This is a genomic window from Halobacillus sp. ABH2_015 (genome assembly GCF_056158945.1).
Genome location: NZ_JBSWUG010000002.1, coordinates 1,463,609 through 1,521,279, shown reverse-complemented (window position 1 = coordinate 1,521,279; position 57,671 = coordinate 1,463,609). Strand labels below are relative to the sequence as shown.

Here is a 57,671-nt window from a genome sequence, read left to right as displayed (position 1 = left end):
TGTCTTTCGACGGAATTGTAACCCGGGCGGCGACAAATGAGCTGAACAATGTTCTTCAGTCCGGACGAATCATGAAAATTTATCAACCCACGGATACAGAGCTTGTATTCACTGTCCGCTCCCAGCGGACGAAATATACGCTTCTATTATCCGCTCATCCATCCTATGCACGGTTTCATTTAACCAATGATCAATACCACAATCCAAAAGAACCGCCGATGCTCTGTATGCTCCTGCGCAAGCATCTTGTAGGAGGATTTATAGAGAAAATTGAACAGGTGGATATGGAGAGGATTGTCAAGATCCATATCCGCACACGGAATGAAATCGGCGACGAAACGTATAAAACCTTGATCATTGAGGTGATGGGGAAACACTCCAATATTCTTCTTGTCGACGAACAGGAGGGGCATATTCTGGACAGCATCAAGCACCTTCCCCCTTCCCAGAACCGGCACAGGACGATTATGCCGGGCCAGCCCTATAAACGACCGCCGGAGCAGGGCAAAATAAGCCCGTTGGAACTCGAACCGGCCCAACTCCTTAAAAAACTGGATTTTAATGCGGGCCGCCTGGACAAACAGATTCTCTCCATTGTCATGGGCTTTTCCCCCATGATTACAAAGGAGATCGCAGAAAAAGCAGGAATGAACGGACCCTCAGGATACGAAGCTGCTTATGAGGAAGTACGGAACCGAATACTGGATCACTCGTATGAACCACAGGTGAAACGCGGGGACAAAGAACAATTTTATGTACTGCCGCTGAAGGCCTTTGGAGAAGAAAGAGAAACTTTCTCTACGGTGAGTGACATGCTGGACGCTTTTTATTCAGGGAAAGCCGAAAGGGATCGTGTCAAACAGCAGGCTGGTGATTTATTCCGCTTTCTGAAAAATGAACGCGACAAAAACCAGAGGAAAATCAAAAAACACGAAGATACCTTGAAAAAGTCTGAAGCAGCCGGGGATTATCAAAAGCTCGGCGAACTGCTGACCGCTCATATGCACCTCGTTAATAATGGAGACGAAAGTGTAACGGTCGTTGATTACTACGATCCTGACCAAAAGGAAATGTCAATCGAGCTGAATCCGAATAAAACCCCAAGTGAAAACGCCCAGTCTTACTTCCAGACGTACCAGAAATTGAAGAAGTCCAAGCAGGTGGTTCAAAAGGAAATTGAAAAAGCGGACATTGAAATCACCTACTTCGAACGTTTGATTCAACAAGTCGAAACAGCCAGGGAAGAAGATATTGAAGAAATCCGGGAGGAACTCCGGGAACAAGGCTATATGAAGAAAAAGAACGCCTCCCCGGGGCGTAAGAAAAACCAGCCTAAAAAACCGTCCCCGGAAACCTTCCGATCCAGTGACGGGACGATGATCTATGTCGGGCGCAACAATAAACAGAATGAATATTTAACCAACCGGATGGCAGGTAAATCTGATATCTGGCTGCACGCCAAAGATATTCCGGGTTCCCACGTAGTCATTAAAGATGAGAACCCAAGTGAAGACACACTGCTTGAAGCCGCCCAGCTGGCGGCAAACTTCAGTAAATCGAGCCGGTCGTCCTCCGTGCCTGTTGACTACACACAAATCAGGCATGTGAAAAAACCGTCCGGAGCAAAACCCGGTTTCGTTACCTATGATCATCAGCAGACCCTGTTTGTAACTCCGGATGCCTCCTATGTCCGGATGATGAAAAAACAGGCAGAGGAATAAAACAGGAACAGGCAGCCATACTAAGAGAGCACCTTGATCTTAGTAGAGGAGGCTGCAGTCATGCCAAAGAACTCAAAATCAAAACGCAACCCAAAGAAGAGCCGAGACGCGGTCCAGCCCAGCAGTGGTGAAGAACGCGTAACGATCTCTAAAGCGGGCAGATCTTTTGATGGCCGTTGAAGAGCAATAGTCAGAGTTCCCATGACAAAACGCCGGCGTACACGCGTCGGGAAAGCTGTCGAGAAAATTTCTCGGCAGCTTTTTTCTATAAGGCTCTGTTATTGCTTGGTGTTGTTATTTAACATGTGAGCTCCTATCACCCCTTTCTCTCATGGGGTTTGTAGGAGGCGGCCTTGGGATGACTCCCTTTCCACGGGGTACCGTGAGCCTCCTCAGGCAGCGCCTTCCGGGGTCTCACGATGTACCTTCATCCCACAGGAGTCCTGCCATTCCCAAGGCCGCCTCTTCAAAGTAGGGTAGTTAGAAAGGACATAACCGAAGTCCGTTACACCACTACGAAAGGGATGGCAGGGAAAACAGGTAGACTCCTGCGGGAAAAAGGAACAAGGGGAGACCCCGGAGAACGAAGTTCGAGGAGGCTCATCGTTCCCCGCGGAAAGCGGACGGTTTTCCCTGCCATCCCATGCTCTGAGTAAACAACGGACCGGACCCCTGATTCCAGACGGAGACGATTTAGTAATCGTTTAAAATAACAACAACAGACTTTAACAGAGCTTTCTATAAAAAAAACCGCCTGGACTCAAACCAGACGGTTATCTTTTCCTCATATGATCAAGCCTGTCCCTGAGAATCGTAATGGAACGGTTGATTTTCCAGATGTAATAAAGGTGATGGAGCAGATTTTCCTTATCCTCTGTTCCCGGCTGCACTTTCAACTCCACCTGCTCCCTTTCCTCCAGCAGGTCGTAAACCGGATCGGAATGATTTCCTGTTTCGATTTGATGGATCAAACCTTGCAGATTCTTTTCCAGTTTATCCTGAACCGCTGTTAGAAGTTCCAGTGTTTCATGACTGTGATTCGTGTATTTGGGGTATGGAGAGGCGACAAGGTGCTTGGCATAATAATTGACGGCTGTAATCACGGTCAGCACGGCTGTAAGGTTTTTGTCCCCTCGGAAAATAGGATCCTGTACAGCAGGCTTGGATTCTTCCTCTATTTCCTGCATTTTCGCATCCAGATCCAAGGCCTGCTGCGCAAGACCTTTAACTCCTTTCGTACCCTTGATGTTGGTTAAATACTGGCTGATTAATTGAGACATTTGTGTAAAATATTCACGAAAGGCCTCGGAAAGCTTGTCCTTAGTACTCGTGGGAAAGACGAAAGCAGAAACACCAAGAGCAATCGCAGCTCCGGCCACTGTGTCAATGACCCTCGCTCCAAGAAGCTCCGGCGTAACTCCACCGAGAATCAGATCATAAATAAAGGCAATCATCATCGTAATAAAGAAGCTTGCCACCGTATAGGAAACCGTAAGAAAGTAAAAAGCTGTAAAAATAACCAGAAACAATAGGACAACCTCAAGGTAAGGGTGGCCGGAGAGCCACAAAGCAGCGAGAAAACCGAAGAAAGCACCGAAGAATGTGCCGACGGAACGCTCAAAAGCTTTTAAGTACGTCCTGCCGACGGTTTCCGTACCGAGCTGGATAATAAAAGCGGTCAACAGGACCCAGTACGGCTGAATCGGAGAAATGATATAGCCCGTAACAATAGCTATGCTTCCTGCAATCAACGCCTGCACGGCTTTTTTCTCAGCAGGTTTCAGTCCGGCAGGCCCCGCTTCCTTCTCATCCACCGCCTCTTCATCTGCTGCCGGTGGATGTTCCACTGCTTCATTGAAGTGAATATCCCGCTGCACTTCCGAGGCGCCTTCTGTCACGTGGGAAGCCATTGTTTCAATTCTTCTGATCAAATAAAGCCGTCCATCAGGGAGATCGGTTGCATTCATCATCCAGTGATCAAGCTGATGCCGGATACCTGCGACCACTTTCTCAGCCTCCTGAAGACTCTTCATTTCCGGCTGTGGGTCAAGCACATCGGCATCTTTCAACGTCAGAAGCAGATCGACGAGAAGATAGCGCAGCTCCTTCAAATCCAATGCCTCGTCTTCCTTCAATTTCTGCAGGCTTTCCGAAAGCGTCATAACAAACATGGTCGTATCGAAAATATATAATCGCAGCCGGCCGGATTGAAGCCCCGGCCAGATTTCTGTGCTGTCCTGCTGGTGTAGATCAGCGGCGACCTGGTTGGCGTAAATTCTTAATTTACTTACGTTGCTGCCCAGCTTCTTCAACCGGGACGGCTGGAGTTCGGGGTCTTTAATCACCTCAATAAGCAGGTCGAACGTCAAGTTTGCCTGCCTGTGGAAGGAAACCGTGCTTCTCCGCAGCATCTGCCTTGTGTCTTCGAATAGGAAGAAATTGTAAAGAAAGGCATAAAGAATGCCGATACCTACTGCGAGGTAAAACCAGGGAAACTGGGACGGTGACAGCTGAAGAAATGAGGAGAAATAAATTGTGAAGAACCCAATCATTCCAAGAGAAAAATACCGGCTTCCATGCTGCGAAAAATAAAAAGCTGCACCTATCGAAGCAATCATCAGGATACTTACCAGGACGGGGCTTGAAGCAGTCAAGGACCCAAGCGTCACCCCTGAACATGCAGCCACTCCCAGGAGAAGGGTTGTCACCTGTTTTTTTCTTTTTGTATCATCCATAACAATCATAATGCCCATCAGACCGGCAATCCCGGAGATGATCGCAGGAAAAAGCGGATCGATGGCAAAGACGTTCATGATCAACATCGTTGTAAAAACCGATGAAATCAAACTCAGCGTAGCTTTCCCCGCCTGGGCCAGTCTCCGCCTGCCCGGATCAGAGGCGAGCAGACGCCGCAGCCAGTAGGACTGTTTGACTAAATCTTTCATTTATTGATGCTCCCCTCTTTCGTATGTATAGTCATTTATCTTATCGATTTTTAAGTGTCAGGACAACTCTCACGTCCTGACGTTTTCTATTGTAAGAACATTCCATCAAAAGCCCCGGACGAAAAAAGCTGCGATCGGCATCGCAGCTTCAAGTTAAAAAATAAGCAAAAACGGCAATCGAGGCCACATAAGAAAAAACCGCCTGGGCCCAGTATCTTTTCGCTTCCTTTTTCAACATGTACATATTCCATAATATAAATATCGTCAGCGACCCTGCCAGACTGAGCAGGGGTTCCCATGACAGCATGGATTCCATAAAGGAAAAAGCGACCCACGTGTATAAATAAACGAAGCAGGTTAATAGTCCGAGGGAGGCATTCATGAGAATAAAAAAGGAATGTTTGTTAGATTTCATCGTCATCACCAATACGTTGTGTTGTATTAATGGTACAAGGACAAGATGAAAATAGCAACTCTTCCCTCATTTAAGAATTTGTAAAAACGTAAGGGTCTTCCCTCCACACTCTCAGTTTCTCCAGCTGAAGGTCATCCAGTTCTTCCTGTTGGTACAGCTCATCCAGTAGATCATCATAGCTGGCAATCGATTGAACATGGTACTCCTTTTCCTTAAACGCCTGCTTCGCTTCCGCCAGGCCGTAGGTGAAAATGGATAAAATCCCTGCCACTTCCACCCCCGCTTCCCGCAGGGCATCTGCAGCTTGTATGGAAGACTTCCCAGTGGAAATCAAATCCTCAATGACGACTACACGGCTGCCTTTGGTAACCACTCCTTCAATCTGATTTCTGCGCCCGTGTTTTTTGGCGGTCCCGCGCACATACACCATCGGAAGATTGAGACGATCGGCTGCCCATGCTGCATGCGGAATACCGGCTGTGGCGCATCCGGCTATTCCATCCACCTCTCCCGGCAGTTTCCGGATCATGTCCACAAACGCCTCTGTAACAGACGAACGCACGGAGGGATAAGACATCGTCAAACGGTTGTCACAATAAATCGGGGATTGGATGCCCGAGGTCCATGTGAAGTAATCCTCCTCGTACATTTTGACAGCACCAATATCCAGCAGTTTATGAATCAACTGATTTTTTTCCATGCAGAAATTCCCCCTTGATGGTTTGATATGTATCCTCAGGTTCACCGCTGTTCCGGATAGGTCTGCCAACGACGATGGCATCACTTCCCTCCATAGCGGCTTTTGCAGGAGTGGCTGTCCGTTTTTGATCGTGCACGTGCCCTCCCGGGAGCCTGATCCCCGGGGTCAACGTAAGAAGCCCTGATTCTTTTTTGATCAAGGATGCTTCATGAACAGAACACACGACTCCATCCGCCCCATGTTCTTCCGCTAAGAGGCTGTAATGAAGGACCATGTCTTTCGTTGATCCTTCTACCTTCCATTCCCTGCTCAATGACCATTCGTCCATGGAAGTAAGGACAGTGACGGCAAATAAAAGAGGTGTTTTTCCATCTGCCCCTTCGCTCAACCCCTTCCGGGCAGCTTCAATCATTTGGCTGCTGCCGGACGCATGAATCGTAACGATATCTACACCGAGACCGGCAAGGTTTTTCATCGCCCGGCGGACGGTTTCCGGTATATCATGAAGCTTTAAATCCAGGAAAACTGCGTGGTTCCGTCTTTTCAGTTCGGCAATGAACGGGGCGCCTTCTTTATAAAAAAGCTCCATGCCTACTTTAACTGGAACACCTTCCAGATGATGTTCCATCAAAAAATCAAACGCTTCGCGGCCTGAGGGGAAATCAAGGGCGAAGTAGACCGGCTTCAACTCTTTCACGATGCGCACCTCCTACAGCTTCTTCTACAGATTGAAATCCATAATGGTGTAACGTCTCCGGCAGTTGTTCCACGAGTTCGCTGCATATGAGTGGTTTTTTAAAGTTCGCACTGCCTACAGCCACCGCGCTCGCTCCTGCCAGCAGGTACTCGACAATATCGGCTGCCGTTTCAATCCCTCCCATTCCGATAATGGGGATACCGACTTCGGGATAAACTTGATGGATCATCCGGATACTGACAGGCTTCAGGGCAGCTCCGGACAATCCTCCGGTCCCGTTCGATAAAACAGGTTTCCGCGAGGATGGATCGATGCGCATAGCGGTCAGCGTATTGATCATAGACAGGCCGGAGGCTCCTCCCCTTTCAGCCGCTTTGGCCATGACGACGATGTCGCTTACATTCGGCGACAACTTCACATATACCGGAACACGGCTTACTTGAACGACTCTGCGTGTAACATCCTCCGCAAGCACTGGATCCATTCCGAACTGAACGCCGCCCTCCTTGACATTCGGACAGGAGATATTCAGTTCGAGAGCATCAACATGAACAGAGATTTTTTCTGCTACTTCCACATATTCCTCTACCGTACTGCCGGCGACATTTGCTATGATCGGTACCTGCTGGGCCTTTAGAAATGGGATTTCATCCTGAATGATCGACTCGACCCCTGGATTTTGAAGACCAATGGCATTGAGCATCCCTCCCGTTGATTCTGCTACCCGCGGAGTTGGATTGCCATATCTCTTTTCACCGGTGGCAGCCTTCATGATGACAGCCCCGAGTTCAGCGAGCGGGTAAAAGCGGGCATATTCACGACCAAAACCAAAGCATCCGGAAGCCGGCATAATCGGATTTTTCAAAGATAGGCCGGGCAGTTGAATCATCGTATTCATGAAAGCACAACCTCCTTATGGTGAAAGACCGGACCGTCACAGCAGATTCGCTTGTAGCCTTTTTCATCATGGGAAGGCACTACACAGGCAAAACAAGCGCCGATCCCGCATCCCATCCGTTCCTCCATGGAAATATATCCTTCTGTATCACCGAGCTGGTTGACCACTGCTTTCAGCATGGGCGTAGGTCCGCACGTATAATAGCGGTCAAACGAACCAGACATTCCGGCAATCCCGTCTGTTACAAACCCTTTATTTCCGGAGGTTCCGTCATCTGTCATAATATGGACTTTCCCATATTGTTGAAATTCAGTCTTCAAAAAAGCGTGACGGATGGATTGAAATCCGAGAATAATAGTAAGGTCCGCTCCTTTTTCATACAACTCACGTGCCAGCCGGTATAGAGGGGGAACACCGATGCCTCCCCCTGTCAGAAGGACACTCTCTCCAGGCAGAGCCTTTACAGGAAAACCTCTGCCTCCGGGACCAAGCACATCAAGAGAATCACCTATCTGATAGGCTGTAAGAGCTTTTGTTCCTTTTCCAATCACTTTGTACAACAGGGTGATTGTTTCCTCATCTATATTGTAATCCGAGATGGATACCGGCCTACGTAAATATTCGTCCGCACTTGTCCGAATGTGAACAAATTGTCCAGGCTGCTTGATGTCATGCACCATACGCCCGCAAAGAATTAATTGGTACGTATCTTCGGCAACCAGCGTATGATCCACAACCGTCAGATCTTCTCTGATCACTGCCCCACCCCTTCCATCGGAGTAATGGCTCTTGCCGAAAAAGACATGGCGTTAATGACTTCAACGATAGCCGTTGCCGTATCAAGGCTCGTCAGACAAGCAATGCCGTTTTCCACAGCTTCCCGGCGGATTCTGAACCCGTCAGACCTTGCACGCATCCCTTTGTTCAACGTATTGATGACAAATTGAACTTCACCGTTCTGAATAAGGTCCAGCACATCCCTCTCTGCCGAACCAACTTTACCGACCGCTTCTACAGGAAGACCTTCCTGGGCAATTACGGTTGACGTGCCTTCTGTGGCAAACAAACGGAAACCGAGTTCATCAAAGGTCCGGGCGATGCGCACCATTTCTTCCTTATCCTTATCAGCAACCGTTAAGAGGACAGATCCTTGGACGGGTATTTTTAATCCAGAGGATATCATGCCTTTGTATAAGGCTTTCTCCAGCGTTTCATCATACCCGATGACTTCCCCTGTCGATTTCATTTCAGGTCCAAGCGTCGTATCGACACTTCTTAATTTTTCAAAGGAGAACACCGGCACTTTCACATAGACCCCTTTCGGCTTGCGGGCCGTTCCCGTGCTGTAGCCATGGTCGGTCAATTTCCCCCCCATCAGCACTTTCGTTGCCAGCCCGGCCATCGGAACACCGGTTATTTTACTGAGAAAAGGAACGGTCCGGCTCGCTCTGGGATTAACTTCCAACACATAAGCGGTCCCATCTGAAATGACGAACTGGATATTGAGGAGACCCTTCATCTTCAATTCTTTTGCGATATCAGCTGTGATGTCCAGACACTGCTTTTCAAGCGCAGGAGTCAACCGCCGGGGTGGGTAGACAGCCATGGAGTCACCTGAGTGGACCCCGGCACGTTCAATATGTTCCATAACACCGGGTACGAACACATCCTCACCGTCTGTAATGGCATCTACTTCCACTTCCATCCCTGTCATATACTTATCGATCAAAATGGGGTGGCCGTTATGAACAAAAGCATTGGCATCCAGATAGGAAGCCAGTTCTTCACGCGAATACACGATGGCCATCGCTCTCCCACCGAGGACATAGGATGGGCGGACGACAATGGGATAACCGATTTTCTCAGCTGCGGCTGCAGCTTCTGCTTCACCAGCCACACTTTCTCCTCCCGGTTTCGGTACATTCAGACGGTTGAGCAGCTTTTCAAACAAGTCGCGGTCTTCTGTTTCATGGATGGCTTCCATCGTTGTTCCAAGGATCGGGATGCCGTGCCGGCTCAGCCCTTCTACTAGATTTATCGCTGTCTGTCCACCGAATTGAACGATTACGCCTTCAGGATTTTCAAGGTCGGTGACATTGAGAACATCTTCAAGGGTCAAAGGTTCGAAGTACAATTTATCGGAGACACTGAAGTCAGTGGAAACCGTCTCCGGATTGTTGTTCATAATAATCGCTTCATAGCCCATATCTTTCAACGCAAGCACCGAGTGCACCGTAGCATAATCAAACTCGACCCCCTGACCAATTCGTATCGGGCCGGATCCAATGACGAGCACTTTTTTCCTTGATGAGGGAAGGGATTCATTTTCCTCTTCATAGCTGCTGTAAAAGTACGGCGTTTCGGATGCGAATTCCCCTGCGCACGTATCTACCATTTTATAGACTGGTTCAATATTCATACTCTTCCGCTTCTGTCGGACTTCATCGACCGAGACTCCTGCTGCACGGGAAATCTGCTGGTCGGACATCCCCAGCTGTTTCACTTTCCTTAGGAGAGAAGCAGACACTCCCTCTGTTTCAAGCTGCTGTTCCAGAAGGATGATCTGCTCCAATTTATAAAGGAAAAACTCATCAATCGCTGTTTTTTCGTGAAGTTCCTCTATAGAAAAGCCCCGCCGGAAAGCTTCGGCAATTAAGAAAATCCGTTCGTCGTCCGCTTTCACAATCCGTTCGTTCAATTCCTCTGCGGTTAAACGGGACGCGTGGGCCAGACGCAGTTCTTCCGTCCCCCCTTCAAGCGAGCGGATGCCTTTCAACAAGGACTCTTCCCAAGTCCTGCCGATGCTCATCACTTCGCCTGTCGCTTTCATCTGTGTGCCCAGAACGCGGTTTCCCTTGGCGAATTTATCGAACGGCCAGCGGGGAATTTTGGATACGACATAATCCAGCGCAGGTTCAAAGCAGGCATATGTGGTTCCTGTAATCGGATTTTGAATCTCATCCAGCGTCATCCCTACTGCAATTTTCGCAGCAATTTTTGCGATAGGGTAACCCGTCGCTTTTGAAGCAAGCGCGGAGGAACGGCTGACTCTTGGATTCACTTCAATCACATAGTACTGGAAGCTGCCGGGATCGAGAGCCAGCTGCACGTTGCAGCCTCCCTCAATTTTCAAAGCTTCGATAATTTCCAAAGACACGTTTCGAAGCATCTGATATTCTCTGTCACTAAGTGTTTGAGATGGGGCGGTTACAATGGAATCACCCGTGTGTATTCCGACAGGATCAAAGTTTTCCATGTTACAGACGACAATTTTATTTTCTGTACTGTCCCGCATCACTTCGTATTCAATTTCCTTGAATCCAGCGATGTTTTTCTCGACGAGACATTGGGAGACGGGGCTTAGTGACAGTCCGCTTCTCACCGTTTCCCTCAGCTGCTCTTCATGATCACAAATCCCTCCACCGGCTCCGCCCATCGTATAAGCTGGACGGACGATGACTGGATAGCCGATACGATCGGCAAAACGTAACGCTTGATCCACTGTACTGACGATATCACTTTCCGGAACGGGGTGCTCCAATTCGTGCATGAGGGAGCGGAACTTCTCCCGGTCCTCCGCACGCTGGATCGCTTCCAACGGTGTACCGAGCAGCTCCACCCGGTAGTGATCGAGAATGCCTGAGTCATGAAGTTCGACGGCCATGTTCAGACCTGTCTGGCCTCCCAGTGTCGGAAGCACGGCATCCGGCTGCTCCTTACGGATAATCTTTTTCATAAATTCAAGAGTCAAAGGTTCCATATAGACCTGATCCGCAAACGTATGATCCGTCATGATCGTAGCTGGATTGGAATTTGCCAGAATGACCTCATACCCTTCCTCTTTCAAAGACTGACAGGCCTGGGTGCCGGAATAATCAAATTCAGCCGCCTGACCGATGACGATGGGACCGGATCCGATGACGAGGATTTTATTTATATCTGTACGTTTAGGCATTGAGGTTCCTCCTTTGTGCGCTTGTTCGTCTGTTCGATGTTTTCAAGAAAGTGGTCAAACAACCACGCTGTATCTTCTGGTCCCGGTGAGCTTTCGGGGTGATACTGCACACTAAAAACGGGCTGTGTGCGATGCTTCAGCCCTTCAACTGTCTCATCGTTCAGAGATACTTGTGTCGCCATCAATTCCGTATCTTCAAGAGATTCCAACGCTACGGTGTACCCATGGTTCTGTGAGGTAATGAAAGTTCGATTCGTTTCAAGATCTTTCACAGGCTGGTTGGACCCACGATGTCCGAACTTCATTTTCATCGTATCAGCGCCACCTGCAAGAGCAATCAGCTGGTGGCCGAGACAGATGCCGAAAACCGGAACACGCCCGATGAGGTTTCGTACGGTTTCCACAGCCTCCGGGACATTTTTCGGATCTCCCGGGCCATTGGAGAGCATAACGCCGTCCGGTTTCAGCCTTAAGATCTCCTCATGACTGGTATGGTACGGGACAACAGTGACGTGACAGCTGCGCTTGGCAAAATCCCTTAAAATACCATGCTTCATTCCAAAGTCCATCAAAACAATCCTTTTCCCTCGTCCGGGTACAACGTACGGTTTCACAGTGGATACGTGCTGCACCTGGTTGTTGTAAGAAGGTGAATCCTCCAGCATTTTCATAACTTCTGAGGGGGATCGCTCACTGGAGGCAATCATCGCTTTCATCGTACCGTAACGGCGGATGATCTTGGTCAGTTTTCTCGTATCTACTCCGCTTATCCCGGGAATGTTCCTTGCCTCAAGGTAAGCATCCAGGGTTTCCTCACTGCGGAAGTTCGAAGGCCTTGCACAGTGCTCCTTCACAACGACTCCGAACACAGCGGGGTGAACCGTTTCAAAATCGTCACGGTTGATGCCGTAGTTCCCGATCAACGGGTACGTAAAAGTCACAATCTGTCCGCAGTAGGAAGGATCGGACAGGACCTCTTGATAACCTGTCATTCCTGTGTTGAAGACAATTTCGCCGATCGATTCCCTTTCGCTTCCAAAACCTTCTCCTTTGAATACTGTTCCATCTTCAAGTACGAGCTGCTTCATGTGTACTCTCCTCCCACGCAAGATTTCCGTTGACTACGGTTAACACCGGCCAGCCTTTCAGTGTCCAGCCGTTGAATGGCGTGTTTTTTCCTTTCGAAAGGAATGTTTCCCGCACCACATCCCTTTCACTGGTTAAATCAATCATAGTAAAATCTGCTGGAGCACCAGGGGCAAGCGTACCGTAAGGCAGATGGAAAACGGCTGCCGGCTTTACTGTCATCCAATCCACCAGTTCCTTCAAAGTGCAGAATCCTTCTTCAACGAGGTGTGTATATAGTAGAGGGAAAGCCGTTTCCAATCCTGTAATCCCAAAGGGGGCTTCTAAAAAGCCCTGCTGCTTTTCCTCTTCTGTATGTGGAGCATGGTCTGTAGCGATAAAGTCGATCGTGCCATCTTTTAAACCTTCAAGAAGGGCTTGTTGGTCCACTCTGCTGCGAAGCGGTGGATTCATTTTATAAAACCCATGATCCTCGATGATGTCGTCTTCCTTCAGGACAAGATGGTGGGGAGTCACTTCAGCCGTTACATGGATCCCCGCTTTTTTTGCGTTGCGGATGATACGTACGGATTCTTTGGTGGAAACATGACAAATGTGATAGTGACAGCCGGTTTGTTCAGCGAGCAGGACATCTCTGGCAATCTGAACAGATTCCGCCGTTGACATGATGCCCGGCAGCGAAAGACGCTGACTCACATCCCCTTCATGACACACCCCTTTATGTACAAGAGAATTGTCCTCACAATGAGCGACTACAGCTTTACCGGCCGTTGAGGCAGCTTTCATGGCTTCCAGCATCATTCCCGCATCCTGAATTCCCACCCCATCATCAGTGAAGGCGAAGGCACCTTTGTCTGCCAGTGTTTTCATATCCACAAGTTCCCGGCCGACCTGGCGGGTTGTGATGGAAGCATAAGGCAGGACACGGATATGGGCCGTCTCTTTTATTCGCTGCTGGAGTTCATCCAGGGTCTGCCCATCATCAGGGACAGGGGTGGTATTCGGCATGGCGCAGATGGTCGTAAATCCACCTTTCGCTGCTGCCTGTGTCCCAGTTTCAATCGTCTCCTTCGCTTCTCCACCTGGTTCGCGCAGATGGACATGTACATCAACAAAGCCGGGACTGATGAAAAGACCTTCCGCATCCCATACACGGTCGACAACCGTTTGGTTAAGGTTCTGCCCTATTTCCTGGATCATCCCATTTTCCATCACCATTTCTGCGGATTCCATCTTTCCATCGCTTTGCAGCATACGAGCATTGATTACTTTTACCTTCATTTACAGTTCCCCCTTCATTAACGAATCCATAACAGCCATCCTAACAGCAACTCCATTGCTCATCTGCCTGAAAATTCTTGACTTACCACTCTCTACAAGATCACGATCGATTTCAACTCCGCGATTGACAGGAGCTGGATGAAGGATGATGCTGTGCGCATCCATTCTCGCTTCCCTTTCCTTCGTCAATCCGTACTGCTCAAGGTACGTGGCCGTGTCTTCTCGATGGATATGCCGCTCATGCTGGATTCTCAGGAGCATCAGTACATCACAGTTTGTGACAGCTTCATCCATAGAAATGTAGTGATCCGCTATGGCTGCGTCCTGCCATTCGGGTTTACTGACAAAATAAACCTCCGCTCCAAGGCGGGAAAGTGCGGCAGCATTCGACCTGGCTACCCGGCTGTGTTTAATATCACCAGCGATACAGATGCGCAGCCCTTTGAAACTATGAAACTGTTCATAAATGGTATACAAGTCCAGGAGACTCTGTGTGGGATGCTCGCCACAACCATCTCCTGCGTTGATCAGAGTAAGATTCAAATGTGAAGCACAATGCTGAAGCAGACCGGTCTGTGACTGACGGACGACTGCCAGTTCGACTCCAAGGGATTCGAGTGTTTTCAACGTGTCATAAAGACTTTCCCCCTTCGTCAGGCTGGACTCCCGCCCTTCCAGATCGATGAGCTCAAACCCTGATTTACGCTGAGCAATCTGGAAGCTTACTTTGGTCCGTGTGCTTGGTTCTAAAAAAAGGTTGGCAGCAAACCTGCCATGGTAAGAGGGATTATCCCCGGGCTGATTCAGACGCTCCGCCCTCTCGATAAGCTGGAATATCTGCGCCGGGCTCAGTTCCTTCATAGATAATAGATGTTGTAATGGCTGGACTACAGGCATATCCTTCACTCCGATCTTCTTGATTTTTGACCGGTATACAAAGAAAAAGGCACCCCCGGTGTACGGGGGTGCCTCACTCGCTGCGCAGGCAGACGAGCCATTCCCTGGTACACCTTTCCGGGCCTCACGGGACCCGATTAAAACGTGTGTTCTTGGTTATGCCACTTCATGCTGTTCTTTTTTCTCTTCCACTTCAGGTTCTTCAAACATTTTTCCATTGCCATAGCCTTTTTCTTTTCCTGGCAGCACTTGATGAAGGAAGACGCCGATCACTGCTGACAGAGCCATCCCGGCGATCTGAACCTCCTCGGTGACCTGTACGAAGGCGCCTCCTACGCCGAGAACAAGGATGATGGATGCTATTATCAGGTTGCGTTTTTCTCCAAAATCAATTTGATTATCAATCAGCATGCGTAGTCCACTGGAAGCGATAATTCCGAACAGAAGAATGGAAACCCCTCCCATAACGGCCGACGGGACAGACCCGATCACAGCCGTGACCATTCCGATAAAACCGAAGATGACTGCGATGACCGCTGCCCCTCCGATAACGAAAACGCTGTAGACTCTTGTGATGGCAAGCACGCCGATGTTTTCCCCATACGTTGTATTCGGAGGCCCGCCCAGACAGGACGCAATCATAGTAGCCGCTCCATCGCCGAGAATCGATTTATCAAGCCCCGGATTTTTCAAAAAGTTCCGCCCTACCACTTTGGAAAGAACCATTTGGTCCCCTGTATGTTCAGTAATCGTAACAAGGGCAAAAGGCACCATCAGGAGGGCAATTTCCCAGCTGATCACTTCCCATGGGCTGAAGTCGACAAAGGGAACGATGAAGTCAGGAACTTGGAAGAACGCTCCGAGAAAGCCTGTCAAAGAATCTGCTGAAGTGAGGGCCTGCCATTCTGCTTGAATCGCCGTTGTATCCACAATACCCTGGAATAAGGCAAAGATGTATCCACCGACAATACCGAACAAGATGGGCAGCAGGGAGAAGAACCCCTTGAAAAAGATGGATGCGATGACTGTTAACCCTAAGGTGACCAGAGCTGTCGTCAAGTGTACACTGCTGTATACATTCTCTTCCTGTCCAGGCAGGTACATGGCCATATCGACCGCTGTGGAAGCCAGCCCAAGACCAATGACGATGATGACCGGGCCTACGACAATCGGTGGCAGCAGGTTCATCAGCCATTTCGTTCCAAAAACAGTGATGAAGAGAGCGACTGCCCCGTATACAAGGCCTGTCAGAAAGCTTCCGACCATGGCTCCGGCTGCTCCGCTCGTTTTCGATACTTCAATAATGGGATAAATAAAAGCAAAGCTTGAACCAAGATAGGCCGGTACCTTTCCTCTTGTGATTAACAGATAGGCGAGAGTTCCAAATCCACTGGACACTAAAGCGACGGCTGGGGAAAGTCCTGTCAGAAAGGGGACAAGGATGGTAGCGCCGAACATCGCAAACAAGTGCTGCAGGCTTAAAGTCAGCCACTTCCCGGCTGCCGGAACTTCATGAATGTCTAATGCTGGTTGATGTTTTTCCATTTGTTCATTCCTCCTCTGCCCGTAAAAAAAGCCTCCCTACGCTTAAAAGGCGTAAAGAGGCACACGTGTAGCTGCTACACGAAAGGTCCATACGATTCCTTTTAAGCCTCACGGGACTTTTTTAAAGGGCGTGTTCATTCAGTTATCTTTCGAAAATTTTCACTTCGTCTTTCTCGTCCGTTTCCGCAAGCGTTACAGTGATGACTTCCTCAAGGGAAGTCGGCACATTCTTACCGACATAATCCGCACGGATAGGGAGTTCCCTGTGTCCCCGGTCAACGAGAACAGCAAGCTGGATTTCCTTCGGTCTACCGTGATCCATCAGTGCATCCATTGCGGCACGCACCGTTCGTCCTGTATACAGCACATCGTCGACGAGAATCACTTTCTTTCCATCAATATCCGTTTCAATATTGGTTTCTTTTAATTCCGGTTCGGACGTCTGTTTCTCAGGGGTGAGATCATCCCGGTATAACGTGATGTCCAGTTCTCCCCCCGGCAGTTCCCGGCCTTCAATTTCGGCTATTTTATTTCTTATCCTCCGGGCAATGGGAACACCGCGTGTTTTTATCCCGACAAGAACAAGATCTTCAATCCCTTTATTCTTCTCAATGATTTCATGGGAGATTCTGGTGAGTGCCCGCCGGATGGCTGCATCGTCCAGAACCGTAGCTTTCGGATTCATGGGCAAGCTCCTTTACAAAAAAACCCCTTTTCCACGTGTAGGCAGAAAAGGGGTTTTTTACGCATAGATCACTCGTAAAATTACCGTACCTTCTCAGCCTCACGGGACTGCTCTTAAAGGTCTTTATATTCTATTAAGGATTATGTCAAAGCATTCATCTTTTGTCAAGACTGGATTTACCCTTCACGAAGCTCGAGTTCACGAAGAACATCCGTAAATTCCCGGGGAGGATCCACTTCAAAGTGCATCCACTCTCCTGTGGAAGGATGCTCAAATCCCAGCACTTTGGCGTGAAGCGCCTGACCATTAAGATCGAGAGTTTTTCTCGGTCCGTATTTCGGGTCACCGGCCAGCGGATGGCTGATGTACCGCATATGGACACGGATCTGGTGGGTGCGCCCTGTTTCAAGCTTGCATTCGACGTGGGTAAAATCATTAAAAAGACGGATGACCCGGAAGTGGGTCACGGCATCACGGCCGCCATCGACAACCGTCATCTTCTGACGATCCTTTGTATCACGGCCGATCGGGGCGTCAATGGTTCCATATTCATGACTGATCTCTCCATGGACGACCGCTTCATACTTCCGCTCCACTGTTTTCTTGGAAAGCTGGTCTGCAAGAGAGCGGTGGGCCTTATCATTTTTAGCCACCATAAGGAGCCCGCTCGTATCTTTATCAATTCGATGGACAATGCCCGGCCGTTCCACTCCGTTGATGCCGGAAAGATCTGTACAATGATGAAGCAGCCCGTTGACGAGTGTGCCGGAATAATGCCCGGCGGCCGGGTGGATGACCATCCCTGAAGGTTTATTGACGACGATCACATCGGAGTCTTCATAAACGATGTCCAAGTTCATATCTTCCGGCAGAATATCCATCGGCTCCGGGTCAGGAACATGCCATGTAATGGTTTCCCCTTCCTGAACCTTATAATTACTTTTGACAGCTTTTCCGTCCACAAGAATGACATCATCCTTCAGCCATCCCTGGATCTGGGATCGGGACACCTCTTCAATGACTTCTGTTAATAATTTATCAATCCGGGTGGATTGGTCTTTTTCTGTTACGTTGTATTGTTCACTCAAGATTCTATACTTCCTTTCTTTTTACGCTCGTCTAAAAAAGCAGCGATCATGATGAAAGCAACACCGATGACGAGCGCAGAATCGGCGACATTAAAGATTGGGAAATCGTAGGTGAAAATATACGTGTTGGCAAAATCCACGACTTCCTTCCGAAAAATCCGGTCAATGAAATTGCCGACAGCTCCGGCGAGAATCAAGGAAAGGGCGGCTCCTACAAGGCGGCTCTGCTTTCCCAACTGCTGAAGATAGTAAATGACAAATCCAATCACGATTACCGTAATAATGTAAAAAAACCACATCTGCCCCTGGAGAATTCCCCAGGCAGCTCCCTGGTTCCGGTGTGATGTTAAATAGAAGAAATTCTCGATAACCGGGATGCTTTGTCCTATTTCCATTTTAGTCACGACCAGATACTTCGTCCACTGGTCCAGTATGATCAGCACCAAGGCTGTCAGATAATACACATACATACGCGTCCTCCATCAAACAATTGTTATCCCTGGCTATTGTACCACATTTCGACAGGCGAAACCTGTTCCCATAGGAAAAGGCACCGCTGCACAGAACGGTGCCTGATGAATGGCACGGACCAGTTTATGTAGAATGCTGTTAAGGCTGGGAGCTGTACTCCTGTTCCATTTTCCGTTCCACTTCCTGCTCATTGTCAATCTCTGTATCAAACAGATGATCCCAATCATCATTTTCAATCATATCAATCTGTGCTTCCACAAGCATACGGAGCCTCGTTTTGAATACTTTAGCCTGCTTTTTCATATCCTCGACTTCAATGGAGATCCGGCGTGATTTTTCCAGTGCTTCATTAATAATACGGTCAGCGTTCTTTTCTGCTTCTTTAATAATGAGCTTCGACTCTTTGTTTGCACTGTTTTTTACATCTTCGGCCGTTTCCTGAGCCACAAGGATGGATTTATTCAATGTCGTTTCAATATCATTAAAATGACCAAGTCTCTCATTCAGCTGAGTCACTTCGCGCTCCAATTCTTTCTTTTGACGGATAACGATTTCATAATCCTTAATGACCTGATCCAGAAATTCGTTGACCTCATCTTCGTCATACCCACGGAAGCCCCGGGTGAATTCTTTGTTATGAATATCCAATGGTGTTAAAGGCACACCAGCCACCTCCCCATCTACTCGTTATGTTAAAGATTCGACAACAACCTGCGATTTCCTTCTTTTCAGCAGGATTAATTCAGGCGTGCTGTCATAATTTTGTATTTGTCCTTTTTCGTCTGACCCGTTACTTCATCCAGACGGCTCCTCCCTCTTCCCTTGAGAGAAATCAAATCTCCGGGCTCCAGAGAAAATGCACCGTCTTCCACGGTCCGGAAATTCACTTTCACATGGCCGCCTTCAATAAATAGACCGGCTTTCTTTCGGGACATGCCGTAGATTTCTTTCACGATGACATCCAGTCGAAGCGAAGAAACCGTCGTTTCTTTTTTCGTCCACGTTTCATCACTTTCTATACGACCCGTCCAAGGAACCTCCTTGAATTCGACGGTGGAACGCTTGATTCCCGTCAAATTCATTTTGATATAATCGCTGATTTCAGCAGCGGCCGTCAGCTGGATGATTCCATCCTTGACGACAACATCCCCGATTTTCTCACGGCGGATGCCAAGAGACATAAAAGCCCCGAGGACATCTCTGTGTTCCATCGTTACGAATTTCACCGGGTATTCGGCCTGAAGCAGGATCAGCCGGAAGTCTTCCTTGTCGATCTGCTCATAATCAGGAGCAATGACCGCCCGCTTCCGCTCACTGTTTTCCGCACCGCCTTCAAGCTGACAGATTAAATCCGCGTCATTGCCCATCACTGCTTTGACAATTTTCTGCTCACGCGGGTCGAGGAAATCTGATAAACGCCGCTGGTACTTTAAAGCCACATCCTCCCGCCAGGAAACCACCTGGTCGATAAACGGATGCTCTTCCTTTCTAAAATGCTGGTACATGTCCATAAAAATCCTCCATAACTACCAAAAGGAACAGAAAAGAGCGGGAAATGCCCTAGCTTCTGTTCCTTCTTTTATAACCCTGCAAGCATCCAGTAAAGCTGGTTCAATCCCTGCGAAGCAAACCGCAGAACGATAATGGCGACGAGCGGGGAAAGATCGATCATCCCAAGCGGTGGAATGATTTTCCTGAAAGGCTCGAGAAACGGTTCCGCCAGGCGGCCGAGTATCTGCCCGAAGCTGGATTCACGTGCTCCCGGAAACCAGGAAAGCAGGATGTAAATGATCAAGATCCAGCTGTATAATTGTAGTGCTGTCGTTAAAATGTTAAAAACAAAAGCCATGACTTACCACCTTCTATTCAAGTCCTCTTCTTCTGCTGTGATAATATCAGAAATCGATCCGGAAATTTCTACATTATCCGGTGTACAGAGGAAGGTTTGTGAACCTAGTTTTTGAATGTCTCCACCTATAGCATATACGGTTCCGCTTAAAAAATCTACTATCCGCTTCGCCTGATTGTGATCGACGCGCTGCAGATTAATGACAACGGCACGTCGGCTCACCAGCTGATCCGCAATATTCTGCGCCTCATTGTAACTGTTCGGTTCACTCAGGACCATTTTGGACGAGGACTTTGCACTTTTCAGGCTGACAATGTTGTTACTGTCCTGCTTCTTCGTGTTTTTCTGGGGCTGATGGGACTCTTCGTCATCTTCTTCCACTTCTTCTTCAATGTATTCATATTCATCGTCTAACGTAAAAAATGAACGGAATTTATTTTTCATGCTCATTTCCATCACCTCATTGTTTTATTGTCCGCCGACAAGACAGGAACCGAGTCGTACGTGAGTAGCTCCTTCTTCTACAGCCAGCGCATAATCATTGCTCATTCCCATGGACAAGTATTCACATGGGGCATGGGCATACCCTTTATCCCTGATCCGGTCCCTTAAGGCCCGAAGCTGACGGAAGACGCCGCGGAGACGCTCCTCATCTTCTGTATGCGGAGCCATTGTCATCAGACCAACGATTTTAACATGTTTAAAGTCCTGCACAGCTTCTATGAAGCTTTCCACTTCTGAGGCAGGGAGCCCATGCTTGGAGTCCTCCCCGCTGATATTCACCTGAACGAAGCATGGTACAGGTGAAGACGCCCTTTTATCAATTTCCTTTGCCAGGGAGCGCCTGTCAAGGGAATGAATCATCGACACATAATCGATGACTTCCTTCACTTTCCGGGACTGCAGCGTGCCGATGAAATGCCAGGTGGCCTGATCGCCGACCGCCTCATATTTTTCAAGCAGCCCTTCCCTGCGGTTTTCCCCAAGGTTGTGTATCCCTGCTTCCAATGCTTCCTGCGCCCGCTCGGTGGACACGTATTTTGTCACCGCCACAATGGATACTTCATTGGCATCACGTCCACACCTTTGACAGGCCTGTTCAATATTTTCTTTAATTTCTGCTAGATTTTCTGCTACAGACATTGCTGAACTCCTTCCCGTCCCTTAAGCTTTCAAAGCAATAAAACCGAGCATCCGCCCTGTTTCACCCTGATCACGGCGATGGGAGTAAAACTGATCTTCCTTCTCGTATGTACATGCACCGGAAACCTGAACTGCGGATTCCTGCATTCCCAATTCGATTAACATGTGTCTATTTAATTCTTTCAAGTCCAGTTGATACCGACCGCCGCCTTTATTCGAAACGCATGTTTCGTGGTAGGGCTTTGGTATGTGACGGATGACGTTGTCGTCCACTTCATACCGCTCTGGACTGATGCATGGACCGATCACAACCTGGATATCCTCCCTGGAGCACCCTTTCTCCTCCAGCGCAGCAATCATCCGGCCGGACATGCCGTGAACGGTTCCTTTCCATCCGGCATGAGCAATTCCAATCCATTGGGATTCGGGATCGAAAAAGTACAGGGGCACACAGTCGGCATAAAAAGCTCCAAGAACCAGATTCTTTTCTTTTGTGATCAGCCCGTCCACTCCAGCAGCGGCTGTTTCCAATGACTCGGAACCAGCACCAGCCGGCAGGGAGCCGGCGTCAGCTACTTTTGTGCCGTGAACCTGTTCCCCTATGACCCACCGGGACAAAGGGATACCGATTTCCTCTGCAAGAAGTCTGCGGTTTTCTATGACCAGGTCCTTGTCGTCATGGACATGGAGCCCCATATTCATGGATGCAAAAGAACCACGGCTGACCCCTCCGTTCCTCGTCGTTATTCCGGAAATGATTTCAGGATACTGTTGGAAACAGGAGAGCTGTCTCGTTGATTGTCGTTTGAAGGGTTCCATTTCTTACCCACCACCTCAATTTCATTCATTTTAACACATTTTCCTTCTCATTTCTTGCTCTATTCTGCTGAATCTGTCTTTTGAACTGCAGGCAGTCCTTTATAGGCAGACTTTTTCACTAATATAACGTCCGCTCCGATGTTTACGATCTGATCCCATGGGATGGTCATTTCTTCTTCTTTTCCGAACAGACCCATAGCTTTTCCTTTCATCGTTAGTACAAGCCCTTTCAAGCGGCCCCGCTGCGTATCAATATCAAGGTCGCTGATGTACCCGAGTCGTTCTCCTGTTTCCATGGCGATGACGTCCTTCATCTGCAGTTCGGTGATTTTCATTTCAGCTCACACTCCTTATCTTACTATATGCAGCGGCTGTGGAGAATAGAAAAAGTGGCTCGTTTCCCTGTATTCTTAAGGATCTTCCCACATTGTGCCTGACTTGTTGGAAACAAAAAGAACCTCTCTGCCCGGCGGCAGAAAAGTTCTTTTATTGAAACATGGAGGTATTCATTTCTTTGATGGCTGCTTTTTCAAGCCTTGATACCTGCGCCTGGGAAATTCCGATTTCTTCGGCCACTTCCATCTGGGTTTTCCCCTGAAAAAAGCGTTTGGTCAAAATCATTTTTTCCCGGTCGTTCAGTTTTTTCATCCCTTCTCTCAAGGACAGTTCATCGATCCATACGGTATCTTTCTCCCGATCATCCTTCAGCTGATCCACTACAAAAATCGGGTCGCCTCCGTCATTGTATATGGGTTCAAACAGAGAGACCGGATCCTGAATAGCGTCCATAGCGAATACAACATCCTCGTGAGGAACACCCATTCGTTCGGCAATTTCATGTGGAGCTGGATCCTTATTGGTTTCACTGATCATCTTCTCCCGCATCTGCAGGGCCTTATAGGCTGTATCGCGCAGGGACCGTGAAACCCGGATCGGGTTATTGTCTCTTAAGTATCTTCGGATTTCTCCGATGATCATCGGTACAGCATAAGTGGAAAATTTCACATTGTGACTGAGATCGAAGTTATCTATGGACTTCATAAGGCCGATACATCCCACTTGGAATAGATCGTCGCCATATTCCCCACGATTGTTAAAGCGTTGAATCACGGATAAAACGAGGCGGAGATTTCCATTCACCAGTTGTTCCCTGGCCTCAAGCTCTCCACTCTGCAGTCGTACAAACAGGTCTTTCATTTCTGTGTTTTTCAGTACCGGAAGTTTTGATGTATCTACGCCGCATATCTCTACTTTATGTCGTGTCAATGTAAGACCCTCCCAGGAAGCTGTAATCAGTTCTCAGTATCTCCCTGGGTGGGAATTTTATGCATCGGCTTTACATGAGGTTTTTAGACCATTTTGTCGAACTCCCGCTGCAGACGGCGGATGATTTTCTTCTCCAGCCTTGATATATAGGACTGGGATATCCCCATCATATCGGCTACATCCTTCTGGGTTTTTTCTTTTTTTCCAATCAGGCCGAAACGGAGCTCCATAATCTGTTTTTCTCTGTCATTCAGCTGCTCGAGTGCAGATTTGAGAAGCTTTTTATCGATTTTCTTTTCAATTCCTTTTGTAATCAGATCTTCTTCCGTACCGAGAATATCGGATAATAGCAGTTCATTGCCGTCCCAGTCGACATTCAAAGGCTCATCAAAGGAAACTTCGGTTTTCAGCTTATTGCTTTTACGCAGGTGCATCAGAATCTCATTTTCTATACAGCGGGAGGCGTAAGTGGCGAGCTTGATCTTTTTCTCAGGGTCAAAGGTATTTACGGCCTTGATCAGACCAATGGTCCCGATACTGATCAAATCTTCTATGTTTAACCCTGTGTTTTCAAACTTTCTGGCAATATAAACGACCAGCCGCAGGTTTCTCTCAATCAGCATGGCCCGTGCAGCTTTGTCCCCTTTAGGAAGACGTTCCAGAAGCTCTTTTTCTTCTTCCCTGGAAAGAGGGGGCGGAAGTGCCTCACTACCACCGATATAGTAAATTTCATCCTGCTTAATCCCAAGCTTCATTAACAACCGGTAATACCAGAGCCGCGCTCTGAACATCCACTTGAACATGGAATCCTCCTTCTCCCTTACGCTGATTTTCCTTTGATCATGACATGGGGGTGGATCAGCATTTGATAAAGCCCGTCCCGGGTTAACGGTTGATGCTGGACACCGACGAGAGGCTGTTTGATTACCAGCGGCCCCTCATTTGTCTGTACAGTAATCTGATCAATCATGAGTGTTACGAGGAGCCTGCCGGATATCCCGGCTGCCTGATAAGGGACAAGCCTTACAGCAGACTGCAGCGTTTCGGGCAGCTCATGGAGAGAAGCGAGTACCTCCTCCTCTTTCAACTGATCCAGTTCCCCATCGGCCAGAAGCTGCTTCCACACCGATGGATCAGCGAGAAACACCATTTTTCTGCTCACTGGATCAATCAGCTGATTCCCACTATCCACAAGGCCTTGGCATACAGCATGTTGACCGTTCCATACCATGTCCACTTCATAAACATCCTCATATTTCAATTGATGAATCTGGAGCTGGTTGAACCTCCATTTGGTAAACAGATAAGCTGACGGACAGCCGGCGGCAACAAACAGCCAGCTTACCGGATCCCCATACCCGCCGCTGAACGTGACGACCGCTCCCTTCAAGACGTCGACTTCTGAAGCGAGAAAAAAATGGACCCCCATCATACTTCCTCCAATGGCAAACGTTACGAAATAAAACGTGACCCACTGGACAAAAAAAGCACGGAGGGAAGTAAAGGAAAAGGCAGTCAGAACAATGCCTACGGAAAACAGCAGTTTCCCTGCACTGCCCACCAGCCATGAATCCGGCATATAAATGGTCACCGGTACAATCAGCGATGCTGTAAAAGCTCCGACAGCCATCCTCCATTTCGAGGACCCTGCACGGGTGAGACCCTGGGTAAGCGACAGGATCATGCCGTCCATCAAAAGATTAAGCAGCCAGACAGCATCCAAATATAAAATCCTTTCTCCCTCCCTTTTTCTGCTGTTACACCGAGTATAAGTCCGTCCGATTGAAAAGTCTGTCGCAATCTGATCATGCTGCTGGCAAGTTTTGTAGAAGACTGAAACCGAAAAAAAGCCGCCGTACTCATGGAGAGTACGGCGGCTTTCTGCCATCATCAGCGGCGGCGGTTACGATTTCTTAGGAATGTTGGAATATCCAGGGTATCTTCTTCCTGCGTATTCCCTTTCTGCTGTGGCTGCGGCGCTTCACGACGCGGCTGTTCTTCACGAACAGTACTGCGCTCACGTTCCGGCTGCTGCTGTTGAGGAGCAGGCTTCTGCTGGTTGATCTGCGGGCGCTTTTTCTGCTGTCCCTGTGCCAGCTGAGTCTCGTCAAATCCAGTTGCAATAACCGTTACGACGATTTCATCTTTAAGATTCTCGTTGATAACGGAACCAAAGATAACGTTCACTTCCTGATCGGCTGCAGACGTTACAATATCAGCGGCCTCCTGTACTTCATACAAGCTCAGGTTCGCTCCTCCGCTGATGTTCATCAGCACCCCGTGGGCACCATCAATGGAAGTTTCAAGCAGCGGAGAGGAAATCGCTTTTTTAGCAGCCTCTGCTGCGCGGCTTTCTCCTGTAGCAATACCGATGCCCATCAGAGCAGAACCTTTGTCCACCATGATCGTTTTCACGTCGGCGAAGTCCACGTTGATCAAGCCGGGAACGGCGATCAAGTCGGAAATCCCCTGAACACCTTGACGAAGGACGTTATCCGCCTCACGGAAGGCTTCAAGCATAGGCGTATTCTTATCTACGATTTCAAGAAGACGATCGTTTGGTATCACAATCAATGTGTCTACCGCGCCTTTCAAGCCTTCGATTCCGCCTGTAGCCTGTGTAGAGCGCTTGCGTCCTTCAAACGTAAATGGACGTGTAACAACCCCTACAGTCAAGGCACCCAGTTCTTTAGCAACCTGTGCAATGACAGGAGCAGCACCCGTACCGGTTCCTCCGCCCATACCAGCGGTAACAAAGACCATATCGGCTCCCTGAAGGGCCTCCTCAATCTGCTCTTTGCTTTCTTCAGCCGCTTTGCGACCGACTTCCGGATTCGCTCCGGCACCTAGTCCGCGTGTCAATTTTCCACCAATCTGCATTTTCACTTCTGCTTTGGAAAGGTTCAAAGCCTGGGCATCTGTATTGACAGCGATAAACTCTACGCCCTGGACTCCATGTTCAATCATTCGGTTGACGGCGTTGCTTCCGCCGCCTCCTACACCGATTACTTTAATAGTTGCCAGCTGATCCATGCTTGTATCAAAATCTAACATCTTCCGTTCCTCCTAATACACGAGATTACAAGATTTATTACTTCGTCCGTCGATCGACCGACTCAAACTTGTGATTTAATCAAAGAAATACTTTAAGAGATTGCTGAAGCCTGACTCTTTTTTCTTTTCTGTTTTTTCTTTTTCTTCTTTAGGCTGTGGTTTTGCCGAACGCTTCTGCTTTTTCGGCTGTGGTCTTTCCTGAAATTCATCTGAGACAGAAGGAAATATCTCTTTTCCTTGTATTTTCGCATTACGATAGGCGAATTGCAAGATGCCTACGCCGCTGGTAAACTGCGGTTCACGAACGCCGATATAATCAGGAATAGCCAGTCTGACGTTAGCGTGGAATACATCCTGGGCAAGCTCAAGCACTCCCGGCATATTCATCGTACCACCGGTGAGAACAAAACCTCCTGGTAATTCACGAACACCCATTTTCTGAAGTTCCTGTGCTGCAAAGACGAAAATTTCTTCTAGTCTAGCTTCAATCATATCAGAGATTTGCAATTGATTGAATGCCTGTTGACGATTACTGCCAATAATTGTGACGGAAAAATTCTCATCTTCGTTCGCATCGTCAAAAAAAGCGTGTCCATGTTCCACTTTCACCTGTTCCGCTTCTTCTGTTGATGTACGCAGACCGATGGATAAATCCTTGGTAAGGTTATCCCCGCCGAAAGGAATCATGCTCGTTCCTTTCAAGTGCCCCTCTTCAAAAACGGAGATGGTTGTCGAGCCGCCTCCTACATCAATTAGAGCTACGCCGAGATTCGTCTCGTCGCTGGAGAGGGAAACGGTCCCGGAGGCAAGTGGCTGCAGACATACATCGAGTACTTCCAGCCCTGCTCGTTCCACACATTTGAGTGTATTATGTAAAACGGTTTTAGCGCAGGTGATAATCATACCTTCCATTTCAAGACGGACACCAATCATACCGCGCGGGTCGGTAATTTCATCCTGACCATCCACAATGAACTGGCGCGGAATCACATCGATAATTTCCCGTTCCGGCGGAATAGACAGAACCTGAGCCGCATCAATGACCCGTGTAATATCCTCATTTCCGATTTCCCTCGTTTCACTGGAAACCGCCACGACTCCGTGACACGGCTGCAGCTGTATATGGTTGCCGTTGACGCCTACGACGACACGGTCGATTTTCATGTCCACCATCCGCTCCGCCTGTTCGACGGCTGATCGAATCGAATGAACGGTTTGATCGATATCCACGATCGCCCCTTTTTTCATTCCATTTGATTTTGCTGTACCAACCCCGATGATGTTGAGGCTGTCATTCATAATTTCACCAATAATAACTTTAATTCGACTTGTGCCTATATCTAAACTTACTAGTATTTCATTTTGATTCACCAGTGACGCACCTCCTGTTACAAGCCATATGAGTAGTTCAAAGCATATCGAATTCATGTAAAAAATACAATCATTGCAATATAAACGTAAATGAAATGATATATTGCATGGGTCATATCCCTTGATATCGTATAAAAAACCAGTACATTAGTTGTTTTCCACAGACTTTCGTTAATTTCCTCTTACATACGCTTATTTTTTTATGTTTTCCACTAGTAATTTCCGGACGGGGGAAAAGGTTTTGGGAAGGGCTGGAAAAAACACACCATCCAGCCCGGCAGCACCTTATTCCCGCCTCAACGGTTCGTCTACGACCGGATCCTGTGCCCCTTCTGTATCAGCGGCTGTGTTTTCCTGCTCCGGCTCTGCGGGCTGCTCTCCACCTTCTTCAGACGGCGCTTCACTTTCTGTCTCTGAACCAGCATCTTCTTCCACTCCGGGGTTCTCTTCATTATCTTCAGCTGTGCTGAATTCTTCGAAATAAGCCCCTACATCGATATGGATGATACCCTCCGCCCCTTCTTCCAGCTGGGCGGCAATGGAAGGATAAGCCGGCATTTTTTCCGAAAATGTCCGTATGGAAGCTTCCACCTGGTATCCATCATTCATATACAGGCGGATTTTATAAGGGTTTCCGTCCTCCGGTTCCCAGTGAACTTCTGAAATCAAGTCCGCTACACTCGAAGGCAGTTCTTTTAATTCCCCGGACATTTCCTTCAAGTACATCTCTTTATCAAATCCTGCTAAAACCGGAGCGTCTCCACCAGGAAGAGCTGTTTCCTCATCGAGCCTCGAACCGTCTTCCATGATGACATAATACTGACCATTGCTCTGCACGTATCCGATCCGTTCCGCTTCTTCCACTTCAATTGTTACATCGTTTGGAAAAGAACGGTCGATCGATGCAAAGGTAATCTCTTCGTGAGATTCAACCTTTGCCTTTAGTTCTTCCGGATCCATTCTCCAGTAATTCGTTTCGGTCGTGATTCCTGAAAGGGTCTGTATTTCCTCTGCAGACACATGGTATTCGCCTTCTACGGTGACATTCCGGACATTACTGAGTGGAGACTGCAGGTAAACAACGGCAGCAATCAGAAAAAATAAAATCGTTAAGTATAAGATTAATCGGCGGTTGGCTTTTTTACGCCTCGTCTGTTTCAGTTTTGGTATACGGTCTTCTATGGAAACTACTTTTCTTTCTTCCATAACGGGCATTTCTCCTTCTGGCTAGACACCCTTCTGCTGTCCATCTAGCTGTTTGAAAGAATGATAGTCCTCGCAAAGGTGTCTCGGATTTCCAAATACACCTAATTGGTTCCCATTATATCACAAAATGAGGGGGGGAGATTGAGTGAGTTTTACTAGATTCCTAACATTTTTGTGCAGAAGCCGTACCTTTCTTGATTGTTATGTCGAAAGGGTCTTCTTTCCTTCCCGCAAAGAAACGCACCGCCCACATAATTACCCCGGTATTTCCCCGGACAAACCTTATTCCTCCTGCCAATTTTTTCTGGACTTTGCCTCCCTGTAAAAATGGAAAAACCACTGCCGTAAAGGGCAGCGGTTTTACCGGGTGGAATAGCGGCTCACACTGAGCAGGAGTCCAAGAGAAGCCAGTGTCAAAGTGAGGGAAGATCCCCCGTAGCTGACAAGCGGTAAAGTGATCCCCGTCACAGGAATCAAACCTGTGACAACACTCACGTTAATCATCACCTGAATACTGACCATACCGACGATTCCAAGAGCAAGCAGCGACCCGAACAAATCAGGAGCGAGCAGGCTTGTTCGTATGCCTCTCCAAAGCACAATAAAAAAGAGCGAAAGGATAAAAAAACCACCCAGGAATCCCAGTTCTTCAGCAAGCACGGCAAAAATGAAATCAGTCTGCGGCTCAGGCAGATAAAAGAATTTCTGCATGCTGTTTCCAAGACCAAGACCGAGCAGTCCGCCGGGACCGATCGCATACAGCGACTGGATGATTTGAAAACCTGCCCCAAGCGGGTCCTCCCATGGATGGAGGAAAGCTGTAATTCTTTTGATCCTGTAGGGAGCTGAAGCAATTAAACCGATCATACCTGCCATTCCAGCAGCTGCAATCCACATAAAATGGCTGATCCGCGCGCCGGAAGTAAACAGCATCACGAGACATGTCCCCACCATGACGACGCCTGTCCCTAAATCGGGCTGCAGCATAATCAGGGCAAAAGGAAAAAGGATCAGAGCCAGGGCAGGGAGGAATCCCTCCTGGAACGAATTCATCTTCTTCTGCCGCTCAGAAAGAAAGCGGGAAAGATAAAGAATCAACCCCAGCTTCATAAACTCTGACGGCTGGATACTGAACATCCCCACACCAATCCAGCTCCTTGCCCCACCTCTCACCATTCCAACACCGGGAATCAGAACAGCGGCAAGAAAAAGCAGGCAGATGATCATAATCTTTTTCGAATGCGCGTGCCAGACATAGTAAGGAATTCTGGAGAGAACGACCATGGCAATCAGACCTGCAGCGGCAAAGAGAATCTGACGCTTAGCGAAGAACCACGGGTCATCAAACTTGTACTCCGACCAGATGCTGGAGGAACTGTATACCATTACAATTCCCATGATTAAAATGCCGAGAATAGCGGTGATCAACCATATATCCGGCTTTTTTGTCGTTTCCATAAAAAAAGCCCTACCTCCCATCGGAAATGGAAAACAGGGCTTAAGCTTGTCACATAAGCCCTTATTAAAGGGTATGCACAGCTTCGATAAACATGTGGCCTCTTTCTTCAAACGTTTTATATTGATCCCAGCTGGCACATGCAGGGCTTAAAAGAATAACATCTTCCTCAGCAGAACGCTGATACGCTTCCTTGACGGCCTCCTGCATCGTATCGACCTTCACGACATCAGAAATGCCAGCCTTCTCCGCGGTTCCGGCAAGAAGGTCTGCGGTTTCACCAAAGACAACCATGGATTTCACTCCAGCTAAGTAAGGAATCAGGCCGTCAAAGCTCGTTCCCCTGTCCAGACCGCCGGCCAAAAGGATGACAGGCTTTTCGAAGGACCGTAGAGCGTATGAGGTGGCCAGAAGATTCGTAGCTTTTGAATCATTGTAGAATAAACGGCCGTTCTTTTTCGTCACATACTGCAGCCGGTGGGGAACTCCAGCAAAGGTCGAGAGTACCTCTACAATCGCTTCACTGCTTATTCCGTTGGCTTTCACGGCTGCCACAGCCGCGAGAATGTTCTGCAGGTTCTGCTCCCCTACGAGAACGATATCCGCCTTCTTCATAATGGCTTCATTTTCAAAGTAGATGGAAGTCTCGTCCGCCCAGGCCCCTTTCCCCTGCTCTTTCAAAGAAAAAGGAACAAACTCTGCGGTCACTTCAGGCAGAAAGGATGCAATGGATGCGTCATCCGCATTGTAGACCAGTACGTCCTCCTCTGTCTGATTTTTAGTAATCCGCGCTTTAGCTCTATGATAATTGGCCAGCGTATGATGGTAATCCAGATGGGCTTCGTAGAGATTCAGCCAGACAGCAATATCCGGACGGAAGGTCTGGGTGCCAAGTAGCTGAAAGGAAGACAGTTCCGTGACCATCGTTTCAGCTTCAGACGTGTTTCTGGCTACCTCACAGGAGACGTGACCGATGTTTCCGGCAAGGGAAACAGGTTTCCGATCCGCTTGAATCATTTCGTGGATCAGCGTTGTCGTCGTCGTTTTTCCATTGGAACCTGTAACAGCAATCATCGGTCCTTCATGCAGCCAGCCTGTCAATTCCACTTCCGTGACGACAGGAAGATGGCGGTTGACCGCTTCTGCCACAACCGGATTTTCATAAGGAATCCCCGGGTTTTTAATAACATAATCGATGTCATCCAGTACAGATAATGGATGCCCGCCTGTAATGACTTCCGCACCGCTCTCTTTTAAATAGTGCACTTCCGGACTGTCCGGATCTGCTTTGAAGTCGTTGATTCTCACCCTTACTCCACTGTCAAGCAGCAGCTGTGCCGCTGCGGTCCCGCTCTTAGCAAGACCGAGAACAAGAACATGGGTATAAGGAAATCCACTTAGCTTCTTCATCCAAACATCACCTCAATATAAATACCAAGCACGGCAAAAATCAGTCCGACCGCCCAGAACGTCGTTACGACACGCCACTCCGACCAGCCTTTCAGTTCATAATGGTGGTGAAGGGGACTCATTTTAAACACGCGTTTCCCAGTTGTTTTAAAGGATATGACCTGGATGATGACCGAGAGGGTTTCCAGGACGAAAACTCCGCCGATCACGACTAAGATCAATTCCATTTTTGTCAGGATAGCTATGATTGCGATCGCCCCGCCGAGAGCAAGGGAACCGGTATCCCCCATAAATACTTTGGCAGGGTGGGCATTAAATACAAGGAACCCGAGAAGGGCACCGACAATAGCCAGGGAAAAAATGGTGACTTCTACATTCAGCTGGCCTGTCCATGCAAGTATTCCGAATGCACCGAAGGCAATCGCCGCAGTTCCGGCCAGAAGACCGTCCAGGCCATCGGTTAAGTTGACCGCATTGGATGCTCCTACGAGCATAAATAAAATCAGCAGGGCGTACCCCCAGCCCAAGTCAAAATCAATGGATGTACCGGGAATACTGATATACGTCGGGAAATCGGACTGCCGCAGAATCATGTAAACGACAAGAGCAATGACAATCTGCCCGAGCATCTTTTGTTTGGATGTTAATCCAAGGTTCCTTTTCAGGGCTACTTTAATATAATCATCTAAAAAGCCCAGAAGGCCGTAGCCGACTAAAACAAATAACACAAGGAACAACTGGATGTTCCCCGTGTCCGGGTTAAACCAATAGGATGAGATCAATGTTGTGATCACGACAGATACAATGATCATGACACCACCCATCGTCGGGGTGCCGGATTTTTTCTGGTGGGACTGGGGTCCCTCGTCTCGAATACTTTGACCGAATTTCAAACGTCTTAAAAATGGAATGATCATCGGCGAAATGACTACAGTGATGGCGAATGAAAGGACCATTGTTAACAGTAGTATGTATTCATTCATTGTTTGTTTTCCTCCTTTTGCAACATCATCGCCTGTCGATCACTCCACAAGGTCTGGCAGCATGTCTTCCAATTTCATTCCACGTGATGCTTTCATGAGTACGACGGTATCCGCTGTTAATAACGGGCGGATATGATGACCTGCTTGTTGCTTTTCTTTGAAATGTTTGACTTCCATGTCCGGATAACGGGAGGAAGCAGCCTCTGAAATTTTCTCAGAATGGACGCCGATTGTAAAGACAGCGTCAATCTTTTCATCTACCGCTTCGGCTACACCGGCGTGCAGCTCCTCTGATTTCTCTCCGAGCTCATACATATCCCCTAATATTAACACCTTTTTTCTTTTGGATGTCAACTGTCGGACGACTTCAATCATTGCCTTCATTGATGTCGGGGAGGCGTTATAGGCATCATTTATAATGAGGGATCCTTTATGGCCCTGATGCTTTTCAAAACGCATGCCAGACATCTGCATCTGCTGAAACCCTTGCTGGATCTCCTCTTTTGTCAATCCAAGGCGTTTGGCAAGGGCGATGACAAACGAAGCATTTTTCACATTGTGGCGGCCTGTCATTGGCAGTTCATACGCTTCTTCCATCAGCTGGAATGAAGAAGCATCGTCCGTCATAGCTGTAATTTCAGCTTTATAGTCAGACGACGGCCCGAAACCGCAGCCGATTGTACCTGCTCTTGTTTTCACATGATCAAGCAGCGGCTCATCGGCGTCGATAATCAGGCAGCCACCCTCCGCCAGTCCATCTGTAATTTCAAGCTTGGCGGCGGCAATCGCTTCTCTGGTACCTAAATTTTCGATATGGGACTCGCCGATGTTTGTAATGATCGCATGGTCCGGCCGTGCGATGTGGGACAATACGGAAATCTCACCCGCTCTGTCCATGCCCATCTCCAATACGACGGCTTCTGTGTCCGGCTGCATAGCCAGGACCGTCAAAGGAAGACCGATATGATTGTTAAAGTTTCCCGCTGTTTTATGGGTGTTGTATTTCGCTCCGAGCACAGCGGCAGTCATATCCTTTGTTGTCGTCTTTCCATTGGAGCCTGTGACGCCTATGACAATCGGATCAACTTTTTCTAAGTACCAGGAGGCGAGATCCTGGAGCGCCTTGGTCGTATCCGTTACATAAAAGATCGGAAAATCGGTAGGGATCAAAGCGGGAAGCGGCTGGTCTTCCTGCCACAAGGCAGCCACCGCTCCTTGTTTAATGGCTTCACCGGCAAAGGTATGAGCATCAAAGCTCTCCCCTACGATGGGGACGAACAAACTCTGCGGAGCCGCCTTTCTTGTATCGGTCATGATGGAGGAGACAGCGATTTTATCTTTGCCGGCTCCTTTAAAGGTTGGAAATAGATGTGTAAGCTCCTGAACGTCAAAAATCATTATGAATGCTCCTTCATTTCTCTTATTATCTCTCTTACCGTTTCACTATCATCAAAGGGATGACGGACCCCTTTAATCTCCTGATACGTCTCATGGCCTTTTCCTGCTATGAGGATCATATCCCCGTCACAAGCAGAACGAACGGCCTTTTCGAGCGCCTCCCTGCGGTCTTCGACAATTTGGTAATTCCCATGCAGATCTGCGGTGATATCCGCAAAAATCTGACCGGGGTCTTCCGAGCGGGGGTTATCTGTTGTGAAAATTACGTGATCTGCATGCTGGACACTGATTTCCCCCATCACGGACCGCTTGCTTCTGTCCCTGTCCCCGCCGCATCCGACTACGAGGATGATCTTCCCTGTAGTGACAGCTGCTGCCGTTTTCAGCACATTCTCCAGAGAATCAGGGGTATGAGCATAATCGACGACCACTCCAAAAGGCTGCCCTTCCCGAATCGATTCAAAACGCCCCTTCACCCCTTTGGTATGAAGAAAAGACTGCTGAATCGTCTCAAGTGGTGCGCCGGACAGGATGGCAGCAGCAGCTGCAGCCAGCATATTATAAATGCTGAATTCCCCCATCAAAGGGCTTTCAATCTCAATCGTTCCAATCGGGGTCTCCATTTGAAAAAAAGTCCCTTTTTCCGTCAGGCGGCAGTCCCGGGCTTGAACATCAGCCCTGCCCTTTACGCCATAGGTCAGCAGTCCCTGCGAAGTAGAACGGATAAACTTCGGGGCTGCAGGGGAGTCAATATTTATAACGGCAAAACGCTCCCGTTGTTTATTATACCCATTCCCTAATTGTGCGAACAATAGGGACTTCGCACGAAGATAATCATCAAAATGGTCATGATAATCCAGATGGTCCCTCGTCAGGTTTGTAAATACCGCCACATCGAAATCACATCCGTACACCCGCCCCTGATCGAGCGCATGAGATGACACTTCCATCACCGCATGCTCCACACCGGCTGTTTTCATATCGCTGAAATATTGATGGAGGGTTAAGGTATCAGGCGTCGTATTTTTCACAGGCCGCCGCTTTCCGGCAATATCCACTTCAATCGTTCCAATTAACCCTGTCTTCTTCTCCATCCTCTGGAATATATCATAAAGCAGATAACTGATGCTCGTCTTGCCATTGGTTCCTGTAATTCCTGTCACATGGAGACCTTCTGAAGGGTTGCGATAAAAAGCGGCGGCTGTCATAGCAGCCGCCCTGGTTGTATCATTAACAATAATAACTGGAACATTCAAAGGCAGCGGCTCTTCAGCTACCACAGCTGCCGCCCCCCGCTTGACGGCGTCAGCCGCAAAGCGGTGACCATCCATGTTCACCCCACGCATGCAGATAAACATGTCTCCAGGTGAGGTTGCGCGTGAATCCATACTGAGACCGGTAATACTGACGTGCTTCAACGACCGTGAACTTTGGTAAAAAGGGACAAAGCGGAGTACCTTTTCTAATTTCAACACTGTCACCCTCACCCGTTTACAGATTTAATGAATGACGAAAAAACATCAATTCCCAAGAAAAACACGGACGGTAGACCCTGTAGGAACCTTTACTCCTGCTTCTGGTGCCTGAGTAACGACCTTCGTCCCCTCACCGCTGACCTCTACCTCTAAATTCATCAGCATCCGGCTCAAATCTTCCTTGTCCATCCCTGTAATTTCCGGCACTTCCACGAGGGGCTCTTCCGGCCAGGCGTATTCTTTTTCCAAACCATCCTTGCGTGGTTCCACCCCCATGGCCCGCAGACTATCCCCCATGATGTTTCCAACAATCGGTGCTGCTACGACGCCGCCGAACTGAACGGTGTTTTTCGGGTTGTCAATGGCAAGATAAACAACGAGCTCCGGATCATCCGCAGGGGCAAAACCGATAAAGGAAACGATGTGGTTATTCTCCATATACTTCCCGTCCGGTCCGACTTTCTGCGCTGTACCTGTTTTCCCACCGACACGGTACCCTTCTACATAGGCGCCCCGGCCGGTCCCCTGTGCGACAACACTTTCCAGCGCATGACGGATCTGGGCAGAGGTTTCTTCTGATATGACTTGTTCTTTCATCACCGGCTCATTTTCTTCCAGCACTTCTCCTGATATTGGATCAAGCCAGGCCTCCTGGATGTATGGCTCATAATAATAGCCTCCATTCACAGCGGCGGCTACAGCCATGACCTGCTGGATCGGTGTGACAGATACTCCCTGTCCAAAAGCAGTGGTCGCCTGTTCGACAGGGCCCACATTCTCCCGTTTGAATAAAATACCACTGCCTTCTCCTTCCAGGTCAATCCCTGTCTTCGAGCCGAAGCCGAATAAGTCGATATAGTCGAACAGCTTTTCTTTGCCAAGGCGTTCTCCAAGTTCCACAAAACCAGGGTTACAGGAGTTCTGGACCACTTCTAAAAACGTCTGATCTCCATGCCCCCCGCTTTTCCAGCAGTGCAGGGTCGCCCCGTCCACTTTTACAGCACCGGAATCATGGAAGTGTTCCTCTTCAAGATCCACAAGTCCCTCTTCAAGTGCTGCAGCCAGGGTTATAATCTTAAAGGTCGATCCCGGCTCATATGTACTCCACACAGGAAGGTTGCGGTTGTACACCTCGGGTTCCACTTTTTGATAATCCGCCGGATCAAAGTTCGGCCTGGACGCCATCCCTACCACTTTGCCCGTATCCGGATCGACAGCAAGCGCTACCGCTCCGTCAGGGTTATATTTGGCCTGGGCGATATCCAGTTCCCGTTCGATAATGGACTGCACTTGATAGTCCACTGTAAGCTTGAGGTCTTTCCCGTCAATAGGAGGCTCATACACATCCGCCATATCCGGCATCCGTTTTCCCTTGGCATCAGAGAAAAAGGATAAGGCTCCTTTTTCGCCTTTCAACTCGTCATCATAATACGCTTCAAGTCCCAGAAGACCCTGGTTATCGATGCCACTGAAACCCAGCACATGGGATAAAAAAGAGCCGTGCGGGTAGTACCGCTCTGAATCCTCAGCAATATAGACACCCGGCATATTCAACGATTGAATCGCCGCCGCCTGCTCCTCTGAAATCTTCCGTCCCTCCGGGTGAATTTTTTCGATGGAGATCAGCTTCGTTACGTGTGTGTAGGCTTTCTCCACACTCATATCCAAAATCTTCGAAAGGTTCTTCGCTGTCTGTTCGGGTTCTTTAATCTGCCTCGGTACAACCATGACTGTCGGCGCTGACTGATTTCCTACCAGCACCTCTCCATTCGTATCAAGAATCTTCCCCCGCTCGGGCTCGAAGGTAATATCCCTGCTCCAGGACTCTTCAGCCTTCGCAATGAGAAAGTCGCTCAAGAAGAACTGCACATACCCGAGCCTTCCGGCAATGACCATGAAAATAAACATGCCCACAAAAAAGACAGTGACTAATCGTTTCTTTACGATTACCTGTGATACTCGTCTCATCTCCATAACTCCTTTAACAAGTCGTAGAGTCAGCTTGTATCACTATATGCAATCGAAAAACGATTAGAACACTGCCTGGACAAGGGGTTACGGCTGTTCCGGCACAGCCAGTTCAACGACTAAATAACCATCATCTTTGATTTCAGAACCAGCAGCAATGCTTTGTGTTTCTACATAACCACTGCCCATAATTTCCATTTTCAAGTTGAAATGCTTTGCCAGACGCTGGACATCGCGGAGCGAATATCCTGTCAAATCCGGCATCTTCGGCTCATCGGTTACAATAAACACCCGCTGGTTTTCCACGACCTGCTCTCCTGATGAGGGGAGAACAGCTTCAACGGTGTTTCCGTCACCAATCACTTCCACATGAGGGAAAGAAGATTGAAGCGTGTCCTCAGCTTCCTGAACGGACTTTCCAGATACGTCTGGAATCGTGACAGGTTCCAAAGACTCTTCTGCATCTTTATCAGGCTGAATGTTCAAATAATGCAGGCTGTTTTCCATCACGGTCCGAACGATATAGGAAACAGGCTCAGATCCGAGCTCTGTCACCTCAAGTTCCGGCTGCTGGACAGCTACATACATCAACAGCTCGGGATCTTCTGCAGGAGCCATTCCCAGGAAGGAAAAGACATAATTGTTCCGGCCGGTCAGATACCCTTCCCCGGGCTTACTGATCTGGGCGGTTCCTGTCTTGCCTGCAAGGGAATAATCGTCCAGCTTAAAGGATTGGCCCGTTCCATCTTCTGAGGTAATCACCGTGCCCATCAATTCACGCATCTGCTCGGCTGTCGAAGCAGAAACCGGCTCACCAATCTTCTCCGGCTTCCCTTCCTCGATCACCTCTCCTGTGTCACTGGAAGTAATTTTGGAAAGCATGTATGGACGCATCATTTCCCCATCGTTGGCAATGGCTGTAGCCCCCGTCATGAGCTGGATCGGCGTAAATGTAGAGCCTTGGCCGAAGGAGGTCGTAATCTGCTCAATGGGACGCTCATACACAAATTTCCCAGTCGTTTCATTCGGCAGATCAATCCCTGTCTTCTGATCGAGGTTGAAATCGGATAGATATTCCCTCAGCTTCGTCGGTCCCAGCACCTCATAGGCAAGCTTCGAGGAAGCCACGTTGGAAGATCTGCGGAAACCTTCGTCATATGAAATATCATCCCACCCCTGTCCATTGTTATGATCGCCAATGGATGGGGAGCTTTCCGTCACTTTATAGGTTCCGGATTCAAAGAGTTCATTCCCGTTATAGACGCCCTCTTCCATGGCACTTGCCCATGTAAAGATCTTCATCGTGGAACCGGGTTCAAACGGATAGGAAATCAAGTCGTTGTACCAGTTATCCACGTCACCGATATCATTCGGATTGTAGCTTGGGCGGTTACTCATGGCAAGAACCTCTCCTGTTTCAGGGTCCATCACTGCAGCCATGATTTTCTCTGGATTGTACTGTTCATCCACCTGGGACATCGCGTCCTCGAGGAATGTCTGGATTTTTTGGTCGATCGTTAAATACACATCGCTGCCATCCTCTGGTTCGGTCATAATTTCATTCGGATTCAGCAGCTTCGTCCCGTATTTATCCCGTTCATAACTGATTTTCCCTTTTTCCTCCTGAAGGTAATCCTCCATCTGCTTCTCGATGCCGGTCACACCGGAAATGCTGCCTTCCTGGGTGCGGGCAAAACCGATTAAGTGGGAGGCAAACACACCGTTCGGGTAATAACGTTTGGATTCTTCCTTAAAGGAGATGCCATTCAGTTCAAGGTCTTTGATCTCTTCCATTTCCTCTTGAGTGAGAGAACTGGAATTCGTCCCGAACTCTACCTGAAAACGGCCGTCTTCCTGAGCGGATCTCAGCTTGTCCGCAATCTCACTCGCTTCCATCCCTAATAAAGGCGCAAGCCCCGAAGCGGTTTCGTCGATATCGTCGACATGCTGGGGCTCAGGAAGGTTTTTGGAATAGGAGGGATCTACAACAGCATAAAGCCTGTAGGTCGGGCGGTCATAAGCAAGGACCATTCCGTTCTTATCGTAGATTTTCCCCCGGGCGGCATCGATTTCATAGGAGCTTGTACGGATGTCCTCTGCATACTCGGACAAATCCACCCCTTCGATGGTGGCGGCGGTTTCTATATAGAGGAAGCGCCCCACGATGACGAGGAAGAACAAGGAAAACACGGCGATTAATATTAAGGAACTAAGGTTTTTTTTATTGTTCATCATAGATGATCACCAGCGTTTATTCTTGACTGATTTTGCCGGCCTGTTTCACCTGGGCATTCTGAATGTTCAACCCGTTCTCCTTGGCTATCGTCAGGATTCGGTCCGGGTTGCTTAATTCCTTCACCTGGTAGGCCAGATTTTCATTCTGGGATTCCTGTTTGGATATGTCCTGCTCCAAACTGCGGATATCACGGTTGATGGCATCCGTTTCTGCTGAGGTATGGATTAAAAAAACAGAAGCCGCCAGTACTACAGAGGTGGTTATGGAATACAAAAATTTTTCGCCGGTACTTAACCATTTCTTTTTATGTACCTTTACCTTGACCTGTTTCTGTCTGTCAGGCTGCTGTAAAGGCTGCTGTTTTCTAATCTTTTCAGCACTCATGTTTGTTTCCACCCTTCATTAAATTCGAATTCTTTATTCCAAGGTTTGACTTTCTCGGCAATCCTCAATTTCGCTGAACGGGAACGGCGGTTTTCCTCCAATTCGCGCTCTTCCGCTACTATAGGCTTTCGACTGACTAAACGGAAAGGTGGCTGTTTGTCCTCTGGAATCATTGGAATATTTTTTGGAAGTGGTGGGTTCGAGCTCCATTTTTTGAAGGCCTGCTTACATAACCGGTCCTCAAGGGAATGGAACGTGATGACGGCTACCCGGCCGCCGACGCTGACCATTTCAGCTGCCTGCTGAAGGCTGTCCTGAAAAGCACCCAGCTCATCATTAACAGCAATCCGCACAGCCTGGAATATCCGTTTGGCCGGATGTCCACCTTTTCTTCTTGCCGGTGCAGGTATTCCTTCCTTCACTAATTCAACCAGCTGGCCTGTCGTTTCAATCGGGCCGGTTTCCCTCGCAGCTTCAATTTTACGGGCGATCTGCTTTGAAAACTTTTCTTCCCCGTATTTAAAGAAAATGCGCACAAGATCTTCATACGCCCATTCATTGATGACATGCCAGGCGCTTAAGTCACTATTCTGGTTCATGCGCATATCCAGTGGAGCATCCTGATGGTAGCTGAAGCCGCGTTCTTCGACATCCAGCTGAGGGCTGCTCACTCCCAGATCGTAAATAATTCCGTCAACTTCTGAAAGACCGAGTTCAAGAAGCTCTTCCTTTAACTGGCGGAAATTGGCACGGACAAACGTAATGTGCTCCTCATAAGGTTTCAGACGCTCTTCTGCTGCTTGCAGGGCTGTTTCATCCTGATCGAAACAAATGAGTCTTCCCTTTCCTGTCAAGGCAGAGGCGATGACTTCCGAATGCCCTCCGCCACCAAGGGTGCAGTCGACATAGATGCCTTCCGGGTCCACATTCAAAGATTCAATGGTTTCATTTTTTAGTACACTGTAATGTTCAAACATAAATTTCACTCGTTTCTAATCTGTCAAATGTCAAATATCAAATATCAAAATCCAGCATGTTTTCAGCAATTTCAGAGAAGGATTCCTCTGATGCATCAAAGTAACTTTCCCACTCATCGTGACTCCAAAACTCGATACGGTTGGAAACGCCGATGACCACACATTCTTTTTCCAGGGAAGCGTACTTACGCAGAGGGGCGGGGATATTGATACGTCCCTGCTTGTCCACTTCGCACTCTACAGCTCCTGAAAAGAAAAAACGGGTGAAAGCACGGGCATCTTTTTTAGTAAGGGGAAGTTTTTTCAGTTTCTCTTCCAGCAGTCTCCACTCGTTCATAGGATAGGCAAATAAGCATTGATCTAATCCTCTCGTCAGGACAAAACAATCGCCCAGGCCGGGACGGAATTTCGAAGGGATGATGATTCTCCCTTTCGTATCAATGTTGTGTTGAAATTCTCCCATGAACATAGAGGTCCCCCACCTTCTATTTTCACCTTACCACATCGCCCCACTTTTCTCCACTTACTTTTTTATGATTCTCCCCCCACAAAAAAAATCCTGCCTGTAAAGGCAGGATTTTCAAAGGAATCACACGTTTTTGTAAAGGTGGGAGAAGGTGGGGACACGTCCTACAAGTAAACGACATAATGGTCGTGTTCAAAGCTCAGATGGTGTCTGTTCATCTCCTGGAACAAAGACAAGCCGTATCCATTCACCCATGGGAGAATGTTCCACATGCGTTCCTGGAGACCACCAGCCGGATGCAGGGTGATATCGATATCATCAAACTGGTCGAGCTCTCTGCGATACGTATCCTCCAGCGAGTGGAGCATCCGCTTTTCAAGGAAAGCCACCGTCTCCTGTAGATAGGCAAGGTTTTTATCGGCAAGCTGGCCGAGGTCTCCCCCAAGTTCTGCGGCTTTTTCACGGAGAGGAGCATGGATTCGGGCTATTTCATCCTTCACCTGCTCACTCAGCCGCTTCACCGGCGGTGTGCTCACAGCACTGATCCAGTTCATCTTCTTCTCCGCCGCGCCATTCTTCACCACATCTTCAACTGAAAGCTGGAAGTGACGAAGACTACGATCCGTTTTCCTGTCTACCAGCGTAAAGGATAACCGCGGCAGGACAGGCGGCATACAGAGACCAGCGGCATCGAATGCCGGCTTCAGCGCTGACCAGTAATTGATTTCACCAGGACCGCCGATGAAAGCCAGGACCGGAAACAAGGATTCCTGCATCAATGGTCGTGTGACTACATTGTTACTCAGTTTTTCAGGCGATTCCTCAGCAATATGAAGAAGTTCTTCTTTAGACAAAACCACTTCGTTATTTTTCCCTCTGAATCTTCCCTCCTCGTCACGGACGAGAAGAATACGATCGCCGCGATCATGGTAAAAGAGGTGGGCATCCTGCATTTCACTGTCCAGCAGCGTTTCATAGCCTTCCTGACGGTTTTTCTGAAGAACAGAAAAAACACCTCCGGCCATTTCCCTGTTTTGATGAATCATGGTTGTGAAATAGGGAGTCTCCAGTCTCCTCACCTCTGGGTCATGGGCATCGATCAATACAAGACCCTCATGCGGGAACAACTGATAGATTAACCGGGCGAAAAAATCGGTATAGCTGTCGGACTGGTGCAGATGATCCTGTACCAGCTGGTAGAAGTGGTTCGTGTTCTCGGTTTCCGGCAGCATACGGAACACATCTTCAAGCCACGCATCCGCTTCTGTCTGGTCCATCTGCAGTTCGGAAACGGAGGATTTCACTTCAGGTTCATGCCCGATCGTTTTCTTCTCCATCCGTCCTTCCTGCTTCATCATGATGTGATTGATTTCATCAAAGTCATGATCCTCCCCGGCAATCCAGAAAACGGGAATGACCGGCCGGCCCAGTTCCTTTTCTTTCTGTCCGGCCAGCTGCAGGACTGAAATGATTTTATGAACCGAATATAAGGGGCCTGTAAGCAGACCCGCCTGCTGACCCGCTATAACCACAACACTCTCTTCATCTTTCAGCCGTTCTATATTTTCCAGCGTTTCTCTAGGGACCTCCCACTTTTCGTTCATTGTCTTCAATACTCCTGAGAGGGCTTCTCTCTGGTACGTCTTGGTTTTCAAATCCTCCAGGCGGTCGGCCCAGACATTTTCGTCGTAAGGAGAATAGGAAAAACGGTCGGCAATTTTTTCATAGCTATATTTATAATCACGAAACAGCGTCTGTTTCGGCTCCATGTTCATAGAATCAATACGCATATTAAGGCTCCTTTGTAGGCAGAATTACACTTTACAGTATGTATCCTATTGTATTGTACAAAAAACCAGCCAAGAGTTCACCTTATCTGTTTATAAGATGAACATTTCTTATTTCCCCTGTCCTCATTCCCTGTAGGTGAAAAGTAAAGAGTCATAAAAAAACTGCTCCTGATAGAGAGCAGTCTGCTGCTTTAGTATTCCCGGTCCTGTGCAGGACTACACGTGCGGAGGATTCAGCTGAAAAACAACCGGAAGATCAATCCGAAGGTCGACAGTCCGATGTAAAACAGGCCGAACAAAAGGAAACTCACTCTCCAAAAACCACGGACAGCCCGGAACAGCCGGACCTCTTCCTTTAATTTGTACTGGGTAATGATGGACAGCCCCAGCAGAAGGAGAAGAAAGATTAGAATGAAAGGAAAAAAACTGCGGTCAAACAGAACAATCAGCAGAACATGGACAGCCAGAACAAACACAGGAGCCGTGAAGCCGGCCGTCCGGTGGATGGCCTTCCACTTATGCTTACTCCATTTCCTTGCGAAGAAATAAAAGACAACCAGGAATGGAAGAGGAAGGGTAAGGACAGCACCGATACTATAGGCAAGCCAGTCACTCATCAACGATCACCCCCTTTTCATATTCCATGGCGTGCACAGCTTCCAGGATAAACTGATGAACAGGAAGATCTTCACGGGAACGGTCGAGAATAAATCCGGAAATAGCTTTTATTTCTGTTCGACGTCCCTCTTGGAGATCCTTCCACATTGATGACTGGTTTCCACCGGTCTGTTCCGCAATAGAAAGCACCCGGTCCCACTGGTGCTGGACATCCAGACCAAGCGTACGGCAGGCTTCCTCACAAAGCCGGTACCCGAGTGAACGGATATAAGGATTATCTTTGACCGCACGGTTCTTCTGCTTGAATAACGCAGTCAGTGGATTGATTACTGCGTTGACCACCAGCTTTTCTGAGAGCATTTCCACCGCGTCAGCATGGACAAGAAAAGGAAAATCCTCTTGATGGAGAGAGTCTGCCAGCTCTTCCATATCAGGAAGTGAACCTGTGAATGGAGCCGCTTTTATGCGCCCTTTCCCTGTATGGGCCACTTCATTGGAGGAAACTTTGAGCGCTCCATGTTCCACCACGGCAGCAAACGTATCCAGATTGAGGCTTTGAAGCTGGTCCAGGTGGCTCATACCATTCTGGAGAAAAAGATACTTGCCGTTTTCAGGAAGAGGCAGAGATAGAACCCCTTTAAGATCATACTGCTTCACACTGACAAGCCAGACGTCCATGTCCCGGGGCATCCGCGGATATACATGAGCTTCTACAAAAACAGCTGAAGACAGTGCATCGCACCAGATACCTTCGCGGCAGAGGATATCTTTTTGTTCCTCGTTTCTTACCACCATATGTACATCATGTGTCCTTCCGAGATAAGCTCCGGCTAATAACCCGACAGCACCCCCGCCGATAACCCCTATTCTCATCCCCTCTCCCCCGTTCATCCTTATCTAAGTTCTCATTGTAGCAGAAACTTTTTCACAATTGCAGTCGATTCCTGTCCCGTTGGTAATTATTCATTTCTTTCTGAATATTTTTATATTATAATGAGTGTATATATAGATAATTGAAAGGGGTTTCTTTCATGATGACAAAAACAAAAGTAGAACCTTTATTAGTCAATTACAAAACACTGGAAGAATTCAAGCGCTTTAAAGAATACGGCAATCAGGAACTTGCAATGCTCGAAGATCTGGAAAGCAACATTGTGGAAAACGACAGCGAATCACCTTTTTACGGCATTTACTATGGAAGCGCTTTAGTTGCGCGGATGAGCCTGTACAGAGTCAGAGCTAAATACGATCACTATTTTGATCCCGCTCAGGATTACCTTGAACTGTGGAAGCTCGAAGTTCTTCCTGATTACAGGGGTCAGGGCTTCGGCCGGTCATTGGTAGAATTCGCTAAGAGTTTTGAGCTCCCAATAAAAACCAACCCAAGAATCAATTCCCACGGATTTTGGGAAAAGACGGGCTTCCAAAAAGCTCAGTATGATATGGAAAGAGATTTAGGAGAAAATCCGCTCATCTGGATGCCTTCCGGCGTGGAGGAAAGAGAATACTGATGAAGGAGAATGAGGCCGCTACACTCTGCTGTAGGGGCCTTTTTTTGAGGATAGATGGGATAACAGATAATAAAACCAATCTCACAGGCCGTATGAATCACACACCACTTTCACTTGTTCGCTGCTTCTTGACCCAGTGGACGAGCTTATCCATTTCATTCCAGGCAGCTTCCCACTGTTTAAGCTCCTGCCTTAACTTTTCATTGTCTTCATTCAGCTGTTTCAGTTGATCTTCGAGACTCGCCTTTCCTTCTTCCTCATGCTGTCTTGATTTCATTTCTTTCAAAAATGAGATCGCCGCATCCAGAGACATGGGGGTTTCTTCCGCAGTGGCCGGGGGGGTGTAGAGAGTGCGAGTGGCTTTACGGCTGTTTTTCGCCTCTTGAATTTCCTTATGGTACTGCTTTCTCACTGTGGCATTCCAGCGAAAGCCACAGGCTGCCGGAGTACGGTGCAGATGAGCCGCGACCTCCTGGAAAGCTTCCAGCTGCGTTTTCCCTTCCCGGATGTACTTTAAGACCGTTGTCGCGAGCAGAAGGTCCTCATCATCTTTCCACGCGTCCTGCCTAGGGGCATCCATAAACATCCCTCCTCTATCGTTTGCTTATAGTTATGCAGGAGGGATGATTGATAGAATCGTAACCTTTCATCTTTTTCTTGTCTGCAAGAATTTTTTTACGGCTCTTTTATGCTCCACAGATTCCCAGAGTCTGGAACACTGCAGCACTTCAGCCTCCATACGGTCCAGAAGATTCCCTGTATCCATGCGCTTTAAATACTGCCCTTTCAAAATCCTCATCTGTCTGGGCGTTTTGTTCATAAACCCCTGGAACATACGGCCTTCCACTTCTTTTTCCGTCCACACTTTATGAAGCCATCCGATCCGGAGGGCCTCTTCTGCTGTGTACATCTCTGCGTCCATTAACCAGTGGGCGGCCCGTGTTGGATGGATCCTTTCATAAAGCAGCTCCCCACCCCCGAAACCAGGCACAAGACCGAGATTGCCCTGGACGAATCCAAAGGACGCCGTTTCCGACCCATAACGAAAATCACAGGCCGTCGCCAGCTCACAACCGCCCCCTCTTGCCTGTCCGTTCAAAAGAGCTGCGACCGGGGTGGGAAACGTCAGGAGATCGTAGACAACCTCTTTGATCCGATTCAGCTTTTCATATGCCTCCCCCATCGATAAATGACCGTGGAACTCCGTCAAATCCCCACCAGCACAGAACGCTTTTTTTCCAGCTCCTGTAAGAACGACAAAACTTACATCCTCTTTTTCCCTCAGTTCTTCCAGCTGCCATTTCAGTTCTGAGGCCATTTCTGAAGATAGGGCGTTCAGTTTTTCCGGTCTGTTCAGGATCACTTCAGCCATTCCTTCCCGGCGTTTGACGATAACGTGGCTCATGCACACCTCTCCCTTCCCTTTCTTCCTTCAATGTACCAGATCATGACACCGAATCCTATACGGCCATAAAAAAAAGCCTGACCGAAGTCAGGCTTTCCTGGTGAATTAGTTGTTCACCACTTGTTTTCCATTATATTGTCCACAAGATTTGCAAACATGGTGTGGTTTTGAGAACTCGCCGCAGTTATCACATTTCACCATTCCTGGTGCGTGAAGTTTCTTGTGCGTACGGCGTTGGTTCTTGACTTTCTTAGACGTTCTGCGCTTAGGTACTGCCATGTTGTACACCTCCTTTAAGTAAGAATCTGAGAACCATGAAGATAGTCTTATTCGTTCTCTTTGTCATTCAATAATGATTGCAGTTTAGCCATTCGAGGATCCACTTTCTTTTCCTCTGGTTCCTCTGTAACCACCTGCCAGCCTTTCCCTTCATCAGGGGCTGCTTCATGAGCCTCATCATCTTCGGAAAATACGCGTGTCGGAATCTCCAGTTGTACATTTTCCTTGATATAAGGCGTTAAGTCAAGCACTTCTCCATTCACGGGATGAACTTCAGAGTCATCTTCTTCTGTATGGTAAGGTGACAGATTGAATGCCTCCAGAGCATCAATGTGAAATGGGTAAGTCACATCTACTAACGTCCGGGCACAAGGCAACACCATTTCTCCATCAATCGAAAAAGTTACCGTTATATCATTTCCTCGTGTGATTGCTTGACCTTTGACATGAACAGGGGAAATCCTGCGAATGTCATTGTTCATCTGCTCTAATTCGCGAATATCTACATGTTCCTCAAAGTAAAACGGATCATCACCCGTCTGTTTGAGTTTTTGTAGAGGAAATTTCATAGTTATCACCTCATGGCAACAAGAGTTATTGTAAAAGGATTTCGCTGATTTGTCAATATTTTTTCTTTACAGCATTTCCTTTCAGCTGTGTTGTTTAATAAAGATAACATATTTACAGGGAAACAAGCGAATTTTCCCCTATTCCATGATAAAATAAACCAAACACATGTTCAACAGCGGAAATCAGCTAAAGGAGGCTTTTTATGAGATCATGCGGGGTTGTTGTCGAGTACAACCCGTTTCATAACGGGCATTACTATCATTTGGAGCAATCCAGGGAGCACTCCGGGGCGGATGTGATGATCGCCATTATGAGCGGTCATTTTCTGCAGCGCGGAGAACCAGCCATAATGGATAAATGGCACCGGGCGAAAACAGCCTTGAAAAACGGGGCGGATCTTGTTCTTGAACTGCCGTTCCTTTATGCCGTCCAGCACAGCGACTATTTCAGCCAGGGAGCTGTTCAGACACTCGCAGAAGCCGGGGTCGACGCGATATGTTTCGGAAGTGAAAGCGGGGATATCGGTGCCTTCATGGACGCATACAGCCATATGAATGACCACCAGGATGAATTTAACGCATCCTTGAAAAGTCACCTGAACGAAGGACATTCTTTCCCTGAATCCTCCCGCCTGGCCTATGAGTCCATCCAGTTCCCTTCAGGAGCGGTCGATCTTTCCCAGCCCAATAACATCCTGGGCTACAGCTATGTCAAACAGATCATGTCCCATGCTCCTTCTGTCACTCCTTTAACCATTCACAGGAAGAACAGCCATTATCATGATGAAAACATCACCGGTCCGATTGCAAGCGCTACAAGCATCCGGAGGCAGATGCTTAAGGCCGGAACTTTGACCAAGGAAACGGAAGAGACCCTGCCGTCGTCCGTCCCGTCCCTTCTGGATGATTATAAACAGATGTACGGCTGCTGGCATGAGTGGGAAGCTTATTTCCACCTGCTCCAATATAAGATCCTGACGATGGATGAAGACACACTCCGCTGTTTCCACGGCGTAGATGAAGGGCTTGAATACCGCTTAAAACGGGCGATGAAAAAAGCAGTCACCTTCGAGGACTTCATGAACCGTGTCAAAACGAAGCGCTATACGTGGACGAGACTTCAGCGGACTATGACCCATGTGCTCGTCGGGACAGACAAAGAGGACGCACGAAGGGGCTTAAGAGAGACGCCCCCTCCCTATGCCCGCATCCTTGGTATGAACGAGTCCGGAAGAAAATATTTGAAATGGGCGAAAAAAGAAACACGCATTCCGTTCATCACCCAGCCACAGGCGATGCAGCATCCGCTTCTTGACCTTGAAGCACGTGCGGCCGCTGCCTATTACAGCCTCTTCCCAGCCGCTGTGCGGGTAAACCGGCTGAATAGAGAATTTGAGGCGCCTGTCATTCTGCCATCCCACCCTTAAAAAAAGCCGTGCCCCTTCCAGGGCACGGCTTTTTATGACAGTCAGCTTTGATCAGCATTCCGTTTTTCTAAATATTCGAGAGCATCCTGGAAAGTGTCGACAGGGACGATTTCCATTTCTGTACCGATTTCTTCTGCTGCCGCTTTGGCGGTTTCATAGTTCGATCCTTCTCTTCCTTCTTCATTAGGGGCAAAGAAAACATCGGCTCCATGTTCTGAGGCTGCCACGACTTTCTTATCAATGCCTCCGATGCGTCCGACGAATCCTTCGTAATTGATTTCCCCTGTTCCAGCGATCTCAAGTCCTTGAGTAATATCCTGTTCTGTCAATTGATCATAGATTTCAAGCGAGAACATCAATCCAGCGCTCGGCCCGCCGATTTCCCCGCTTTTCACATTTACTTCAGGATCTACTTTGACCGTCCTGTCGGTTACAAGCGAAATCCCTAATCCTACTTTTTCCGGCGTATCAGGAAAAGGAGCCAGTTCGATGTCACGCTCCAAGGTTTTTTCTTCACGGATGAGCGTCAAGGTAACCTTTGATCCAGCTTCTTTACCATTCACATAGTCAATCAGGTCACTCGTCTCCTGAATGTCATTGCCATCCACTTTTGTAATTTGATCTCCGGTCTCCAGTACTTCCTCCGCCGGCATCCCTTCAATTACACTCATCACGAAAACACCTTCGTAATTGATTTCAATATCCCTGTCTGCCGCCTGGTAAGCGACCACTTTAGATGCCTCTTGAGAGGATTCCATCATCTGCAGCTGTGCATGGTAATACTCTTCTTCACTTACCCCTTCCGGACGGATGTCTTCGATCGGGTAAATTTGATGAAATGGCTGAAACTGGGCAAGCAGCCAGAGAACCGGCGTCGCTTGTCCACCCCGGACCGTTACGAGGTGCATGTCCCCTTCACTCGGGTAGCCTCCCGCCACTTCTACAATGTCGTCCAGTGCATCCGCAGTCCCTGGTTTGTATATGTAATAAGGCAGACGCCATGAGGTTAACAGGACCGTCACTAAAATAACGATAATCCCTGTAATAACCAGTTTTCTATTCGCTCTCATAATCATTTAACTCCTTCCACGCCGCAAGCTTTCTCTTGATTTCCTCTATCCGATCCTCCGCCGCCTTTTCACCTGCCTTCACGATTTCCTCAAGGTTCGTAAACGCTCGTGAACTGTAGGCCGCTACATCAGGCTTGATCATCACATCTGCATCAGAGGACACCCCGATGGCGTTGACGAGTTCATCCTGCATAATATCGATACTTTGGGTGATCACATCATAAATAGAATGAATGTTGGGGTCGGAATCAAAATGGGCACAATCCACGGCAATAATGAAATCAGCACCCATCTGTTTGGCAACAGAAACAGGAACACGGTCAATCACACCACCGTCTACATACAGTCGGTTATTGATTTTCTCAGGCACAAAGATTCCCGGTATAGCGATACTTGCCCGGACAGCATCACAAGCAGGTCCTGTCGTGAATATCTTTTTTTCTCCGGCATACAGATCTGTAGCTACAATCGAAAGAGGGATTTTAAAATCCTCGATATTGTTACCAAACGTAAACAGCCGGATATATTCTTTAATCCTGCGCCCCTGTACAAAGCCCATCTTAGGCACAGTAAAATCAAGGTAATATTTACGTTTAAAGGTTAAGGCCAGTTTATACATATCATCAATGCTCTGTCCGGCAGCAAAAAAAGAGCCGACGAGAGCTCCCATACTGCTGCCTGCCACCATATCCACAGGAATATCATGATCATGAAGGACTTTAATAACACCCAGGTGAGCGAACCCACGCGCTCCCCCTGAACCAAGCGCAAGGCCGATAACAGGTCTATTCACGGATACTCCCCCTTCATCATGTGGTTTATTTTATGGAATAAACCATTCCCTTATGAGCGTACAAATGATATAGGGACAAGTGGTAACTTTGTCGAAATCTATCACCATTTTACTATTTCCACAATCATAAGTACAGGAAACTGCGGGCGGAAAGGAGGGGGCCTTACCTGTGATAAAAACCATCACTTTCGCTGTATTTGCAGTCGGACTGGCTGCATCTTTAATTTTATTCCCTACTCCCGTTTTAACCGCGAGCTTGAGAGGCCTTGATCTTTGGTGGGAAGTCGTTTTCCCATCCCTTCTTCCTTTTTTCATCACCGCTGAGCTTTTGATCGGGTTCGGTGTCGTCCACGGCCTCGGTGCTGTCAGTGAGCGGATCATGCGTCCGCTGTTCAATGTCCCCGGCTGCGGAGGGTTTGTGTGGGTCATGGGAATGGCCAGCGGATATCCAGCAGGAGCCAGGTGGACAACTGACCTCTACAAAAACGGACAGGTCACAAGAACCGAGGCGGAAAGGCTCGTAGCTTTCACGAACGCCTCCAGCCCTCTATTTATTTTCGGGGCCGTAGCGGTCGGCTTTTTCCACGATGCAGGACTCGGAATTTTAATTGCTGCAGCCCATTACGGCGGCAACTTTATCATTGGTATCCTGATGAGGTTTTATAAAAGAAAGGACCGGACACAAAGGAGGGATCACACCTCCTCTTCTCTCAAAGAGGCCTTCTGGACGATGCACCACTCCAGATTAAGGGACGGCCGGACGCTCGGAAAACTGCTGGGGGATGCAGTGACCAAATCTGTGGATACCCTGCTGATGGTGGGCGGCTTCATCATGCTGTTTTCCGTACTGACCGAATTATTGAAGCAGACGGGGCTCATCCACCTGTTCACCCATTTCCTGGCCCTCACCGCACTCCCGGAAGGGTTTCATGTCCCTTTAACTGCAGGGATGCTTGAACTGACGACAGGGATCGGTGCTGTCACTCAGTCCCATGAATCACTCCCGGCTCAGCTGGCGGCTGTCAGTTTCATCCTCGGATTTCACGGCTTTTCTATACAAGCCCAGATTGCAAGCATTCTGGCAGAGACGGATATACGTTTCCTTCCCTACGCTCTCGCCAGGTGCGCGCACGCCGTCATTGCTGCCTGTCTGACGTACCTGATGTACGTTTTGTATCAGCCTTTTCAGACATCGACCATTCCAAGCTGGAACCCTGCCCGTTCTGATCCGTTTTCCATCCTTGCATTTTTCCAACAGTACGGACCACCGCTGACATTGAGTGCCATCCTGCTGATGATTATCATCCGCTGGCGGACCCAGGCAGTAAAAAATCATTAAATAGAAAGGCTGCCGAGCATCAGCTCGACAGCCTTTATCCGTATATTTATTATACCTTTTGATTAAAATTTTTCAGAAAGTGCTTTTTCCACGGGTGGTGGCACAAGATCACCGATGTTGGCCCGGTATTTCGCTACTTCCTTCACAATGCTTGAACTCAGGAAAGAATACTGATTATTCGTCATAACAAAAAACGTCTCAATATCATCGTTCAGTTTTCTGTTCATGGACGTAATCTGCATTTCATATTCAAAGTCACTAACCGCTCTTAATCCACGGATAATAGCCTGGGCGCCCTTTTCTTCTGCGTAATCCATTAAAAGACCATTGCATGCATCCACAGAAACGTTATCAAGATCTTTAGTCACTTCTTTTAAAAGTGCTGTTCTTTCATGCACATCAAACAGCGGGGATTTACTCTGGTTATTAAACACCGCCACAATGACGTGGTCAAATACTTTCGCTCCCCTGCGGATGATATCCAGATGTCCATATGTAACGGGATCAAAACTTCCCGGGCAGATTGCCAGCCGTGTCATACGTTTCACTCCTCATTCAAAAATAGATACACCGATATTACTGCCATAATGATCGGTTTTCACCCGTTTAAACGGACCCACCTGCTCGGGGATTTTTTCCGAAGCATCATGCTCGCAGATAATTCTCGCTCCTTCAGCAGCAAGATCATGTTCTAAAAGCGCTTCCATCAGCTCCTCATAGGAAAACTTCTTATAAGGAGGATCCAGGAAGATGTAGTCAAACTGAAGCCCGCGTTTCCCCGCTGCTTTCATGGCCCGGTACGCATCCGTACGGAAAACCTCGGTGCGGTCCTCCAGCTTCAGCAGTTCAATGTTTTCATATACGGTTTTGACCGCCTGATGCTGCTGGTCAACAAATACACAGGAACCTACACCCCGGCTGAGTGCTTCGATTCCGAGACCTCCGCTTCCAGCAAAAAGATCGAGAGCCCTGCCTCCATCAAAAAAAGGGCCGATCCCGTGGAACACAGCTTCTTTCACTTTATCTGTCGTTGGACGTGTTTTATGTGTAGGGACAGACTTCAACGGTCTTCCCTTAAAATCGCCTGCAATCACTCGCATCCAGTACACCTCACTTGTCAGCATTCCCCATAATCCTACCACAAATCCGAACAACCAGGGAAGTCCAACCCTGTGATGACGGAGCAAGAAAAAATTTCACCCATCGTGAATAAAAGAAAAGACCTCCGTCCATACTAGTTTTTGAAGCGGATGATACTGCTTCTGAAAACGGAGAAGGCTTACATCCCCATAAGCTCTTCCTCCGGTTTCTCCTCTCCCTTTACTTTTTTGTTTCATTTCGCATGATACAAAAAAGCGGGGCTGTCCTTTATGGACAGCCCTATTTTTTTTGGAAAGTAATCATGCCTTCATCCTTTACCACCTGGATATCGAGGAGATTCTCCAGCTCTTCCTCTTTCATGTACACAACCCCTCCCAGGGACTTAACTACTTCCTCTCCCGTGCCGAAGCCCTCTTCATTCACGATAAAAGAATCCTGATCCACGAAAAAACGAAAATGGTTATCATCTGTCTGTATTCGATACCCCTTTCCGTTTTCAAGGGTGCTCCATGAAAAACCGGACGCTTTTAAAATGGAAGCCAGTGGGTAGTACCAGGCCTGCTTGTACCGGACCGCCCTTCCCTCCAGACGGGCTCGTTGGAATTGGAGAGCCTGATCTACGGTGAAAAAGAAGGGAACATCCTTATTGACTCCTGCCCTTTGGAAGTAATGAGTCGTCCCTTGTGTTATTTCCGAAAGCGTGTCGTCAAGGAAAACCGGAACATTCTCCACCTGATCTTCAGATAGGAGCACTTCTTTCCAGGACTGGAGCTCCTGCGTCGACAAGCCTGACTTTATCTGTTCTCCAGCTTCTGTCAATGGAGGGTCAGAACGATACACGTCCTGGATAACCTGTTTGTGAAAATCAGATAATCCGTCAGCCAATGATTGAAGGTGGGCAGTGAGAATTTCTCCTTCAAGCTTCTCCACCTCCCTGTCTTTCCGTGTCACAAGAGATTCCGCAATTCTTGAATGGCTGCGGTCCAGCTCAACAATCCTCCCGATCTGCCCTTCCAGCGCCCGACGGAGGTCTGCTTTTTGTTCATAGGTAAGGGGCTCATCCTTTTCATAGATGACCGTATTATGTTCAACCTTCCATAAATCCTGCTGTGTTTGATCAGCAGCGAATAAAGGAAAGGGCTCTTCCGCCACCTGGAAGCGGTAATAATGGACATGTTCCATAGCGATGCTGCTCTCCAGCTTCACAGGAGCCGTCCATATCAAAGCTTCCTTTGAGAAGTCCTTTACAGTCAAGGTGAAAGGGATATCCTGGTATTCACCATCCTTGTGGAGTTTCAAAAGCCATGACTGATCGACAAAACCCTCTTCAAAAGGCTGTTGATAGTGAACAGTCACAGGGTCCCCGCCCTCGTAGTTCAACTGCTGATGGTCCATCCAGCAGGAACGGCCGTTTTCATAAGAACAGGACAGCTCCCCGGCCTTCACCGGTAATTCAACTTTGTAAATGCCCGGCGCCAGGTTGTGAAACGTATAAGAAATGTGGAGCGTGCTCCTTTCCACATGGACGCCCACCTCTCCTGACCCTTCTGGCTCTTCCCCCTTCTTCTCTAACCCGCTCCATGGGTATAATAAGACCAACATGCCGCCGATCAAAATGATGGAGGCCATCCTAACAAAGAACTTCATAGGGCAACCCACCTGCTGCTTCTAGTATATTTATCGTTCACATTTAGAAAAAAACATGCTACGTTTAGTTTAATGGATACGAGAAAGGACGTACATGCTCATGATACAAAAATTTATTGAACTCGGCGAAGGCTACGCCGATATTTATGAACTGATTGAAATGGGGGAGCGGATGCCTGATCGCATTCAGCATGCCATCGCCTTTTACTGCGAGAAAGAAGGAAGACCTTCCGCTTCCCTCGCGTTGGTCATGAACCCGACGGCAAACGGGAAATTCCAGCCGATTTACATATGTCGTGAAGGAATCCCTAATCCGCATGAGATTCCGAATCAGCGGTTTGAGCTTTTTCAAAAGATGGTGAAGCAGGCGGATAAGGAAGTTCATGAGTTTACCATCAAACCTTCCTCCCTGTTTCCGGAAACGGAATTATATTATCAGCATTTGATCGGGATTTTACGGATGAACCGGTACATTGCTCCATTAAGCTGAAAAAAGCGCCCCGGAGGGCGCTTTTTTTGTGGAATCATATTCCCATTTTATAATCATACTGCTTCGCTTTATCAGGCTTGGAATTTTCATAATCCGTGCGCACTTCCGGTTTATGCGAAGGGACAACACGGGAAACGAAAGGTAACCGCTCCAGTTTTTCCATCTTGAATTCAACATCCTCTTGATTCACATAAAGTAACGCATACTTCATCTTTTTGGAGGCGTAGATCAAGTGACCGTGTTTTTTTATCTGTCTAATATTTTTCATATGCTGAAAATATACGATAAGACCTTGCCGGTTTGTTTTGTTCATACCATCCCTCGACTCCCTGTGGAACGTTGATTTCTAACGTAAGTGTACCAAATCCTCAGGACGGGGGCAATGAAATCAGACAATTTCAGAAAGGAGTGTCCAGGATGTGGACTGACCACGAAAGAGCCGTGCAGCTGTTTGAAAAGCTGCTGAATGAATCCGATCTCCTATTAAAAGCAGAGTTCAAATCGTTTACAGGTCTTCCTTTTGTCTATGTGTATCCAAAAGAGAACACCTCACAAAAGGAGATGGAAGAACAATTAAAATGGTGTGCGGCGAAAGCGATGAAAGGAAAACGCCTGAGCCTTGCGATGAATTATGTACGCAGGACTCAGACGTTTTATGTTTACCGTGTGCGGTTTCTCGTCCCGCAGAGAAAAATGTTCTGCTGCGGCAATTTCTGTGACGACTGCATCCGTTTTACGAACCCGTAATCAGGAAGCACACCCGCAGCTTCCCCCACTGCCACAGCCGCCGCTGCAGCCTGTGTCTGTCAGGGCCATGCCGTTCTTAGGCACTTTGATCTGCTGACTCACACTGAAGGCAACACTCTCACTGATTTCATCCAGCAGTTTTTGGATATTCCGTTCTGCCCGCTTGAACCGGGCCACCGTTTCATGCATGTCCATCTCGCGTTTTACGGTGCGGACCTGCTTCATGATGGAGTTATAATCAGGGTGGTAGCGTCCAAATCGCTGCACATCCTCATAATGATCTTTCATATCTGCAAAGCTTTTAATGAGTCTCTGCGCCTCTTTATCTTGTTCAAGGGCAGATTTTGCCTCCTGATATTGCTGCATCGTTTCAGAATGTAGAACCATCTGGCCAATCGTTTCTGAACGGTCCAAAAGATCGACAATTTCCATTGTTGCTAACATACTGTATGTCCACCTCCCTCTCTATCTTATCAAATAGAAAAGCAGATGGAAATGAGAGAAACTTTCCACCTGCAAGAAATTAATAATACGGATATTCAAATTCCTGCTCATCTTTTTGGCGTGTTTTTCTTACATCCGTCATAAACTGCTGAAACTGCCCGATCGCTCCATTCAATTCCTCTATCTGCTTCGAGACCTCTTCCCAGTTCAAATCTTCCATAAGGACACCCAGTTGTTTCAGCCAATCCATCTTCTTTGTCGTATCAATTTTCTTCTCCGCCTCAGGCAGACTTTCCCAAAAAGGGTCATCCTCACCGAGGATCATAAACTTTTCATAATAGCTTTGAATAAGCTTATGATCTTTTCTCAATTGATTTTTGACGCCGGGGTGTTGATCGACAAATGCTTTGAACTGCTGGACAGATGGATGCAGTTCCCCTGTACTCATCCTCATCCCACCTCACACTTAAAAACTAACAGTATAGCCTATGCATCATGTAGGCAGGCGTTCATCTAAACGGAAAATCCCCTTCATGGATGAAATAAAAAAAGCCTGCGGCAGGCAGGCTTTCCATTATTAATGAAGTTCAGGCCGT

General features: G+C 48.0%; 59 protein-coding genes (2 of these 59 running past the window's edge). 6 read left to right on the top strand and 53 right to left on the bottom strand.

Annotated elements, in window-relative coordinates; translation table 11 throughout:
- Positions 1-1,721 carry the 3' portion of an Rqc2 family fibronectin-binding protein gene (locus ACXAD6_RS08110; protein WP_474968445.1) on the top strand. Its footprint begins 1 nt before the window's first position, so 1,721 of the gene's 1,722 nt are visible here — the last part of the coding sequence; only part of the start codon is in view: it crosses the left edge, with 2 bases visible at positions 1-2; it ends in the stop codon at positions 1,719-1,721.
- A gap of 773 nt (positions 1,722-2,494) precedes the next feature.
- On the opposite strand, the gene ACXAD6_RS08105 is transcribed toward ACXAD6_RS08110, so the two are convergent.
- The 40 genes from ACXAD6_RS08105 to ACXAD6_RS07910 form a co-directional block, all read right to left on the bottom strand.
- Positions 2,495-4,666, bottom strand: coding sequence for an FUSC family protein (locus tag ACXAD6_RS08105; RefSeq protein WP_474968444.1), 2,172 nt, complete (start codon positions 4,664-4,666; stop codon positions 2,495-2,497).
- A 148-nt stretch (positions 4,667-4,814) separates the two neighbouring features.
- Positions 4,815-5,048: a hypothetical protein gene (locus ACXAD6_RS08100; protein WP_474968443.1), complete on the bottom strand. Its 234-nt coding sequence runs from the start codon at positions 5,046-5,048 to the stop codon at positions 4,815-4,817.
- A 103-nt stretch (positions 5,049-5,151) separates the two neighbouring features.
- Entirely contained in the window at positions 5,152-5,781 is a 630-nt protein-coding gene (gene pyrE, locus ACXAD6_RS08095) for an orotate phosphoribosyltransferase (protein ID WP_474968442.1), read from the bottom strand.
- The gene (pyrF, locus tag ACXAD6_RS08090) at positions 5,756-6,478 is read right to left on the bottom strand and encodes an orotidine-5'-phosphate decarboxylase (RefSeq protein WP_474968441.1); all 723 of its coding nucleotides are present in this window, start codon (positions 6,476-6,478) and stop codon (positions 5,756-5,758) included. The genes pyrE and pyrF overlap by 26 nt, the downstream gene beginning before the upstream one ends.
- Entirely contained in the window at positions 6,444-7,376 is a 933-nt protein-coding gene (locus tag ACXAD6_RS08085; protein WP_474968440.1) for a dihydroorotate dehydrogenase, read from the bottom strand. Before ACXAD6_RS08085 ends, pyrF begins: the two co-directional genes overlap by 35 nt.
- A complete protein-coding gene (locus tag ACXAD6_RS08080) occupies positions 7,373-8,134 on the bottom strand; it encodes a dihydroorotate dehydrogenase electron transfer subunit (protein WP_474968439.1) in 762 nt (253 codons plus the stop codon). Before ACXAD6_RS08080 ends, ACXAD6_RS08085 begins: the two co-directional genes overlap by 4 nt.
- Positions 8,131-11,331, bottom strand: a complete 3,201-nt coding sequence (carB, locus tag ACXAD6_RS08075) for a carbamoyl-phosphate synthase large subunit (RefSeq protein WP_474968438.1) — start codon at positions 11,329-11,331, stop codon at positions 8,131-8,133. The genes ACXAD6_RS08080 and carB overlap by 4 nt, the downstream gene beginning before the upstream one ends.
- Positions 11,310-12,419 (bottom strand): carbamoyl phosphate synthase small subunit, encoded by a 1,110-nt coding sequence (locus tag ACXAD6_RS08070; RefSeq protein WP_474968437.1) that lies wholly within the window; start codon positions 12,417-12,419, stop codon positions 11,310-11,312. Before ACXAD6_RS08070 ends, carB begins: the two co-directional genes overlap by 22 nt.
- On the bottom strand, positions 12,400-13,698 hold the full coding sequence (locus ACXAD6_RS08065) for a dihydroorotase (RefSeq protein WP_474968436.1): 1,299 nt from the start codon (positions 13,696-13,698) through the stop codon (positions 12,400-12,402). The genes ACXAD6_RS08070 and ACXAD6_RS08065 overlap by 20 nt, the downstream gene beginning before the upstream one ends.
- Entirely contained in the window at positions 13,699-14,595 is an 897-nt protein-coding gene (locus ACXAD6_RS08060; RefSeq protein ID WP_474968435.1) for an aspartate carbamoyltransferase catalytic subunit, read from the bottom strand. It abuts the gene before it with no gap.
- A gap of 156 nt (positions 14,596-14,751) precedes the next feature.
- Positions 14,752-16,140 (bottom strand): solute carrier family 23 protein, encoded by a 1,389-nt coding sequence (locus ACXAD6_RS08055; RefSeq protein WP_474968434.1) that lies wholly within the window; start codon positions 16,138-16,140, stop codon positions 14,752-14,754.
- A 142-nt stretch (positions 16,141-16,282) separates the two neighbouring features.
- Positions 16,283-16,825 (bottom strand): bifunctional pyr operon transcriptional regulator/uracil phosphoribosyltransferase PyrR, encoded by a 543-nt coding sequence (pyrR, locus tag ACXAD6_RS08050; protein WP_474968433.1) that lies wholly within the window; start codon positions 16,823-16,825, stop codon positions 16,283-16,285.
- A gap of 176 nt (positions 16,826-17,001) precedes the next feature.
- Entirely contained in the window at positions 17,002-17,913 is a 912-nt protein-coding gene (locus ACXAD6_RS08045) for an RluA family pseudouridine synthase (RefSeq protein WP_474968432.1), read from the bottom strand.
- The gene (lspA, locus tag ACXAD6_RS08040) at positions 17,910-18,383 is read right to left on the bottom strand and encodes a signal peptidase II (protein WP_474968431.1); all 474 of its coding nucleotides are present in this window, start codon (positions 18,381-18,383) and stop codon (positions 17,910-17,912) included. The genes ACXAD6_RS08045 and lspA overlap by 4 nt, the downstream gene beginning before the upstream one ends.
- Before the next feature lie 139 nt (positions 18,384-18,522).
- Positions 18,523-19,047 (bottom strand): DivIVA domain-containing protein, encoded by a 525-nt coding sequence (locus tag ACXAD6_RS08035; RefSeq protein ID WP_027954126.1) that lies wholly within the window; start codon positions 19,045-19,047, stop codon positions 18,523-18,525.
- A gap of 74 nt (positions 19,048-19,121) precedes the next feature.
- Positions 19,122-19,895: a YlmH family RNA-binding protein gene (locus ACXAD6_RS08030; RefSeq protein WP_474968430.1), complete on the bottom strand. Its 774-nt coding sequence runs from the start codon at positions 19,893-19,895 to the stop codon at positions 19,122-19,124.
- A 68-nt stretch (positions 19,896-19,963) separates the two neighbouring features.
- Positions 19,964-20,233: a YggT family protein gene (locus ACXAD6_RS08025; RefSeq protein ID WP_027954124.1), complete on the bottom strand. Its 270-nt coding sequence runs from the start codon at positions 20,231-20,233 to the stop codon at positions 19,964-19,966.
- A gap of 3 nt (positions 20,234-20,236) precedes the next feature.
- On the bottom strand, positions 20,237-20,683 hold the full coding sequence (locus tag ACXAD6_RS08020) for a cell division protein SepF (protein ID WP_027954123.1): 447 nt from the start codon (positions 20,681-20,683) through the stop codon (positions 20,237-20,239).
- 18 nt (positions 20,684-20,701) lie between these two features.
- Positions 20,702-21,376, bottom strand: coding sequence for a YggS family pyridoxal phosphate-dependent enzyme (locus ACXAD6_RS08015; protein ID WP_474968429.1), 675 nt, complete (start codon positions 21,374-21,376; stop codon positions 20,702-20,704).
- Between the two features lie 21 nt (positions 21,377-21,397).
- A complete protein-coding gene (gene pgeF / locus ACXAD6_RS08010) occupies positions 21,398-22,195 on the bottom strand; it encodes a peptidoglycan editing factor PgeF (protein WP_474968428.1) in 798 nt (265 codons plus the stop codon).
- 59 nt (positions 22,196-22,254) lie between these two features.
- The gene (locus ACXAD6_RS08005) at positions 22,255-22,530 is read right to left on the bottom strand and encodes a YlmC/YmxH family sporulation protein (RefSeq protein WP_027954120.1); all 276 of its coding nucleotides are present in this window, start codon (positions 22,528-22,530) and stop codon (positions 22,255-22,257) included.
- A gap of 151 nt (positions 22,531-22,681) precedes the next feature.
- Positions 22,682-23,461, bottom strand: a complete 780-nt coding sequence (gene sigG / locus ACXAD6_RS08000; protein WP_027954119.1) for an RNA polymerase sporulation sigma factor SigG — start codon at positions 23,459-23,461, stop codon at positions 22,682-22,684.
- Positions 23,462-23,544: 83 nt separating this feature from the next.
- Entirely contained in the window at positions 23,545-24,264 is a 720-nt protein-coding gene (gene sigE, locus ACXAD6_RS07995; protein ID WP_027954118.1) for an RNA polymerase sporulation sigma factor SigE, read from the bottom strand.
- A gap of 17 nt (positions 24,265-24,281) precedes the next feature.
- The gene (gene spoIIGA, locus ACXAD6_RS07990) at positions 24,282-25,184 is read right to left on the bottom strand and encodes a sigma-E processing peptidase SpoIIGA (protein ID WP_474968427.1); all 903 of its coding nucleotides are present in this window, start codon (positions 25,182-25,184) and stop codon (positions 24,282-24,284) included.
- 167 nt (positions 25,185-25,351) lie between these two features.
- Positions 25,352-26,515, bottom strand: a complete 1,164-nt coding sequence (gene ftsZ / locus ACXAD6_RS07985) for a cell division protein FtsZ (RefSeq protein WP_474968426.1) — start codon at positions 26,513-26,515, stop codon at positions 25,352-25,354.
- 75 nt (positions 26,516-26,590) lie between these two features.
- Positions 26,591-27,886, bottom strand: coding sequence for a cell division protein FtsA (gene ftsA, locus ACXAD6_RS07980; protein ID WP_027954115.1), 1,296 nt, complete (start codon positions 27,884-27,886; stop codon positions 26,591-26,593).
- 285 nt (positions 27,887-28,171) lie between these two features.
- On the bottom strand, positions 28,172-29,092 hold the full coding sequence (locus tag ACXAD6_RS07975; protein WP_474968425.1) for a cell division protein FtsQ/DivIB: 921 nt from the start codon (positions 29,090-29,092) through the stop codon (positions 28,172-28,174).
- 360 nt (positions 29,093-29,452) lie between these two features.
- Positions 29,453-30,550, bottom strand: a complete 1,098-nt coding sequence (spoVE, locus tag ACXAD6_RS07970) for a stage V sporulation protein E (protein ID WP_474968424.1) — start codon at positions 30,548-30,550, stop codon at positions 29,453-29,455.
- A gap of 64 nt (positions 30,551-30,614) precedes the next feature.
- Entirely contained in the window at positions 30,615-31,958 is a 1,344-nt protein-coding gene (gene murD / locus ACXAD6_RS07965) for a UDP-N-acetylmuramoyl-L-alanine--D-glutamate ligase (RefSeq protein WP_474968423.1), read from the bottom strand.
- Positions 31,955-32,941, bottom strand: coding sequence for a phospho-N-acetylmuramoyl-pentapeptide-transferase (gene mraY / locus ACXAD6_RS07960; RefSeq protein ID WP_474968422.1), 987 nt, complete (start codon positions 32,939-32,941; stop codon positions 31,955-31,957). The genes murD and mraY overlap by 4 nt, the downstream gene beginning before the upstream one ends.
- 39 nt (positions 32,942-32,980) lie before the next feature.
- On the bottom strand, positions 32,981-34,339 hold the full coding sequence (locus tag ACXAD6_RS07955; protein WP_474968421.1) for a UDP-N-acetylmuramoyl-tripeptide--D-alanyl-D-alanine ligase: 1,359 nt from the start codon (positions 34,337-34,339) through the stop codon (positions 32,981-32,983).
- Positions 34,339-35,814 (bottom strand): UDP-N-acetylmuramoyl-L-alanyl-D-glutamate--2,6-diaminopimelate ligase, encoded by a 1,476-nt coding sequence (locus ACXAD6_RS07950; RefSeq protein ID WP_474970385.1) that lies wholly within the window; start codon positions 35,812-35,814, stop codon positions 34,339-34,341. Before ACXAD6_RS07950 ends, ACXAD6_RS07955 begins: the two co-directional genes overlap by 1 nt.
- A 45-nt stretch (positions 35,815-35,859) precedes the next feature.
- On the bottom strand, positions 35,860-37,782 hold the full coding sequence (locus ACXAD6_RS07945) for a stage V sporulation protein D (protein ID WP_474968420.1): 1,923 nt from the start codon (positions 37,780-37,782) through the stop codon (positions 35,860-35,862).
- An 87-nt stretch (positions 37,783-37,869) separates the two neighbouring features.
- Positions 37,870-40,017 (bottom strand): penicillin-binding protein, encoded by a 2,148-nt coding sequence (locus ACXAD6_RS07940; protein WP_474968419.1) that lies wholly within the window; start codon positions 40,015-40,017, stop codon positions 37,870-37,872.
- A 16-nt stretch (positions 40,018-40,033) separates the two neighbouring features.
- Positions 40,034-40,402 carry a cell division protein FtsL gene (gene ftsL / locus ACXAD6_RS07935; protein ID WP_027954107.1) on the bottom strand — a complete coding sequence of 123 codons (369 nt, stop codon included), beginning with the start codon at positions 40,400-40,402 and terminating at the stop codon, positions 40,034-40,036.
- Positions 40,399-41,379, bottom strand: a complete 981-nt coding sequence (rsmH, locus tag ACXAD6_RS07930; RefSeq protein ID WP_474970384.1) for a 16S rRNA (cytosine(1402)-N(4))-methyltransferase RsmH — start codon at positions 41,377-41,379, stop codon at positions 40,399-40,401. The genes ftsL and rsmH overlap by 4 nt, the downstream gene beginning before the upstream one ends.
- 37 nt (positions 41,380-41,416) lie before the next feature.
- Complete coding sequence (mraZ, locus tag ACXAD6_RS07925) at positions 41,417-41,848, bottom strand: division/cell wall cluster transcriptional repressor MraZ (protein ID WP_027954105.1); 432 nt, start codon at positions 41,846-41,848, stop codon at positions 41,417-41,419.
- Positions 41,849-42,009: 161 nt separating this feature from the next.
- Entirely contained in the window at positions 42,010-43,635 is a 1,626-nt protein-coding gene (gene bshC / locus ACXAD6_RS07920) for a bacillithiol biosynthesis cysteine-adding enzyme BshC (RefSeq protein ID WP_474968418.1), read from the bottom strand.
- 233 nt (positions 43,636-43,868) lie between these two features.
- Positions 43,869-44,252 (bottom strand): DUF3397 domain-containing protein, encoded by a 384-nt coding sequence (locus ACXAD6_RS07915; protein WP_474968417.1) that lies wholly within the window; start codon positions 44,250-44,252, stop codon positions 43,869-43,871.
- Positions 44,245-45,126: a 2-dehydropantoate 2-reductase gene (locus ACXAD6_RS07910; protein ID WP_474968416.1), complete on the bottom strand. Its 882-nt coding sequence runs from the start codon at positions 45,124-45,126 to the stop codon at positions 44,245-44,247. Before ACXAD6_RS07910 ends, ACXAD6_RS07915 begins: the two co-directional genes overlap by 8 nt.
- Before the next feature lie 161 nt (positions 45,127-45,287).
- On the opposite strand from ACXAD6_RS07910, the gene ACXAD6_RS07905 reads away from it, so the two are divergent.
- A complete protein-coding gene (locus ACXAD6_RS07905) occupies positions 45,288-45,764 on the top strand; it encodes an N-acetyltransferase (RefSeq protein ID WP_474970383.1) in 477 nt (158 codons plus the stop codon).
- A gap of 97 nt (positions 45,765-45,861) precedes the next feature.
- Here ACXAD6_RS07905 and ACXAD6_RS07900 read toward each other — a convergent pair whose 3' ends face one another.
- The 4 genes from ACXAD6_RS07900 to ACXAD6_RS07885 form a co-directional block, all read right to left on the bottom strand.
- Positions 45,862-46,344 carry an RsfA family transcriptional regulator gene (locus ACXAD6_RS07900; RefSeq protein WP_027954101.1) on the bottom strand — a complete coding sequence of 161 codons (483 nt, stop codon included), beginning with the start codon at positions 46,342-46,344 and terminating at the stop codon, positions 45,862-45,864.
- Between the two features lie 66 nt (positions 46,345-46,410).
- A complete protein-coding gene (locus ACXAD6_RS07895; protein WP_474968415.1) occupies positions 46,411-47,169 on the bottom strand; it encodes an enoyl-CoA hydratase/isomerase family protein in 759 nt (252 codons plus the stop codon).
- Between the two features lie 105 nt (positions 47,170-47,274).
- Entirely contained in the window at positions 47,275-47,448 is a 174-nt protein-coding gene (gene rpmF, locus ACXAD6_RS07890; protein ID WP_027954099.1) for a 50S ribosomal protein L32, read from the bottom strand.
- A 47-nt stretch (positions 47,449-47,495) separates the two neighbouring features.
- Complete coding sequence (locus ACXAD6_RS07885) at positions 47,496-48,017, bottom strand: YceD family protein (protein WP_027954098.1); 522 nt, start codon at positions 48,015-48,017, stop codon at positions 47,496-47,498.
- Between the two features lie 203 nt (positions 48,018-48,220).
- Here ACXAD6_RS07885 and ACXAD6_RS07880 point away from each other — a divergent pair, with 203 nt between their 5' ends.
- A complete protein-coding gene (locus ACXAD6_RS07880; protein WP_474968414.1) occupies positions 48,221-49,444 on the top strand; it encodes a nucleotidyltransferase in 1,224 nt (407 codons plus the stop codon).
- 41 nt (positions 49,445-49,485) lie between these two features.
- Here the strand turns inward: ACXAD6_RS07880 and ACXAD6_RS07875 are convergent, their stop codons facing one another.
- Positions 49,486-50,514 carry a SepM family pheromone-processing serine protease gene (locus ACXAD6_RS07875; protein ID WP_474968413.1) on the bottom strand — a complete coding sequence of 343 codons (1,029 nt, stop codon included), beginning with the start codon at positions 50,512-50,514 and terminating at the stop codon, positions 49,486-49,488.
- Entirely contained in the window at positions 50,501-51,307 is an 807-nt protein-coding gene (locus ACXAD6_RS07870; RefSeq protein WP_474968412.1) for a patatin-like phospholipase family protein, read from the bottom strand. The genes ACXAD6_RS07875 and ACXAD6_RS07870 overlap by 14 nt, the downstream gene beginning before the upstream one ends.
- Positions 51,308-51,476: 169 nt before the next feature.
- Between ACXAD6_RS07870 and ylbJ the strand changes: the two genes are divergently transcribed.
- Positions 51,477-52,646, top strand: a complete 1,170-nt coding sequence (ylbJ, locus tag ACXAD6_RS07865) for a sporulation integral membrane protein YlbJ (protein ID WP_474968411.1) — start codon at positions 51,477-51,479, stop codon at positions 52,644-52,646.
- 62 nt (positions 52,647-52,708) lie between these two features.
- On the opposite strand, the gene coaD is transcribed toward ylbJ, so the two are convergent.
- The 3 genes from coaD to ACXAD6_RS07850 all read right to left on the bottom strand — a co-directional run bounded on the left by coaD (position 52,709) and on the right by ACXAD6_RS07850 (position 55,394).
- Positions 52,709-53,185: a pantetheine-phosphate adenylyltransferase gene (gene coaD, locus ACXAD6_RS07860; protein ID WP_474968410.1), complete on the bottom strand. Its 477-nt coding sequence runs from the start codon at positions 53,183-53,185 to the stop codon at positions 52,709-52,711.
- A 12-nt stretch (positions 53,186-53,197) separates the two neighbouring features.
- Positions 53,198-53,770: a 16S rRNA (guanine(966)-N(2))-methyltransferase RsmD gene (gene rsmD / locus ACXAD6_RS07855; RefSeq protein WP_474968409.1), complete on the bottom strand. Its 573-nt coding sequence runs from the start codon at positions 53,768-53,770 to the stop codon at positions 53,198-53,200.
- Between the two features lie 256 nt (positions 53,771-54,026).
- Entirely contained in the window at positions 54,027-55,394 is a 1,368-nt protein-coding gene (locus ACXAD6_RS07850) for a hypothetical protein (RefSeq protein WP_474968408.1), read from the bottom strand.
- Positions 55,395-55,494: 100 nt separating this feature from the next.
- On the opposite strand from ACXAD6_RS07850, the gene ACXAD6_RS07845 reads away from it, so the two are divergent.
- A complete protein-coding gene (locus ACXAD6_RS07845; RefSeq protein ID WP_474968407.1) occupies positions 55,495-55,884 on the top strand; it encodes a DUF7147 family protein in 390 nt (129 codons plus the stop codon).
- Between the two features lie 34 nt (positions 55,885-55,918).
- Here the strand turns inward: ACXAD6_RS07845 and ACXAD6_RS07840 are convergent, their stop codons facing one another.
- Positions 55,919-56,197 carry a YlbG family protein gene (locus tag ACXAD6_RS07840; RefSeq protein ID WP_027954088.1) on the bottom strand — a complete coding sequence of 93 codons (279 nt, stop codon included), beginning with the start codon at positions 56,195-56,197 and terminating at the stop codon, positions 55,919-55,921.
- 104 nt (positions 56,198-56,301) lie between these two features.
- Between ACXAD6_RS07840 and ACXAD6_RS07835 the strand changes: the two genes are divergently transcribed.
- Positions 56,302-56,631: a hypothetical protein gene (locus ACXAD6_RS07835; protein WP_474968406.1), complete on the top strand. Its 330-nt coding sequence runs from the start codon at positions 56,302-56,304 to the stop codon at positions 56,629-56,631.
- Here ACXAD6_RS07835 and ACXAD6_RS07830 read toward each other — a convergent pair whose 3' ends face one another.
- The 3 genes from ACXAD6_RS07830 to ACXAD6_RS07820 all read right to left on the bottom strand — a co-directional run.
- Positions 56,632-57,075, bottom strand: a complete 444-nt coding sequence (locus ACXAD6_RS07830; protein WP_474968405.1) for a YlbF/YmcA family competence regulator — start codon at positions 57,073-57,075, stop codon at positions 56,632-56,634. It abuts the gene before it with no gap.
- 79 nt (positions 57,076-57,154) lie between these two features.
- Positions 57,155-57,523, bottom strand: a complete 369-nt coding sequence (ylbD, locus tag ACXAD6_RS07825) for a spore coat protein YlbD (RefSeq protein WP_474968404.1) — start codon at positions 57,521-57,523, stop codon at positions 57,155-57,157.
- 129 nt (positions 57,524-57,652) lie between these two features.
- A protein-coding gene (locus ACXAD6_RS07820) for a CBS domain-containing protein (protein ID WP_027954084.1) crosses the window boundary here: on the bottom strand, positions 57,653-57,671 show its end. It continues 410 nt past the right edge of the window; the window shows 19 of its 429 coding nt (coding positions 411-429); its start codon lies beyond the right edge, outside the window; it ends in the stop codon at positions 57,653-57,655.

Bases quoted from the DNA above. Each gene is read 5' to 3' on its own strand.
- ACXAD6_RS08070 (WP_474968437.1), bottom strand. From the start codon at position 12,419: ATGAAGCAGCTCGTACTTGAAGATGGAACAGTATTCAAAGGAGAAGGT.
- ACXAD6_RS08030 (WP_474968430.1), bottom strand. From the start codon at position 19,895: ATGGACATGTACCAGCATTTTAGAAAGGAAGAGCATCCGTTTATCGAC.
- ftsL (WP_027954107.1), bottom strand. From the start codon at position 40,402: ATGAGTGCTGAAAAGATTAGAAAACAGCAGCCTTTACAGCAGCCTGAC.
- spoVE (WP_474968424.1), bottom strand. From the start codon at position 30,550: ATGGAAACGACAAAAAAGCCGGATATATGGTTGATCACCGCTATTCTC.
- ACXAD6_RS08085 (WP_474968440.1), bottom strand. From the start codon at position 7,376: ATGAATACGATGATTCAACTGCCCGGCCTATCTTTGAAAAATCCGATT.
- ACXAD6_RS07910 (WP_474968416.1), bottom strand. From the start codon at position 45,126: ATGAGAATAGGGGTTATCGGCGGGGGTGCTGTCGGGTTATTAGCCGGA.
- ACXAD6_RS07850 (WP_474968408.1), bottom strand. From the start codon at position 55,394: ATGAAGTTCTTTGTTAGGATGGCCTCCATCATTTTGATCGGCGGCATG.
- lspA (WP_474968431.1), bottom strand. From the start codon at position 18,383: ATGTATGTGTATTATCTGACAGCCTTGGTGCTGATCATACTGGACCAG.
- ACXAD6_RS07955 (WP_474968421.1), bottom strand. From the start codon at position 34,339: ATGATTTTTGACGTTCAGGAGCTTACACATCTATTTCCAACCTTTAAA.
- pgeF (WP_474968428.1), bottom strand. From the start codon at position 22,195: ATGGAACCCTTCAAACGACAATCAACGAGACAGCTCTCCTGTTTCCAA.
- pyrE (WP_474968442.1), bottom strand. From the start codon at position 5,781: ATGGAAAAAAATCAGTTGATTCATAAACTGCTGGATATTGGTGCTGTC.
- ACXAD6_RS07885 (WP_027954098.1), bottom strand. From the start codon at position 48,017: ATGAAATTTCCTCTACAAAAACTCAAACAGACGGGTGATGATCCGTTT.
- coaD (WP_474968410.1), bottom strand. From the start codon at position 53,185: ATGACACGGCTGGCAATCTGCCCGGGAAGTTTTGATCCCGTTACATAT.
- mraY (WP_474968422.1), bottom strand. From the start codon at position 32,941: ATGAATGAATACATACTACTGTTAACAATGGTCCTTTCATTCGCCATC.
- ACXAD6_RS08065 (WP_474968436.1), bottom strand. From the start codon at position 13,698: ATGAAGGTAAAAGTAATCAATGCTCGTATGCTGCAAAGCGATGGAAAG.
- carB (WP_474968438.1), bottom strand. From the start codon at position 11,331: ATGCCTAAACGTACAGATATAAATAAAATCCTCGTCATCGGATCCGGT.
- ACXAD6_RS07840 (WP_027954088.1), bottom strand. From the start codon at position 56,197: ATGAACAAAACAAACCGGCAAGGTCTTATCGTATATTTTCAGCATATG.
- mraZ (WP_027954105.1), bottom strand. From the start codon at position 41,848: ATGTTCATGGGAGAATTTCAACACAACATTGATACGAAAGGGAGAATC.
- rpmF (WP_027954099.1), bottom strand. From the start codon at position 47,448: ATGGCAGTACCTAAGCGCAGAACGTCTAAGAAAGTCAAGAACCAACGC.
- ACXAD6_RS08055 (WP_474968434.1), bottom strand. From the start codon at position 16,140: ATGGAAAAACATCAACCAGCATTAGACATTCATGAAGTTCCGGCAGCC.
- ACXAD6_RS07900 (WP_027954101.1), bottom strand. From the start codon at position 46,344: ATGGATGCCCCTAGGCAGGACGCGTGGAAAGATGATGAGGACCTTCTG.
- rsmD (WP_474968409.1), bottom strand. From the start codon at position 53,770: ATGCTGACAAGTGAGGTGTACTGGATGCGAGTGATTGCAGGCGATTTT.
- rsmH (WP_474970384.1), bottom strand. From the start codon at position 41,379: ATGTTTGAACATTACAGTGTACTAAAAAATGAAACCATTGAATCTTTG.
- ylbD (WP_474968404.1), bottom strand. From the start codon at position 57,523: ATGAGTACAGGGGAACTGCATCCATCTGTCCAGCAGTTCAAAGCATTT.
- ACXAD6_RS07915 (WP_474968417.1), bottom strand. From the start codon at position 44,252: ATGAGTGACTGGCTTGCCTATAGTATCGGTGCTGTCCTTACCCTTCCT.
- ACXAD6_RS08005 (WP_027954120.1), bottom strand. From the start codon at position 22,530: ATGAAAATCACCGAACTGCAGATGAAGGACGTCATCGCCATGGAAACA.
- pyrR (WP_474968433.1), bottom strand. From the start codon at position 16,825: ATGAATCCGAAAGCTACGGTTCTGGACGATGCAGCCATCCGGCGGGCA.
- ACXAD6_RS08105 (WP_474968444.1), bottom strand. From the start codon at position 4,666: ATGAAAGATTTAGTCAAACAGTCCTACTGGCTGCGGCGTCTGCTCGCC.
- ACXAD6_RS07845 (WP_474968407.1), top strand. From the start codon at position 55,495: ATGATACAAAAATTTATTGAACTCGGCGAAGGCTACGCCGATATTTAT.
- ftsZ (WP_474968426.1), bottom strand. From the start codon at position 26,515: ATGTTAGATTTTGATACAAGCATGGATCAGCTGGCAACTATTAAAGTA.
- ACXAD6_RS07945 (WP_474968420.1), bottom strand. From the start codon at position 37,782: ATGAGACGAGTATCACAGGTAATCGTAAAGAAACGATTAGTCACTGTC.
- ACXAD6_RS08060 (WP_474968435.1), bottom strand. From the start codon at position 14,595: ATGCCTGTAGTCCAGCCATTACAACATCTATTATCTATGAAGGAACTG.
- ACXAD6_RS07880 (WP_474968414.1), top strand. From the start codon at position 48,221: ATGAGATCATGCGGGGTTGTTGTCGAGTACAACCCGTTTCATAACGGG.
- ACXAD6_RS07895 (WP_474968415.1), bottom strand. From the start codon at position 47,169: ATGAGCCACGTTATCGTCAAACGCCGGGAAGGAATGGCTGAAGTGATC.
- ACXAD6_RS07940 (WP_474968419.1), bottom strand. From the start codon at position 40,017: ATGATGAACAATAAAAAAAACCTTAGTTCCTTAATATTAATCGCCGTG.
- ACXAD6_RS07975 (WP_474968425.1), bottom strand. From the start codon at position 29,092: ATGGAAGAAAGAAAAGTAGTTTCCATAGAAGACCGTATACCAAAACTG.
- ACXAD6_RS08020 (WP_027954123.1), bottom strand. From the start codon at position 20,683: ATGAGCATGAAAAATAAATTCCGTTCATTTTTTACGTTAGACGATGAA.
- ACXAD6_RS08015 (WP_474968429.1), bottom strand. From the start codon at position 21,376: ATGTCTGTAGCAGAAAATCTAGCAGAAATTAAAGAAAATATTGAACAG.
- sigE (WP_027954118.1), bottom strand. From the start codon at position 24,264: ATGTTCAAGTGGATGTTCAGAGCGCGGCTCTGGTATTACCGGTTGTTA.
- ACXAD6_RS08100 (WP_474968443.1), bottom strand. From the start codon at position 5,048: ATGAATGCCTCCCTCGGACTATTAACCTGCTTCGTTTATTTATACACG.
- bshC (WP_474968418.1), bottom strand. From the start codon at position 43,635: ATGCGTATTGATTCTATGAACATGGAGCCGAAACAGACGCTGTTTCGT.
- ACXAD6_RS07835 (WP_474968406.1), top strand. From the start codon at position 56,302: ATGTGGACTGACCACGAAAGAGCCGTGCAGCTGTTTGAAAAGCTGCTG.
- ACXAD6_RS07905 (WP_474970383.1), top strand. From the start codon at position 45,288: ATGACAAAAACAAAAGTAGAACCTTTATTAGTCAATTACAAAACACTG.
- murD (WP_474968423.1), bottom strand. From the start codon at position 31,958: ATGAAGAAGCTAAGTGGATTTCCTTATACCCATGTTCTTGTTCTCGGT.
- ACXAD6_RS08025 (WP_027954124.1), bottom strand. From the start codon at position 20,233: ATGGCTTTTGTTTTTAACATTTTAACGACAGCACTACAATTATACAGC.
- ACXAD6_RS07875 (WP_474968413.1), bottom strand. From the start codon at position 50,514: ATGAGAGCGAATAGAAAACTGGTTATTACAGGGATTATCGTTATTTTA.
- ACXAD6_RS07830 (WP_474968405.1), bottom strand. From the start codon at position 57,075: ATGTTAGCAACAATGGAAATTGTCGATCTTTTGGACCGTTCAGAAACG.